The sequence below is a fragment of the Roseomonas indoligenes genome (assembly GCF_017813365.1).
Taxonomy (GTDB): Bacteria; Pseudomonadota; Alphaproteobacteria; order Acetobacterales; family Acetobacteraceae; genus Roseomonas; species Roseomonas indoligenes.
The window spans coordinates 326,643-382,448 of sequence record NZ_JAGIZA010000004.1 but is presented as its reverse complement, the minus strand read 5'-3'; the positions used below and the strand labels follow the sequence as shown (position 1 = coordinate 382,448).

The following is a 55,806-nucleotide window of genomic DNA, read 5'->3' as shown; positions in this document are numbered from 1 at the left end:
GTAGGCCGTCATCAGCTTGGACATGGAGGACGGCGTCATCCGCTCGTCCGCCGCCTTCTCCAGCAGCGTCGCACCCGTATCGGCATCGATGATCAGCACCTGCCGGCCCAGCGTATCCACCGGCCCGAGCGGGGTACTGGCGGGCGTGCCCACCGGCCCCGCTGGCGCGCGCGATCCCCGCGCGGGCGCATTCCGCGCCTGCGCCCGCGCCTCGCTGCCCAGAAGACCGAGCAGCGCCGCTGCCCCGATCACGTTCCGACGCTTCGGCATCCCCATGCCCCCCGTTTCCGCGGCGCGCCCGAACCGGCGCGGCGCCCCCTGCTAGACCCCGATTCCCTAAAGGAAAAGCGGCCAGTCCTCATCCATTTTATCAAGGGCGCCCGAAAGGCACCCCGCGCCGCTCAGTCCACCACGATCCTTGCTTCGGTCACGCCGCCCCGCAACGCCGCCTCCAGCGCCTGGTCCGCCTCGGCGGGGGTGGAGAAGGGACCGAGCCTGACACGCCATTCCTGCTGCCGCGCCGTCCCGAAAGGCTCCACCCGCGCCCCGCCCATCCTTGCGGCCTGGCGCCCGGCCGCTGCCCGGTTGGTGAAGCTGCTGCCCTGCACGTAAAGCACCCCCGGCGAGGCCGGCCCCTGTTCCACGCGCCCGTCCAGCACCACCGGCGCCGATCCCCGCTCCGTCCCCGCCGCGGCCTCCACCAGCGGCCCGCGCCCCTCGCGCACCCGGTCCGCCTGCCGCGCGCCGGCAATCGGGGCCAGGGCCTCGCGCTCCACCGCCGCCGTCGGTGCGGCCGCAATGGTCGGCCGGCTCCCCTCCGGCGCCGGCAGCCCCGAGGAGAGGGCGCGGGAGAGATTCCCGTCCACCGCCAGCCGCACCTGCGCGGGCCGCCCGGGGGCGATCCCCAGAAGCTCGGCGGCGCGGCGGGAGAGTTCCACCGCCCGGCCCGGATCCACTGGCCCCCGGTCGTTCACCCGCACGGCCAGGCTGCGCCCGTTCTCCAGGTTCGTCACCGTGACGATCGCCGGAAGCTGGAGGGTGCGGTGCGCCGCGCTCAAGGCCGCGGGGTCGTAGACCTCGCCGTCGGCCGTGCGCCTCCCGGCCCGGGCATCCCCCGCAACGCTCGCCAGCCCCGTCTCCACCAGCCCGAAATCCTCGCGCGGGTAGAACCACAGGTTCCCCAGCCGATAGGGCTCGCCCACCGTGTAGCGCGCCTCCGCGGCCGGGGGCGGCGGCACCTCCGCCTTCCAGCACCCCGTGAGGAGGGCTGGGGCGACGACCAGCAGCGCGAGGGGAAGCCGGAAGCGGATCACGCCACCCGGTCGGAGAGCATGCCCACCGCCGTCGCGTAGTAGACGCTGTTGTTGTAGCGCCGGATCACGCTCCAGTTCCGGTACACCAGGAAGGCCTGCTGGCTGCCGTTGTTCGCGCCGGGCACCACCACGGCCGCGGTCATGTCGCTGGGCGGGATGGCCGAGCCATCCGCATAGGTCAGCCCCTGTCTCGCCCAGTCCCGCAGCGGCTGTGAACGGTCGGGGGATGCGCCGTAGGGATCGAAGCCGGCAGGCAAGGTCACCTCACGCCCCCAGCGCTCCTCCATTCGCCAGCCGAAGCGGGAGAGGTAGTTGCCGATCGAGCCGAGCGCGTCCGCCTTGCTGTTCCAGATGTCCTTCCGCCCGTCGCCATCCGCGTCCACGGCATATTGCTCGTAGCTCTGCGGCATGAACTGCGGATGCCCCATGGCGCCGGACCAGGAGCCGCGCATGCCCTCCGCCGCGATGTTCCCGGCATCGATGATGCGCAGGGCGGCCATCAGCTGGGGCCGCATGGTCCGCTCCCGCCGCCCCTCCCACACCAGGGTCGCCAGGGCGTTCACCACGTTGAAGCTGCCCATATTCGTGCCGTAGCTCGTCTCCATCCCCCAGATGGCGACCATCACCCGGGCCGGGACGCGGAACCGGTCTTCAAGGGACTGCAGCAGGGCGCGGTTCTCGGCGAAGGCCCGGCGCCCGTTGTCGATCCGAGTCTGGGAAACGATCAGCTCCCGGTACCGATCCCAGGTCATCGTGCCCTCGGGCTGGCGCCGGTCCAGCTCGATCACCCGGTCGAGCGGCTGGATGTTGCCGAGCGCCCGCTGGACCGTGCCGCTTGAAATCCCGGCCCGTCGCGCATCGGCGCGTAGCCCGTCGAGGAAGCTATCCCAGCTCATCTGCTGCGCCCGGGCCGGTGCGGCGAGGGCGAGGAGGGGAAGGGCGAGGACGGACCGGCGGCCGGGGCGGTTCATGCGCGGCTAGGTGGCATTTCTTGCAGCCCGGGGCAACGGCGGAGCGACACCTGGCCGATGACGCTGCCGTGGTTGGCATTCCGGCAGCCGCCGCCGTCGCGCTTCTGGCGGTGCAGCCCGCCGATATGACTGCCATTGCACCGGCCCGGTTCCCCTGCGGCACCGCCCGGTGTAACCGGTGGGGCGGCCCGGACAGGTGGCAGAGCGGTCGATTGCTCCGGTCTTGAAAACCGGCGTGGGGGCAACCCCACCGTGGGTTCGAATCCCACCCTGTCCGCCATCCTACAGCAGCCCGGCGCGGCACCGCGCGTTCTTCGGGCATGCCGCATGCCGTTCCCCAGGCCAAAACCGTTCCTGCCCCGGCGAGGGATCGCCCGGACAAGGCCCCCTTCGATTTCGACGAGGCCTTCCGCCGGCTGCGCACCATGCTCGCGGACCGGCCCAAAGCCGCGATGTTCGATCTGCGCGACCGGGGCTACGGCTCCCCCTTCGAGCAGCTCGTCTCAAGCCTCATCTCAGCCCGCACCAGGGACGAGACGACCATGCAGGTCTGCCTTCGTCTGTTCGAGGTCGCCCGCACCCCCACGCAGATGGCCGCGCTGGAGGAGGAGACCCTGGTCGAGCTCCTCCACGGCGCCACCTTTCCCAAACCCAAGGCCCGCGACATCCTCGCCCTCTCCCGCCGCATCGAGGACGAGCTGGGTGGTGCCGTGCCGGACACGATGGAGGGCCTGACCGCCTTCCGCGGCGTCGGCCCGAAGATCGCCGCCCTCACCCTCGGCGTCGCCTTCGACCACCCGGTCATCGCCGTGGACATCCATGTCCACCGCATCGCCAACCGCTGGGGCATCATCGCCACCACCACGCCGGAACGCAGCATGGCGGCGCTGGAGAAGGTGCTCCCCCGTCCCTATTGGATCGAGATCAACGAGCGCCTGGTCCCCTTCGGCAAGTTCGTCTGCACGGGGGAGCGGCCGCACTGCTCCACCTGTCTCCTGCTGGACATGTGCCGGCAGGTCGGCGTCACGACCGCGCGGTGACCATCGCGGATGGCTGGCCCGCTCCCCGGCCGGCGCGCTAGGATCGCAACGTGAACGCGCTCACCCCGCCCCGCGCCCGGCTTCCGGTCGAGGTCGTCTTCGACCTCGTCTGCCCCTGGTGCTTCATCGGCACACGCCGCCTCCGCCGCGCCCTCCGCGCCCGGCCGGAACTGGTGGTGGACCTGATGTGGCGCCCCTTCCTCCTCAACCCGGAGCAGCCAGCGGGCCGCGACCCCTTTGCCCGCCGCCCCGGGGGCGCGGACCGGACCCGCCGGCTGCACCAGACGCTGACGGATATGGGCCGGGCTGAGGGCGTGCCCTTCCGCTTCGACCTGATCCACCGCACTCCGCCATCCCTGGACGCCCACCGCCTGGTCCGGCTGGCCGCCCGCCGCGGCGTCGCGGAGGAAGTGGTGGACCGGCTGTTTCTCGCGCATTTTGCGGAGGGCGCGGACATTGCCGACCACGCGACGCTGGCCGGGATCGCCGCGCTCGCCGGGCTGGACCGCGCGGGAACCCGACGCTTCCTGGCCGGGGAGGTCGAGGTAGACGCGGTAGGGGCCGAGAACCTCCGCGCCCATCGCCTGGGCATCAACGGCGTCCCCTGCTTCGTCATCGCCGGCCGCCACGCCATCGCGGGCGCGCAGGAGCCGGAGGTGCTGCAGCGGCTGCTGGACGTGGCCCTGGCGGAAGTCGCGTGAAGCGCCGTGCCGCCCTCCTCCTCCCGCCCGCTCTCGCGGCGGGCCAGGCGGCGGCGCAAGGGGCGGAGCAGGGCGGGGCGGTGGACCTTCTCCTCGTTCTCGCCATCGACGCATCCGGCAGCATCGACGCGGACGAGTTCCGCCTGCAGCGCGAGGGCTGCGCCGAGGCCCTCACCCACCCCGCCGTCCTCTCCGCGATCACCGCAGGCCCCCGTGGCTCCATCGGCGTCGCCCTGGTTGAGTGGGGCGCGCCGGGCGGCGCCGCAACGGTGGTGGACTGGCATAGGGTCACCGGAAGCAGCGACGCGCAGGCCCTCGCCCGTGCCGTGATCGAGGCCCCCCGCTCCCGCCAGTCCTGGAATGCGATCGGCGATGCGGTGGATCATGCGGCCTCCCTCATCGCCGCTGCACCCTGGCCGGCGCGGCATCGCGTGATCGACCTCTCCGGCGATGCGCCGGACATGCGGAGCATCAACCCCGTCGAGGTGGCCCGGCGGGCCGCCGCAGCGCAGGGCATCACCGTGAACGCCCTGGCGATCGAGGGCGGGCGCCCCGGCCTGACCCGGACCTACGAGGAAACGGTGATCGCCGGGGATGGCGCCTTCGTCATGACCGCCGACAGCCGCGCCGACTTCGCCCGCGCCCTGCGCGCGAAGCTCATTCGGGAAATCGCCTGAGGGAAAGGCGAGCCCGGGATCAGGCCGCCTTCGCCTCCCCCGCGACCCGAAGCAGCGCCTGCAGGATTTCCCGCGCCACCTTCACGCGCTGCGGCAGCTGCATCTCCCGCACCACGGCCAGCTTGTGGTCCGGACGCAGCTTCACCGCGCCTTTCTGCGACACCACCCAGTTCGCCAACCCACCGGGGTTCACGAACTGGTTGCGACGGAAGGAAAGGACGATGCCCTTTGGCCCGGCATCCAGCTTCTCCACCCCGGCCTCACGGCACATGCGCTTGATGGAGACCACCTGCAGCAAGTTCTCCACCTCCTCCGGAACCGGCCCGAAGCGGTCGGCCATCTCCGCCGCCATGGCCTCGATCTCCGCCTCGTTCGCAAGCCCGCTGATGCGGCGGTAGAGGCCCAGCCGCACGGGGAGGTCGCGCACGTAGTCCTCGGGGATCAGCACGGGAAGGCCGAGGTTGATGTTCGGCGTCCACTCCCGATCCGGCGCCTCGCCCTTATGGCCCTTCCCGCGCTGGCGGTTGCGGATGTCCTGCACCGCGTCCTCCAGCATCTGCTGGTAGAGCTCGATCCCGACCTCCCGCACATGCCCGGATTGCTCGTCACCCAGCAGGTTGCCCGCGCCGCGGATGTCGAGGTCGTGGGAGGCGAGGGTGAAGCCGGCGCCGAGGTTGTCCAGCGTCTGCATCACCTCCAACCGCTTCTGCGCCGCGGCCGAAAGGCGGTGCGACTGCGGCCAGGTGAAATAGGCGTAGCCCCGCAGCTTCCCGCGCCCGACGCGCCCGCGCAGCTGGTACAGCCCGGCCAGGCCGAACATGTCGGCGCGGTGGATCAGCAGCGTGTTCACCGCCGGCATGTCCAGCCCGCTCTCCACGATGTTGGTGGAGAGGAGGATGTCGTACTTGCCGTCGCCGAACTCCGTCATGACCTTCTCGAGATCGGTGGCGGAGAGCCGGCCATGGGCCTGGGCGATCCGCACGTCCGGCACGATCTCGGCCAGCCGCGTGGCGACCTTCGGCAGGTCCTCCAGCCGGGGCACGACGCAGAACACCTGCCCGCCGCGGAAGCGCTCACGCTGGATCGCCTCCCGGATCACCACGGAATCCCAGGGCATGATGAAGGTTCGCACCGCCAGCCGGTCCACCGGGGGAGTCGCGATCACGCTCATCTCCCGTACGCCTGAGAGGGCGAGCTGAAGCGTGCGCGGAATGGGCGTCGCGGTCAGCGTCAGCACGTGCACATCGGCCTTGAGCGACTTCAAGCGCTCCTTGTGCGCCACGCCGAAGTGCTGCTCCTCGTCCACGATGACCAGGCCGAGATCCGCGAACTCCACCCCCTTGGCCAGCAGCGCATGGGTGCCGACGACGATATTGATGGTGCCGTCCTTCAGCCCCGCCTTCACCAATGCCTGTTCCTTCGGCGTCACCATCCGCGAGAGCTGGGCCACCTTCACCGGCAGCCCCTCGAAGCGGCGGGCGAAGTTGCGGAAGTGCTGGCGGGAGAGGAGCGTGGTGGGCACCACCACGGCCACCTGCGCGCCGGTCATCGCGACCACGAAAGCCGCGCGCAGCGCCACCTCGGTCTTGCCGAAGCCGACATCGCCGCAGATGAGGCGATCCATCGGCTTGCCGGCGGAAAGGTCCTCCAGCACGTCGGAAATGGCGCGGAGCTGGTCGTCGGTCTCCGCGAAGGGGAAGCGGGCGCAGAACTCGTCCCAGGCGCCCTCGGGCGGGGTGGCCATCACGCCCTCCCGCGTCTGACGCTCCGCGGCGGTGCGTATCAGCTGCGCCGCCATGTCCTGGATGCGCGACTTCGCCTTGGCCTTGCGGTTCTGCCAGGAGACGCCGCCCAGCTTGTCGAGCGCCACCCCGGCGGCATCGCTGCCGAAGCGGGTCAGGACCTCGATGTTCTCGACGGGCAGGAAGAGCTTGTCGCCACCGTCGTAGATCAGCCGCAGGCAGTCATGCGGCGCACCGCCGGCATCCAGCGTTTGCAGCCCATCGTAGCGGCCGATGCCGTGATCGATATGGACGACGAGGTCGCCCTCCTCGATCTCGGTCGCATCCGCGATGAACTGGTCCGCGCGCTTGCGGCGGCGCGGCGGGCGAGCGATGCGGTCGCCCAGCAGGTCCTGCTCGCCGGTCACGGAGATGCCAGGCTCGCCGTCGGCGCCCGGCGTCCCGATGAAGCCGCGCTCCAGCCCCCATACCGCCAGTCCGGTCACCCCCGGTGGCAGCTTCTGCACCTCCGGCCAGTGCTCGACGAGCTGGTTGGGGATCTGGTGCTCCCGCATCAGGTTGCCCAGTCGCTCCCGCGACCCGCGGGTCCACCCCGCCAGAACCACTCGGCGCCCCTGCCCGGCCATTGCGCGGGCATGCTCGTGGAAGGCCTCGAAGACATTGCCGCCGGCCTGCCGCACCTCGATGAAAAGGCGGCCTTGGCGACCCCCGGCCTCGATCCCCTCGGCGCCGTCGGACTTGCCGAAGGGGTTGAAGCGCAGCACCGGCCCGCCGGAGAGCATCCGGTCCCAGCCCTTGCGGTCCAGGTACAGGCGGCGCGGCGGCGCGGGCCGGTAGGGGCTCTCCCCCTCGCGCGGCGGAAGGCGGCGGGCCTCGTAGTGGTCCTCGATCGTCTCCAGCCGAGCGTCCAGCGCGTCCTCGGCCTGGTGGTCCAGGCTGGTGGAGGCCGGGCCGAGATAGTCGATCAGCGTCTCCATGCTCTCATGGAACAACCCGGCCCAGTGCTCCATGCCCGGGTGCCGCTGGCCGGCGGAGATGCTGACGTAGAGCGGATCGTCCCCCGCCGCCGGGCCGAAAAGATCCCGGTACTCCGTGCGGAAGCGCGTAATGGAGTCCGGGTCGAGGAAGACCTCGCCCATCGGGCGGAGCCAGAGCTCGTCCAGGGCCTCGCCGCTTCGCTGGGTACCCGGATCGAAGCGCCGCAGGCTCTCCACCTCGTCCCCGAACAGGTCCAGGCGGACCGGGTCCGGCTCCCCGGCCGGGTAGAGGTCGATGATGCCTCCGCGCACCGCGTACTCGCCCGGTTCCATCACCGTGCCGGCACGCCCGTAGCCATTCGCCTCCAGGAAAACGGTCAGCTTCTCCGGGTCGCAGCGCCCGGCCTTGGCGATCCGCATCGTCGCGCCCTGGAACACCGCGCGGGGGGGCACCTTCTGCACCAGCGCGTTCACCGTGGTCAGCAGGATGCGCGGGCGGGACGGGGCCTCCATCAGCCGAGTCAGCGTCGCCACCCGCTCCGCCGTGATCTCCGGATTGGGGGAGACGCGGTCATAGGGAAGGCTATCCCAGGCCGGGAAGGTCAGGACCTCCACATCGGGCGCCAGGAAGGCCAGGGCCTCCGCCATGCGCTGCATCCGAGCATCGTCCCGGCACACATGCAGGACCCCGCCCGCCTCCTCCGCCCGGCGACGGGCGACGAGGAGCCCGTCGTATCCCTCGGGGGCGCCATAAACCTCCAGCCCGGCCATTCAGATATCCTGCGTTCCCTGGTTCCGCATGCCCTCGGGCAGCCCGGCGCCGGGGGCGGCGCTCGCCTCCATCAGGCGCAGCATCATCGGCGACTGCAGCTCGGCCGGTACGGGGCGGCGGCCGGTCAGCCAGTCCGTGAGGTCCGCGTCCTGCAGCTCCAGCAGCTCCTCGACCTCGTCCAGCTCCTGTTCGGAGAAGGATTCGATCCGGTCGCCCACGAACCCGCCGACCAGCAGATCCGTCTCCTTCGTACCCCGATGACGGGCGCGAAACAGCAAACGCCGCCGGCGCGGGGAGAGTTCGTCCGGTTCGTTATCCATCGGCGGGGCCCCGTTCGGCATTCGTTCGTGGCGTGCCATATAGCCGCCAGCGCGAATCATGCCAGCCCAAGACCCCCTCGCCCCCCTTTTCGACCCGATCGAGAGCCTGCCCGAGGCTGCCGGGCGCGCGCGCCACCTGGCGGATGCCGCCGGGCCGCGGGTGCTGGACCTGCTGCTGCACCTGCCCGAGCGGTACATGGACCGCTCCCGCGTGATCCGGCTGGCGGATGCCGCCGATGGCGACATCGCCACCGTTCCCCTGCTGGTGGAGGAGGTGATCGCGCCCCGGAACCCGTCCCAGCCCTGGGTCGTGAAGGCGAGCAGCGAGCGCGCCCTCCTGGACCTCGTCTATTTCCTGCGTGCCAAGTGGGTGGGCCCCTGGCTGCACCGCGCCTTCCCCGAAGGGGCCGCCCGCACGGTATCCGGCCGCGTCCGCCGCTACGGGGCCAAGTGGCAGATGGACGCGCCGGAGTTCGTCTCTCCCCCGGACACCATTCCCGTCGTGCAGCCAGTCTGGCCGCTGGTGAAGGGATTGGGTGCGCGCGACGTGGCAAAGGCCATGGGCGGCGCCCTGGCCCGCCTGCCGGAGATGCCGGAATGGCAGGATCCCGCCCATCTCCGCCGCCGCCGCTGGCCGGGCTTTTCCCAGGCCTTGCGGCTCCTTCAGGCCCCGGTGGCTGTCCCTCCGCCCGAGATCACGGACCGCCTGGCCTATGACGAGCTCCTGGCCGGGCAGATCGCCATCGGCCTTGTCCGCCGCGCCGTGCTGGAACGCCCGGGCCGCCCCCTCCTGGGCGACGGCACCCTCCGGGCGCGAGCCCTGGCCGCCTTCGGCCACGAGCCGACGGACGCCCAGGCCCATGCCCTCGCGGAGATCGACGCCGATCTTGCCGCCCCGCGCCGGATGCTGCGCCTCCTCCAGGGCGACGTGGGCAGCGGCAAAACGCTGGTGGCGCTGATGGCCATGCTCCGCGCCGTGGAGGCAGGTGCCCAAGCCGCCATCATGGCACCCACGGAAATTCTGGCCCGCCAGCACCTCCGCACCTTCCAGCGCTTGGCCGGCGCGGCCGGGGTGGAATGCGCCCTGCTGGCCGGCAGCGTGAAGGGGAAGGAGCGCAGCCGGGTGCTGCGTCGCTTGGCCGACGGCTCCCTTCCGCTGGTCGTCGGAACACATGCCCTGTTCCAGGAGGGCGTGCAGTTCCGCGACCTTGCCCTGGTGGTGGTGGATGAGCAGCACCGCTTCGGCGTCGCCCAGCGACTCATGCTCACGGAGAAGGGCACCGAGACGGATGTGCTGGTCATGACGGCCACCCCCATCCCACGCACCCTCCTCCTCACCCAATGGGGCGAGATGGCCGTCTCGCGCCTGGAAGGCCGCCCGGCCGGCCGGAAGCCTATCGTCACCCGCATCGTCTCCCGCGACCGGAGGGAGGAGGTGCTGGCCGCCCTGCGCCGCGCCTTCGCCAAGGGCGACCGCGCCTACTGGGTCGTCCGTGCGATCGAGGAGGGCGAGGCGCATGACAACGTGGCCGCCGAGACCACCTTCGCCAGCCTGAAGGAGGTGTTCGGCGACAAGGTGCGCCTAGCCCACGGCGCACAGAGCCTGGAGGTGCGGGAAGCCGCCCTGTCGGAGTTCGCGGCCGGGACGGCACAGCTTCTGGTGGCCACAACGGTGGTGGAGGTGGGCGTGGACGTGCCCGAGGCCACGATCATGATCATCGAGCAGGCGGAGCGCTTCGGCCTCTCCGCCCTTCATCAGCTGCGCGGCCGGGTCGGGCGAGGCAGCGCGCAATCCTACTGCCTCCTCCTTCCCTCCGCGGAACTGCTGGAGGGTGAGAAGCGGCGCCTTTCGGTGATCCGGGACACGGAGGACGGCTTCCTTATTGCCGACGCCGACCTTGACCAGCGCGGTGGCGGCGATGCCCTCGGCACCCGGCAGGCCGGGCAGATCGGCCGCCGGATCGCGGACCCGCAGCGCCACGGCGGGCTGGTGCGGGTGGCGCACCAGGAGGCGGAGTTGCTGCTGGAAAAGGACCCCGACCTGTCCCGCACCGATCGCGGCCGGGCTACCCGGGCGCTGCTGGCCCTGTTCGGCCACGACCTCAGCCTCAAGCCTCTCGCGGCCGGGTAACCTTCCGTCGCGCGGCGGGGTCTTGCGCCCCTTCCCGCCCCGCCGTAACCCCAGCGCCGCGGGGGCGTCCCGGTCCCCCGCAGGGTTCCAGCCCTGGGGGGACGTGACCGTGGACGCGCCTTATATAGAGATCGACCGCCTGACCAAGCGCTTCGGCGCCTTCACGGCGGTGGACGACATCTCCTTCACTGTCCATCCCGGCGAGGTGTTGGGCTTCCTCGGCCCCAACGGCGCCGGCAAGTCCACGACGATGAAGATGCTTGCCGGCTTCGTGACGCCGACCATCGGCACGGCCCGCATCATGGGCGATGACGTGACGGAACGCCCCGTCCAGGCCCGCCGCCACCTCGGTTACCTGCCGGAAGGCGCGCCGACCTACCCGGAGATGACCGTCACCGGCTTCCTCCTCTTCACCGCCCGCGCCCGGGGCTATCGCGGGACGGAGGCGGGGGATCGCGTGCACGATGCCATGCGGATGACCCAGTTGGAGGAAGTCCGCCTCCAGCCGATCGAGACGCTCTCGAAGGGCTTCAAGCGCCGCGTCGGCCTCGCCCAGGCCCTGCTGCATGACCCGCCCGTGCTCGTTCTGGACGAGCCAACGGACGGGCTGGATCCCAACCAGAAGCACGAGGTCCGCAACCTCATCGCCCGCATGGCGCCGGAGAAGGCGATTCTCATCTCCACCCACATCCTGGAGGAGGTGGGCGCGGTCTGCACCCGTGCCATCGTCATCGCCCGCGGCCGCATCGTGGCGGACGCCACCCCCGCCGCCCTGGCCGCCCGGGGCCCGGACCTCGACGCCGTCTTCCGCGAACTCACCCAGGAGACCGCGTGATGGGCGCCGTCCTCACCGTCGCCCGCCGGGAACTGGCATCCTACTTCGCCACGCCGGTAGCCTACGTCTTCATCGTCATCTTCCTCGTCATGTCCGGCACCCTCACCTTCACCCTCGGCAACTTCTTCGCCCGCGGCACGGCGGATCTGCAGCCCTTCTTCGCCTTCGTGCCCTGGCTCTTCCTCTTCCTCGTGCCCGCCATCACCATGCGCCTCTGGGCGGAGGAGCGTCGGCTCGGCACGATCGAGCTGCTGCTCACGCTGCCGATCGCGCAGTGGCAGGCGGTGGTGGGCAAGTTCCTCGCGGCCTGGGCCTTCTGCGCCATCGCGCTCGCCCTGACCTTCCCGCTGATCATCACGGTCAACGTGCTGGGGGATCCCGACAACGGCGTGATCGCCGCGGGCTACCTGGGATGCCTGCTGGTGGCCGGCGCCTATCTCGCGATCGGCGCCGCCATTTCTGCGCTGACGAAGAACCAGGTCATCGCCTTCGTGCTCGCTGTCGCGGCCTGCTTCCTTTTTGCGGCCGCCGGCTCGCCCATCGTCACGGAATTCCTCTCCCGCAACCTGCCCTGGATGGCGGAAGCGGCGCGCGGCCTCTCCGTCACGGACCGGCTCGCCGCCTTCTCGCGCGGCGTGATCGCCTTCCGCGACATCCTGTTCTTCACCAGCTTTATCGGCGTGTGGCTCTTCGCCAACGCTATCGCCGTCGACCTGCGCAAGGCGGACTGATCCCGTGAGCGACCTCTCCACCACCCCGGTCGGCGCCCCCAGGCCGCGCGGCCGCAGCACCGCCATCGCCCTCGGCGCGCTCGCCGCCGCCGCGGTGCTCGCCATCGGCGTGAACGTGCTGGCAGACCGCTACCTCTCCGGCGCCCGCATCGACCTGACGGAGCAGCGCCTCTATACGCTGTCGGACGGCACGCGGCGGGAACTTGCGAACCTCCGAGATCCCATCACCCTTCGACTCTTCTACTCCCGGCGCCTCGGCGCCGCCGTCCCGGTCTTCGGCGCCTATGCCGACCGGGTCAGGGAGATGCTGCGAGAATACGCCGCCCTCTCCGGGGGCAAGGTCCGGTTGGAGATGCTGGACCCGGAGCCCTTCTCGGAGACCGAGGACCGCGCCCTCGGCCTCGGCCTTCAGGCCGCACCGCTCGATAACGAGGGCGAGCAGGTCTATTTCGGCCTCGCCGGCTCGAACCTGCTGGATGACGAGCGGACCATTCCCTTTTTCCAGCCGGACCGCGAGCGCTTCCTCGAATACGACCTGACGCGGCTCGTGCACGAGCTGTCCAACCCCGCGCGTCCCGTTCTGGGCGTCATCTCCTCCCTGCCGCTGAACGGCGATCCGCGCGCGATGATGATGCGCGTTCCCGGCGCCGGTCAGCCCTTCCAGGTGATGACCCAGCTCCGCCAGTTCTTCACGGTGAAGGAGGTCGGGCCCGACGCCCAGTCCATCCCCTCAGACGTGCAGGTCCTGATGGTCGCCCATGCCCAGGACCTTCCCGTCACGGCCCTCTACGCCATCGACCAGTTCGTCATGCGCGGCGGCAAGCTGCTGGCGCTGACGGACCCGCACAGCGAGAGCCAGGCCTCCCGCCCCGATCCATCCGGCCGCCCCGTGGGTCCGACAAGCTCCAGCCTGGACCGCCTCTTCAACGCCTGGGGGATCGAGGCGCCCTCGGACAAGGTGGTGCTGGACCAGCGCGGCGCCTGGCGCGTCCGCGCCGCGCCGACGGACCGCGTCGGCTCCGTGGATTACCTCGCCTGGTTCACCGCCCAGGGCGACAGCCTCGACCGCTCGGACGTGGCCGCGGCGGAGCTGAACGGAGTCACCTTCGCCAGCGCAGGCGAGGTACGGAAGCGCGCGGGGGCGACCGTGGAGCTAACGCCGCTCGTCAGCACCTCCCCCCAGTCACAGCTGGTGGATGCCGCCCGCGTGCGCCAGGCACCGGACCCCGCCCGCATCCTCTCCGAGTTCAAGCCGGACGGGGGCCGCCACATCCTCCTCGCCCGCGTCCGCGGCATGCTCCGCACCGCCTTCCCGGAGGGCCCGCCCGCCCTGCCGGAAGGCGTGCAGCGCGCCCCCGGCCTTCCGGCCCATGTCATGCAGACTGGTAGCCCCGCCAACCTCGTGGTGGGGAACGACACGGATATCCTGGAGGACCGCTTCTGGGTCCGGGTGCAGGACTTCTACGGCCAGCAGGTCGCCACCCCCACCGCCGACAACGGCGCGCTGGTGACGAACCTCGCCGATACCCTGGCCGGCGGCGACAGCCTCATCTCGCTCCGGTCGCGCGGCGAGAGCCTGCGCCCCTTCACCCTCGTGGATTCCATGCGCTCGGAGGCTGATGCCCGCTACCGCCAGACCGAGCGCGGCCTGACGGAGCGCCTGCAGGCGACGGAGCGCCGGCTTCGCGAGTTGCGGCAGGGCCCAGCCGGCGCGAATGGCAGCGCCGCGGCCAGCGCCGCCACCGTGATCACCCCGGAACAGCGCGCGGAAATCGACGCTGCCCGGACGGAGATCCTGAACACCCGCCAGCAGCTGCGTGGCGTCCAGCGGGAGCTGCGCCAGGGGATCGAGGGGCTGGAGACCTGGCTCCGGATCCTCAACATCGCCCTCGTGCCCGCGCTGATTACGCTTCTCGCGATCGGCCTGGCCGTCATCCGCGCCCGGCGCCGGGCGGAGGCGCGGGGGTAGCGCCATGCCGCTGAACCGACGCCATCTTCTCGTCCTCGGCGGCGCCGCGGTGGTGGCCGCGGGCGCCGCCGCTCTCCTTGCCGGGCCGGATGAGGCGCCCCCGCGGGCCGAGGCTCCCCTCGCCTTCCCCGCCCTGCCCGGCCGCCTCGCCGCCGCGCAGCGCATCGAGGTGCGGCAAGGGCCGCAGAGCCTGATCGTCCAGCGCGGCGGCGGCGAGGTCTGGACCCTGCCGCAGAAGGCCGCCTATCCCGCCCGCGCCGACAGGGTGCGCTCCCTCCTCGTCGCCCTGACCGAGTTGCGCCTCGCGGAACCCCGCACGGCCGACCCCGAAGCCCTCGCCCGCCTCGGCCTGGACGAGCCGGGCCCGAATACCGCCGCCCTGCTCCTCCGGGTCCTGGACGGCACCGGCGCCCCCTTGGCGGAGCTCGTCGTCGGCCGGCGGAGGATGCGGACCATCGGCGGGCCGGAGGGGCCGGGCGGCGAGACCGCCTATGTCCGCCGCCCCGGCGAGAACCAGTCCTGGCTGGCGGAGGGACGGCTGCCCGTGGATGCCGACCCCAACCTCTGGATCGAGCGGGAGATCGCGAACATCCCGGAGGAGCGCATCCGCCGCGTGTCCGGCACGCGGGACGGGAAGATGGTCGAGCTGGAGCGGGATGAAGGCCCGGATGGCCGCCTCCGCCTCACTGCCCCGGCTAATGCCCCTGCCGCGGACGAGGTTTCCCTCGACGAGGTCGGACGTGCCCTGGAGGGCCTGACCCTGATCGACGTCCGCCCCGAGGCCGAGGCGCCGGGCGATGTTGCCGGAGAGGGACGCTTCACCCTAACCGACAACCTCGCCGTCACGGCGCGGCTCCGGCAGGAGAACGGGAATGTCTGGCTCCTTCTCTCCGCGACCGGGGACGATGAGGCCGCGCGCCTCAACGCCCGCTGGCGCGGCTGGGCCTATCAGGTTGGCGCCTGGAAGCTCCCGGCCTTCGCCCCGAGCCTCGACACGCTGAAGAAGCGCGAGGGGTGAGCGGCCGGGAATACCCGGACCGGCCCTGGGTCGGGATCGGCTGTCTCGCCTTCCGTGGCGAGGACGTGTTGCTGGTCCGCCGCGCCCGCCCGCCGCGCCAGGGCGAGTGGACTGTGCCCGGCGGCGCACAGGATCTGGGCGAGTCAGCTGAGGATTGTGCCCGACGCGAACTCCGCGAGGAGACAGGGATAGCGGTAGGGCCTCTGTCCCTCGTCGCCTGCGTGGACATCGTCCAGCGCGACGAGGCCGGGAACATCCGCTTCCACTACACGATCATCGACTATGCGGGCCGCTGGGCCGCCGGCGAGCCGGTACCGGGAGATGATGCGACGGAGGTGCGCTTTTTCGCTCCAGCAGAACTGGAGGGCCTCGACCTCTGGGACGAGACCCTACGCGTCATCGCCGAGGCGCGGCGGCAACTGCCGCCGCCCTAGTTCTCGGTCACGCGTAGAGCCGCTCATTCTGCAGGTTCTTGTAGAGATCACCCACGAACTCGGCGTAGCCGTTGAAGAGCTTCGTCGGAACGCGCTCGTTGCTGCCCAGCAGACGCTCGGTCGCCTGACTCCAGCGGGGGTGGGCCACCTCTGGATTCACATTGGCCCAGAAGCCGTACTCGCTGGCCTGCAGCTTCTCCCAGTAGCCAACCGGCCGCTCTGCCTGGAAGGTCACACGCACGATCGACTTCGGCGCCTTGAACCCGAACTTCCAGGGGACGATGGCGCGGATCGGCGCGCCGTTCTGCGGCGGCAGGGGCTTGCCGTACATGCCGGTTGCAATGAAGGCCAACTCGTTGCGGGCTTCTTCCATCGTGAAGCCGTCAGAATAGGGCCAGGGATACCAGCCTTGCCGCAGCCCGGGCATGGTGTCGCGCTGCGAGGCCGTCTCGAACACCACGTATTTCGCCTCGGCCCTCGGCGCGGCCAGGCGCACAAGCTCCGACATGGGGAAGCCCGTCCAGGGCACCGTCATCGCCCAGGCCTCCACGCAGCGGAAGCGATAGACGCGCTCCTCGAGGTTCACCTGCTTCAGCAGGTCCTCCAGCCCGATCTCGCGCGGGTTCCCGACGAGACCATCGAAGCGGATGGACCAGGGGCTCACCTTCAGTCGCTGGGCGGCCGCGCTGACGCTCTTGGACGTGCCGAACTCGTAGTAGTTGTTGTAGTTCGTCGAGTCCGCCTCAGGCGTCACGCCGCGCCCGGGCTGGAAGCGGGTGTTGCGCATGGCCGGGCCCTGCGCCAGCGCGCTGTCCGGTGCCAGCGCGGCCCCGGCCAGAGCGGCGCCCGCGCCCAGCGCGGCCCGGCGGCCCAGGACGAGGGCTTCGGGCGTTGCGGCGCTCTCGGGCAGTTCCCAACCGCGGCGGATGCGGATCAGCATTCTGGCCTCCAAGGACAGTCCCTCTCAACTCGGGTCCCGCGCGCCCGATTCAAGCCCGCGCCTAGCCGGCCAGCCGCAGCCCCGCCTGCTGAACGATGCTGCGGAACTTCGTCAGTTCGGAAACCAGGAAGTCCCGCGTCTCCGCGGGCGTGGTGGGGCGGGACGGATCAACCCCGGCGCCGGCCATCCGCTCCCGTACTGGCGCTTCCGCCAGCGCGCCGTTCGCCGCCGCGTTCAGGGCAGCTAAAATCGGGGCGGGCAGGCCACGCGGAGCCAGCAGCACGTTCCAGGTCGTCACCTCGAAGCCGGGCGCGACGGTCTCGTCCAGGGTCGGGATATCCGGGAACATCGGGTGCCGGGCTTTCGACGTTACGGCCAGCCCGCGCGAGTACCCGTCCCTCAGATGCGGCGCAGTGGAGGCCAGCACCTCCAGCGAGTAGGCCACCTCGCCCTTGGCCAAAGCCTCCATGACGGCGGAGCCGCCCCGGTAGGGCACATGTTCCGCTTGGAGCCCGCCCACCGAGATCTTCAGGAATTCTCCTGTCAGGTGCCCGATGCCGCCGACGCCGGACGTGGCCCAGGAATACTCCCCGGGCTTGGCGCGGACCGCCTCCACCATCGCCCGCATGTCCCGCCATGGCGAACCGCCGGGCACCACCACGACCAGCGGCCCGCCGCCGACCACGGCGATCGGGGTGAAATCCGCCACGGGGTCGTACGGCGTCTGAGAGGGCAGCGCGGCCGGGTTGGTGCCGTGGGAGGACGCGGTGCCCAGCAGGAGGGTGAAGCCATCGGCCGGCCGCTGCCGGACCCATTCTCCGCCGACCGCACCGCCAGCGCCTGCCCGGTTCTCCACGATGATCCGCGCCCCAGGGCCGAGCCGCGGCCCCATGCGCTCCGCCAGCACCCGCGCGGCGATATCGGCCGATCCGCCGGCAAGGAAGGGTACCACCAGGGAGATCGGCCGGTCCGCGACCCAGGCCGGGGTCTGCGCCAGGGCAGGCATGGGCAGGACGGGGGCCGACAGGGCGGCTTTCAGCACGGCGCGACGACGCATGGAACGATCCTCTTCGGCGCGGCCCTTCTGCCAGTCGGCGGGGCCCTGGGGAGGAATTGTGCCGGCCCAGCGCCCGGCTGGATAGACGCCCGGCGCCGCGGGTCAGCGCGGCCGGGGCAGCAGCGCGGCCGGTTCCCGCCCCGGCGGCGTCTCCACACGGAACAGCCGGTAGCGCTCCGCCTCCGTGCCGTCCCGGCTGCGCACCACTTCGCCCATGGGCGTCGCTCCCGGCCAGAGGGGTGCTCCCTCCCCGCGCCGCAGGCTCCGCAGCATCAGCCCGGTCCGGCCCACCGGCGGCTCCGGCAGGGTAAACAGGTCCCAGCGCCCGCTGATCGCCACCACGGGCACGCCGGGCGGCAGGTGCAGCGCCAGTTCCGCTGCGAGCCCGTACTCCTCGGCCGCCACAAAGCCGACGCCGGCCGCAGCCCGCGCCACCTCCACGTCCCGCGCGAGACCGGGCCATCCTGCCAGTCGGGCCAGGGTCGGGTCGGCTGAGCGCGGCAGGGCGATAGGAGAGAAGCCGGCCTGAAGGAGGATCGCGAGGGTCATCCCGCCGCCGATCCAGGCCCCGACCGACTGAAGGCGCGGTGCCGCGAAGGCGGCGGCGGCGATGCAGGCAGCGGGATAGAGCACGGCCGGCCAGTTGCCCTGCACCCGGCTTCCCGTCGCCTGCCAGAGAAAGACCAGCGCGGCCGGCAGGACCAGCGCGGCCAGAAGCCCCGCCCCGCCATCCCGCCGTGCCCAGGCGGCCACCGCCAGGCCGGTCCCGGCCGCGCAGAGGATCAGGAGCACCGGCGAGGCCAGGGCGAACTGTCCGCCCACCAGTTCCAGGACAAATCGCGGCCCGAACTCCGTCCCCGCCCCGGCGCGCCCGCCCTGCTTCACGAAGGAGGCCCAGCCATGGGCGGCGTTCCAGGCCACGACCGGGAGGAAAGCCAGCGCGGCGATCGCACCACCAAGATAAAGCCGCCCGTCCCGCCACCAGCGCCGGGCCGAGGGCTCCGCCAGCAGCCAAAGGAGTAGCCCGGCCCCGAGCAGCGCGGCCGTGTATTTGGACAGCAGCGCGCATCCCGCAAAGGCGCCGACCGCGAGCCACCAGCGCCCGTTGCCGGAAGCGTGGAGCCGTGCGACCGCCCAGAGCGAGAGGCACCAGAAAACGAAGAGCGGCGTGTCCGGCGTCATTAGCACCGCGCCCGCATTCGTCAGCGGCATGGCGTTCAGCAGCAGCGCCGCCCACCGTCCTGGCCGCCGCTCGGGAAACAGCGCGTCCCCTGCCCCGGCCACGGCCAGGGTTGCCAGCGCCAGCCCGACCGGACCCAGTAACCGGATGCCCAGGGCATTGTCGCCCAGCAGCGCCGTCCCGGCCGCCGTCCAAAGCGCGACCATTGGTGGGTGGTCCAGGTAGCCCGGCTGCAGGTCCCGGCCCCAGACCCAGTAGTAGGCCTCGTCCGGGGCCAGGGGCAGCAGCGCGGCCGCTGCCAGCCGCAGCGCCGTCAGCGCCAACAGGCCGAGCAGCCAGGGATTCACCGACCCCGCCACACCAGGGTTGAGGAGACCGCGTAGTTCCACACCACGGTCAGCAGCGCCCCCGCCGCCCCTGCCCCACCCCAGCCCGCCAGCCTTTCATGAACCAGCAGTCCAGCGATGCCGACATTCGCCACGGCGCCGATGGCGCAGACCGCGTAGAACAGCACCAGCCCCCGAACCAGACGCGGCCCGCGCAGCCGCAGGTCGCGGTAGGTGATTCGGTTGTTCAGCAGGAAGTTCACGGTCATGGCGGCGAAGGTGGCGGTCCACTGCGCCGCCTCGAACTCCAGCCCCGGCACGCGGGAAGCGAGGAAGAGAACGGCCAAGTGCACCACCAGCCCGACCGCGCCGACGGCCGCGAAGGAAATGAAGCGCCAGGGCAGCAGCCCCCCGAGAGCCTTGTCCATCAGCAGGCCGAGGAATTCCAGCAGCACGGTGGCATCGAGCTTCGACTCCCCGGCGACCCGCGGCCGGAACCGGTAAGGCACCTCAGCCACCTGCAGCGCCCGCCCGGCCGAGAGCAGGATATCCAGCAGGATCTTGAAGCCGCGGGCAGAAAGCCGCGGAGCGATCGCCTCGAACAGCGGCCGCGGCAGGAGGAAGAAGCCGCTCATCGGATCGCCGACCGGCGTGGGCAGCAGCATCGCCGCCAGGCGCGTGCCGGCATCGCTCACCCGCGCCCGCGCGGCGGAGAAGCCTTCGCCGGCCTCGCCGCCCTCCGCGTGGCGGCTGCCGATCGCCACATCGGCGCCGCCGTCCCGCACAGCCGCAAGCATGGCCGGCAGGATCGTCTCGTCGTGCTGCAGGTCGCCGTCGATCACCGCGACATAAGGGGCGGAGGAGGATAGCACCCCCTCCGTCACCGCGGAGGCGAGGCCGCGCCGCCCGATGCGCCGGATGCCGCGCACCCTGGGGTCGACCGCCGCCAGCTCCCGCACCCGCGCGGCCGTGCCGTCCGGGCTGTCGTCGTCCACGAAGACGACTTCCCACGCCACGCCGGTCAGGGCCGCGTCCAGTCGCTCCACCATCGGGGCGACGTTCGCCGCCTCGTTGTAGCAGGGGACAACGATCGTGATTTCGGCAGGGAGGGGTTGGGCCGGCACGGCGGCGGCTTACCCCGCGCGCGTGACCGCAGGAAGGGGGCTTGAGGAGAGGCCCCCTTCCCGACCCCGCCGGATGGGCGTAGCGCCGGGCCGATGCCCGACCTCGCCCTCTCCGGCCTTCCCTCCACTGGCGCCCTGGCGGCGGTCACCCTCATCGTCGCGCTCTGCGCCGTCTTCCGGGGGTTCACGGGCTTCGGCTTCGCCATCATCGCGGTTCCGCTGATGAGCCTTGCCCTGCCGCCGATCCTGGCGGTGGCGCTGGCTGCCGGGCTGCAACTCCTGGGCGGGCTCCTGGATTTCCGGGATGCCGCGCGCCAGTGCCACTGGCCCTCGGTGCGCTGGCTGGCCGTCGGTTCCGTTCTCGCCTCCCCGCTCGGCACGCTGATGCTCGCCTGGTTGCCCGCGGACGTGGCGCGGCTGGTGCTCGCGGGCGCTTGCGGGGTTGCGGTGCTGGCGCTTGGCGGCGGCCAGGGGTTCCGCAGCATGCCCGGGCGCGGCACCACCGCGACGGCCGGCGCCCTCTCCGGCCTCTTCAACGGCCTGGCCGCCATGCCGGGCCCGCCGGCGGTCGCCTATTACCTGGCCCTGCCAATGCCGCCCGCCCAGGTCCGGGCCTCGCTCCTCGTCTTCTTCCTGTTCTCCGCGCTGCTCTCCAGTGGCAGCCTGCTCGTCATCGGCGCGGTCGGGCGTGCCGAAGCCCTGCTCGTCCTGGCCGGCACGCCCTTGATGCTGGCCGGTTCGCGCATCGGTGCCGCTCTCTTCCGGCGACTGGGCGGGGCGCATCGCCGCATCTCCCTTGTCACCTTGGCCCTGGTGGCACTCCTCACCGCCGCGCGGGGACTCGCCGGGCTCCTCGGCGGGAACTGAGGCGGGTTTCCCGATCGGACCGTTCGGCCCTAGGAGCTCCGCCGCCGCGCCCCGGGGAGGAGCGGTGTCACGGCCACCCGACGAGCCGGAGCGCGGCTTCCGGTCCGGCCAGCATCTCCACGAGCCGCAGCCGCTCCACATGGGCCAGCCCAGCGGCTGCACCGCCATCGGCAACCTCGGCAGCGGCCGCATTCAGCGCGAAATCATAAGTTTCCGCCCCGCCCAGACGTCGCCCGCTGCCCTCGATCCGCCGGAGCAGGCGCGCAGCCTCCTCCAGCGACGGCAGGATGGCGTGCGCCTCGGCCGCTCCGGTTCTCCCCAGCGCGGCAAGAGGTCCCAGCAGCTCCTCGGAGAGCAGTCCGGCGAAGCTCTCCCGGCAGGTATCGGCGGTTGCCCTGCGGATCGCCTGCAGCCGTTCCCGCCGGGCCGGAAGGCCGAGCAGGCCGGATGCCTCAAAGTCTTCGGCGAGGACGCAGACGGCCAGGGCGTCGGCCGCGGCACGACGCGCCTGCCCGCACCGGTCACCCGCGGTCGCCACCCCCAGCTCACGGCGATGCAGGTACTCGTCCACCGCGCCCTGTGCGGCCCGGGCTGCCTGCGCCGATCCGGACGGGGAAAGGCGAATGGCAAGGGTGGCGAGGCTCGCCGGGCGGGAAGCCCGCGCCATGAGCATCCGGAGAGCCACCTCCAGCGCCGCGCCACCCTCCGCAGCCGCACCTTCCAGCGCCTGCCGGGCCAGCACCTCCGGCGGCCCCTCCGCCGCGGCCTGCAGCGCGGGCCAGATCGCGACCGCGTGGCGCCAGCCCGCCGCGCAGCGTTCCCGCAAGACCGGGTACTCCCGCGCGGGCAGCCCCGCCGCCTCCCACCCCTCGGGCGAGCTTCCGGGCAGCGCATGGGCCGCGGCGGGCCAGAGCATCCGGCCGAGGGTGAGGATCTTCTCGGGCTGCTCGGCAGTCAGGCCGGCGCAATCGGCGTCGATGCGCGCCGCCTCCGGTCCCAGCTTTCCCTCCACAGCGGCGGAAAGCACCCGAAGCGCCGTGCGCGGGATCGCCGGGCCGCCGGGGGCCCAGGCCGAGGGCGGCACGATCAGCATGTCGAAGGGCAGGAAAAGCAGCCGCGTGAAGCCGAGCGGGCGGGGCAGGTTCAGCTCCCGCAGCCGCGGCCGCGCGCGTTCCAACAGGCTGTCGGCCCCGGCGCGGTCAGGCAGTTCGTCGATCAGCGAGACCACCCGCGCCAGCTGCTCCCGCGAGGCATCGGCCAGGGCGCCGCTCAGCAGGCGCAGTTCGGCCGTGCCGTTTCCGAGCGGGGCGACGGCGTTCACAGGCATTCCTTCACGATGACCTCGTTCCGCTCCGTCAATTCAAGCATCCGTCCCGTGCGCCAGTCCGTCATGCGGACGACGAAGCGGCTGCGCATGCTGTGGGTCACGCTATGCGGCTCGTCCGACACTTCCCCGCTCGCCTCGCCCGTCCACCGGGTGACCTCCCGCGGCATGCTCGGCACCATCACGGCCATCTCACCGACCGTCGCCGCGCGCCCCATCCGGTCGGCGCTCCGCCAGAGGCCGGCCATGACGGACCAGCCGTCCAGCAGCCAGGCCAGGCGGGCCGTCTCGCGCAGCACGGCTTCCGAGTCCCGGGTCCAGCGCAGCAGCAGCGCCCGAAGGTCCTCGGTCGCGGCGAGGACGCGTTCCATCAGGATCTCCCCGGCTTCAACCGTCAGCCGGGCGGACCGGGCGATCAGAGAGGCGCAGCCGGATTGCTGCGGGTCCACCGCCAACTCGCCCCAGCGCGCCACTTCCTCGGCCATGTCGGCCAGCGCGACGAGCTCGCCCTGGTAGCGCGCCCGCGTCGGGTCGCCGCGGAAGCCCACGGCCAGGTAGGCCTCCGTCAGCCCGTCCATCGCCGTGACCACGGCCGAAGGGGAGAGCCCGGCGTCATGCGCCAGGCGGGCGACGGCGCGCTCTGCGCGGCGCTGGACGCTTAAGGGCACGTCCCGTTCCGGAGGCAAGACGTGCTCGCCCTGTACTTCGGTTTGCCGGATCAGAAGCAGCAGTAAGCGGTAATTCGTGATCAGCCGCTGATTCGCCTGGGCCTTCGCTGCGGCAGATGCGGCGGCGGCGGCCTCCCGACCCGCGAAGCCTTCCTGCGCCACCTGCCGCGTCGCGCCGATGATGGCGTCGGGCGTCACGGCCGGGATCCGCTCGACCAAATCCACCAGCAAGCGGTCGTGGAGCGTGGGTGTGCAGATGTCCGGAAGGCCCCGGAGGGGAAGCACGTAGAATCCGCGGACGCCCGCCGGACTCGGGACGGCAATCTCCAGCCCCCGCCGGCCGCTCGGCCGCACGCGGCTGCCCAGGAGCATCGGCGTCGTGAAGGGCACCATCACCCCGCGCTCGAGGAACGTCGCCGGGCGGGCGTCATCCACCGGGCTGCGCGCGACGGTCTGCTCTGGCCTTAGCTGCATGGCGCCATGGTGAGGCGAAATGTCAAAGGAACCGTAACCGGCGGAGTGGCAAGATCGCCGGTGGTCGGGGCCATCAACGTCCACTCCGGCAGGCCGCTGGCCGCCCAAGCGTTTGTGGGAACCCATCTGAAGCCGCCTCACACGAGCAAAGGGGCTGCCAGGAGTTCCTGGCAGCCCCTCTCGGGCCATCGAGGCCCAGACCCCAGGACAAGAACCTGGGCTATCGGTGGCGCGGCTGGTTACGAGTGCTGGCCGCCGCCGCCGGTGGCGCCGGACTGCTCCAGGCGGTCCGCAGTGCTGCCGGCCAGCGGGGTGCGGCTGTCGCCAGCGGTCCAACGGCCGGAGGCAGTGGCGCCCTCGGGCACGCGGTCCTGGTCGGCGAAGGCCGGGGCGGCGAGGGAGCCGATCAGGGCGGCGGCGAGGGCGAGGGTGCGGAAGTTCATCATGGCGGCATGTCCTGGGTGGATGGGGCGGCGGGGTGCCGCTCTATGATGAACGGGAAATGCGCCCTGTCCGGCGGAAACTCCAACGCATGCGGTGGATTCCCAGTATCGACGGCGTCGATACGTCGATGCGGGTTGAAGGTCCTGGTCTCTGCTCCCATCCCTCGGACAGGAGGAGCTCAGGGCGTTGAGGATCCCCGCCTTGCTGCGCTCGACGGGCCTTGGACGGCAAGCGAGATGCGGCCGGCAGGGTCACCCGGGGTGAACACCTGCCTTTGTCAGTCCTTCCGAACGCCAACCTCCTCAGTACGGTCTCCTCCGAGCCGCCCAGACAAGCGGAGCGACCGACAGAATGATGCTCGACACCAGCGCCCCGATTGCCAGCAGGCCGCCCGACGAGATCTGCACCTCGGCCCTGGCCGAAATGGCTTGTCCGAGTTGAAGGTCCAGCTTGGCCGCGTGCTTGCGGCCCTGTTCCCCGTCCACCTTTCGACTCCCTGTCTGTGTTCGGGGAAGAACGCCGGACCTGGGCGGACTTTGCGGTCGGCCCGCGGCGCTCAAGCCGGCCCTTTTCCGAGGCGCCTTCCGTCCCGTATCCTACCCCATGCCCTGGAGACCGCACCTCCAACGCCTGACTGACGACCTGGGCGATGGCCTGATCCGGGTAATCGACGCGTTGCTCGACGCCATCGGCTCCGACCGTCAGGCCTTCATCACCGTGGTTGGCCTTCTCTTTTTGGCGACGCTGGTCCTGACGGCGAAGGTCTTCTACCGGCTGGTCAGCCTGTAGGATTGGCCCATCCCTTCGCGCCAGGATACCCTCAGGAACAGGGGCAACTGGGCAGAACGGTCAAGCCTTGCCAGGGAGACAGGATGACTTCCCTCACCCAGTGGCGCCAGTGATGGCGGAGTTCATCTCACGCCTCACGCCCCAGCACCGGCGCGTCCTGGACTGGCTTCCGCCGAGAGGAGAATGGCGGGAGCTGTGGTTCAGTTACCGGCCGGGCCTGGGCCCCGTCCCGGACGAGCCGATCCTGGCCGGGTTGGAGGCCGCGATTGCCGCCGGTTGGGCTGAGGGCGGCGAAGTGACCTTCGGCTTCGACGACGACATTCTGGCGGATGGCGCGCGGACCATGCGGGCTTACTGCACGACGCCGGCCGGTCTCCGCATGAAGGCGAGGATGGAGAGCGAGGAAGAGCCGATCTGACCACCATCCCGGCGGAAAGGGGCAGTCCCGCCGTTGTCGGCCGCTGGCCAGAAAAAGCTTGGTGCGCCCGCTGGGGCTCGAACCCAGGACCCCAAGATTAAAAGTCTCGTGCTCTACCGACTGAGCTACAGGCGCGATACGCGGAGATCGCCGCGTGGGGTGCCCGACCTTTGGAAGGCCGGGCACCGAACGTCAAGACGGAAGGTCAGGCCACCCCGGCCGGGCGCATCTTGATGATCTTGTCGGGGTTCTGCACCATCCCGCTGCCACCCGCGCCGCGCTTGATCTTGTCCACGGCCTCCATCCCGGAAACCACGCGGCCCCAGATCGTGTACTGGCCGTCCAGGCTCGGATAGGGCCCGAACATGATGAAGAACTGGCTGTTCGCGCTGTTCGGGCTCTGCGTGCGGGCCATGCCGCAGGTGCCGCGCAGGAAGCGGGCCTTCGCCGCCGGGGTGAACTCCGCGGGCAGGTCGGGCAGCTGGCTGCCGCCGGTGCCGGTGCCGGTCGGGTCGCCGCCCTGGGCCATGAAGCCCTCGATCACGCGATGGAAAGGCGTGTTGTCGTAGAAGCCCTGGGCCGCGAGGGTCTTAATCCGCTCGCAGTGCTTCGGAGCCAGGTCGGGCCGCAGCTCGATCGTCACCCGCCCGTCCTTCAGGTCCAGGTACAGGGTGTTCTCGGCATTGGCCTGGGCCTCGGCCTCGTTGGTGGTGGCGTCGCTCATCATGGCTCCCGTGGCAGTCGCGATCGAGGTGGTAATAAGGGTCCGACGCCGCATGGCGGTGGTCACTCCCGGGTGTTTGGCGGGCCCCGTACGCCGTCAGGCGCCGGGGCGGACGCGGGCGAGCATGCGCTCGCGGGTCAATTGGGGCACGAAGGAGGAAATGTCTCCCCCCAACTGCGCGATCTCTCGCACCAGGCGGGAGGCAATAAAGGAGGTCCCCTCCCCCGCCAGGAGGAAAACCGTCTCCACCTCCGGCGCCAGCCGGTGGTTCATGCCGGCCATACCCTCCTCGTAATCGAAGTCCGTCACGTTCCGCAGGCCGCGCAGCAGGACCGTGGCGCCCTGGGCGCGGGCGAACTCCACCAGCAGGCCGGAGAAGGGCACGGCCTCGATACGCGTCCCGGTGGCGCGGGCGATGCCCGCCGTCTCGGCCAGCACCAACTCCACGCGCTCCTCCAGTGAGAGGACCGGGCCCTTGCCGGCGCTGCGGGCCACCCCGATGACCAGCCGGTCCACCAGCCGGGCGCCCCGCCCAATCACGTCCAGATGGCCGTTCGTGACCGGGTCGAAGGTGCCGGGATAGACGGCGACGCGATCAGACATCGCCGGCGTCGGGCCCAGGCGACGTCGAATCCGGCACCGCCGGATCCGGCGCCGTCCCGTCATCGACCACGACGAAGCAGGAGGTCACGGCCTCCCCCTTGTCCAGCCGGAAGAGCGTGACGCCGGCGGCCGGGCGGCCCATCACGCGCACCTGGTCGGAAGGCATGCGGATCAGGCGCCCGTTGTCCGTCACGAGCATCACGTCGTCACCCGGGCGCACCGGGAAGGTCGCGACGACCGCGTGGCCCTTGTTACGGCCCAGCGGAATGCTCGCGATCCCCTGCCCGCCCCGGCCGGAGCGGCGGTACTCGTAGGCGGAGCTGCGCTTGCCGAAGCCGGTGTCGGTGACGACGAGGAGGATCTCCTCCGCCTCCGTCAGCTCCGCGGCCCGCTCCTCCGTCAGCGCTACCTCCTCGGCGGGCTCCGCGCCCTCCTCGGCCGTGGCGTCTGCCGCCGCGCTTGCCTCCGCGGCCTCCTCCGCCGTGGCCTCGCCCTGGGCACGCCGCCTTGCGGCGGAGAGCTTCAGGTAGGCGGCCCGCTCGCCCGGCGTGGCCGGCACGTTGCGCAGGACGGAAAGCGCGATGACCGCATCGTCCTTCCCGACCAGCCGGATGCCGCGCACGCCGGTGGAGTCGCGCCCCGCGAAGACGCGCAGCACCCCCTCCTCCGCCGTGAAGCGGATGGCGCGGCCGAGCCGCGTGGAAAGGAGGATGTCGTCGCCCTCCCGGCAGGTCTGCACGCCCACGAGGCTGTCGCCCTCGTCCAGCTTCATCGCAATGAGCCCGGCAGCCCGGACGTTGCGGAAGTCCGAGAGCTTGTTGCGCCGGACATTGCCCGAGACGGTCGCGAAGACGAGGTGCAGATTCTCCCACAGGCTCTCATCCTGCGGCAGCGGCAGCACGGCCGTGACCGTCTCGCCGTCCTGCAGCTGAAGGAGTTGCCGGAGCGAACGGCCACGCGCGGTCGGCCCGGCTTCGGGCAGCCGCCAGACCTTCTCACGGAAGGCCATGCCGCGGCTGGTGAAGAACAGGACATGCTGGTGCGTGTGCGCATTGAAGCTGCGGATGACGACGTCGTCCTCCCGCGTGCCCGCCGCGCTGCGGCCGCGACCGCCCCGGTTCTGGGCGCGGAAGGTCTCGAGCGGCGTGCGCTTCACGTAGCCGTCGCGGGTCAGGGTGACGACCATCAGCCCCGGCTCGATCAGGCTCTCGTCGTCCTGGTCGGCCAGCCCGTCCACGATCTGCGTCATGCGCGGCACGGCGATCTGGGCGCGCACCTCAGCCAGTTCCTGCGCCATCAGCTCCAGACGCCGCGGGCGGGAGGAGAGGATTTCCAGCAGCTCGCGGATCTGGGCGGCGATCTCGTCCAGCTCCTGCTGGATCTTCTCCTGCTCCAGCCCGGTGAGGCGGCGGAGCGTGAGCTCCAGGATGCCACGCGCCTGCGCCTCGGTGAGGTGGACGGTGTCCTCCACCACGAGGTTCCCGGCATCATCCACCAGTGCTAGCAGGGCGCCGATATCGCCGGCCGGCCAGGGCTTCGCCATCAGGGCCGCGCGTGCCTCCGCGGCATCCGCGCTGGCGCGGATGATGCGGATCACCTCGTCGATATTCGCGACCGCGATCGCGAGGCCGATCAGGATATGGCCGCGGTCCCGCGCCTTATTCAGCCGGAAGCGGCTTCGGCGGGTAATCACCTCCTCGCGGAAGCGGATGAAGACCTGCAGCGCGTCGCGCAGGCCCATCTGCCGGGGCGTGCCGTCGTCCAGCGCCAGAAAGTTCACGGCGAAGGAGGTCTGGAGGTTCGTGAAACGGTAGAGCTGGTTCAGCACCACCTCCGCCGTCGCGTCCTTCTTGACCTCGATCACGATCCGCATGCCGTCGCGGTCGCTCTCGTCCCGCAGGTCGGAAATGCCCTCCACCTGCTTCGCGCGGGCGAGTTCGGCGATGCGCTCGATGAGCGTCGCCTTGTTCACCTGGTACGGCACCTCGGAAACGATGATAGCGGAACGCCCGCCGCGCATCTCCTCGATCTCGCAGCGTGCGCGCACGGGGATGGAGCCACGGCCGGTCTCGAAGGCCGAGCGGATGCCCGCGCGGCCCAGGATCAGCCCACCCGTCGGGAAGTCCGGGCCCGGCATGATCCCCATCAGCTCCTCGAGCGTGATGTCGGGATTCGCGATCATCGCCAGCGTCGCGTCGATCACCTCGCCCGGATTATGGGTGGGGATGTTCGTCGCCATGCCCACGGCGATGCCGTTGGAGCCATTGACCAGCAGGTTCGGATAGGCGGCCGGGAGGACGCGCGGCTCCTGCGCGCTCTCGTCGTAGTTGGGCTGGAAATCGACCGTGTCCTCGTCGATGCCCGCCAGCAGCGCGGTCGCGGACTTCGCCAGCCGCGCCTCGGTGTAGCGCATGGCCGCGGCGGGATCGCCGTCCATGCTGCCGAAATTGCCCTGGCCGTCGATCAGGGGAACGCGCATCGCGAAGGGCTGCGCCATGCGGACCATGGCGTCGTAGATCGCGCTGTCGCCATGCGGGTGGTACTTACCCATCACGTCGCCGACCACGCGGGCCGACTTCTTGTAGGGCTTGTCCGCGGTGAACCCGTTCTCGTTCATCGCGAAGAGGATGCGGCGGTGTACGGGCTTCAGCCCGTCGCGCGCATCCGGAAGGGCGCGCGCCACGATCACGCTCATCGCGTAATCGAGGTAGCTGCGCCGCATCTCGTCCTCGAGGGTGACGGGCTGCGTCTCGTCGAAGGGCCGCTCGTCCGGCGGTCCGCCTTCCGTCTCGCTCACTTATTGCCTTCCCATCCGGCCGGTACGGCCATCCAAAAACCTGCCGCCATCAGAACGGGATGTCGTCGTCCAGGTCCGCCTTCGGTGCGTCCCATCCGCCGCCACCGCCGGCACCACCGCCGCTCCGCGGCTTGCTGGCGGCACCGCCCGAGGAGGAGCGCCCGCCGCCGTAGCCGCCACCAGAGGACCCGCCCCGCTCGCCGCCATAGCCACCGCCGGAGGAGCCGCCCTCCTCACCGCCGCCACCCTGGCCGCGGCCGCCGATCAGGGTCAGCTCGCCCCGGAACTGCCGCAGCACGATCTCCGTCGTGTACTTCTCCTGGCCCTGCTGGTCGGTCCACTTCCGGGTCTCCAGCGCGCCTTCGATGTAGACCTGGTTGCCCTTCTTCAGATAGCGCTCGGCAATCTCGCCCAGCTTCTCGTTGAAGATGGCCACCGAGTGCCACTCGGTCCGCTCCTGCTGGTTCCCCTCGCGATCCTTGTACCGCTCGCTCGTCGCCAGGCGCAGGTTCACCACCCGGCCGCCGTTCTGGAAGTTCCGCACCTCGGGGTCGCGCCCCAGCGTGCCGAGGATGATCACCTTGTTGACGCCGGCCATGCCACCCACATCCCTGCCCGGCGGGGGAGACCCGGCCGGAACCTTCCATCACCAAATCCGATTGGCGCCGCGTGCCGGGGCCGCGAATCGCCTCGACCCGCCCTGCGAATCCCTTTGCGGGAAACCCAGGCGGGTCGCGGAAGCTACCCCCCGGGAGGCGGCAAGGCCACCCCCCAGGGGGAAGGGAGGAGGCGCCCCCCGGCGACCTCTTCCCGCCACCATCATATGGTGGCAAACACCGGTGAACACAATGCGAACAGAAGGGTCGGATTGCCCGTGCCTGACAGCCTTCCCGAGACCGCCGGACGCCTTGCCAACCGGGGCGGGCTCGAGATCGGCAGCGGCGGCCATATCCGCATCCGCGGCGCCCGGCAGCACAACCTCAAGAACATCGACCTCGACATCCCCAAGGGGACGCTGACGGTCATCACCGGCCTTTCCGGCTCCGGCAAGTCGTCCCTCGCCTTCGATACCATCTACGCGGAGGGCCAGCGGCGCTACGTGGAGAGCCTTTCCGCCTATGCCCGGCAGTTCCTGGAATTGCAGCAGAAGCCGGACGTGGACAGTATCGAGGGCCTGTCCCCGGCCATTTCGATCGAGCAGAAGACCACCTCCCACAACCCGCGTTCCACCGTCGGCACGGTCACGGAGATCGCCGACTACATGCGCCTGCTCTGGGCGCGGGTGGGCATTCCCTACTCCCCGGCCACCGGCCTGCCGATCGAGGCCCAGACGGTCTCCCAGATGGTGGACCGGACCCTGGCCATGCCGGAGGGGACGCGCCTTCTGGTCCTGGCCCCGGTCGCCAGGGGCAAGAAGGGCGAGTGGAAGAAGGAACTGGCCGAGCTTCAGCGCCGGGGTTTCGAGCGGGTGAAGGTGAATGGCACCCTCTACCGGATTGAGGAGGTGCCCGCCCTCAACAAGAAGCTGAAGCACGACATCGAGGCCGTTGTGGACCGCGTGGTGGTGCGCGAGGGCGCACAGCAGCGCCTGGCGGACAGCTTTGAGACGGCGCTTGGTCTCTCCGACGGCGTGATCTACCTGGAAGGCGCGGATGACGGGAAGCGCACCGTCTTCTCCTCCCGCTTCGCCTGCCCGGAATGCGGCTTCACCATCGAGGAGATCGAGCCCCGGCTCTTCTCCTTCAACTCGCCCCAGGGCGCCTGCCCGGAATGCGACGGGTTGGGGATGGAGAAGTTCTTCGACCCCGCCCTGGTGGTACCGGACGACGTGAAGAGCATCGCCGAGGGCGCCGTGGCCGCCTGGGCCGGTGGCTCCTCCTCGCCCTACTACGACCAGACGCTGGAAAGCCTGGCGCGGCACTTCAAGGTGTCCACGAACACCGCATGGGCGGACCTGCCCAAGGCGGTTCGGAGTGCCATCCTGCACGGCACTTCCGACGTGGTAACCCTGAAGTACAAGGACGGCCTTCGCGCCTACGAGGTGAAGAAGGCCTTCGAGGGCGTGATCCCGAACCTTGAGCGCCGCCTCCGCGAGACGGACAACCCCTGGGTCCGTGAGGACCTGCAGCGTTACCAGTCCGAGCGCCCCTGCCATGTCTGCCAGGGCGCCCGGTTGAAGCCGGAGGCGCTGGCCGTCCGGGTGGCGGACCTGAACATCGCCCAGGCCTCCGAGCTCTCCATCCGCAAGTCGATGGATTGGTTCGCGGGCGTCTTCGACCAGCTCTCCCCCCAGCGGCAGGAGATCGCCCGCCGCATCCTCCGGGAGATCAACGACCGGCTCCGGTTCCTCGTCGATGTCGGGCTGGACTACCTGTCGCTCGCCCGCGGCTCCGCCAGCCTCTCGGGCGGCGAGAGCCAGCGGATCCGGCTGGCCTCCCAGATCGGCTCCGGCCTGACGGGCGTGCTCTACGTGCTGGACGAGCCCTCCATCGGCCTGCACCAGCGGGACAATGAGCGGCTTCTCGTCACGCTTCGCCGGCTGCGGGACATCGGCAACACCGTGCTGGTGGTGGAGCACGACGAGGACGCGATCCGCGCCGCCGACTACCTGGTGGATATCGGCCCCGCCGCCGGCGCGGGCGGCGGCCGCATCATCGCCCAGGGCACGCCGGAGGAGGTGATCGCCAACCCCGACAGCATCACCGGCGCCTATCTTTCCGGCCGCCGCGCGGTGCCCGTGCCCACAAAGCGCCGCGTGCCCGACCCGAAGCGTGCGCTGAAGGTCGTGGGCGCCACGGGCAACAACCTGAAGTCCGTGACGGCCAGCATGCCGCTGGGGACCTTCACATGCGTCACCGGTGTCTCCGGCGGCGGCAAGTCCACCCTGGTGATTGAGACCCTCTACAAGGCCGCGGCCCGCCGACTGATGGGTGCCGGCACCGTCCCCTCCCCGCACGAGCGGATCGAGGGATTGGAGCTGCTGGACAAGATCATCGACATCGACCAATCGCCGATCGGCCGCACCCCGCGATCCAACCCGGCGACCTATACCGGCCTCTTCGCGCCCATTCGGGACTGGTTCGCGGAACTGCCGGACAGCAGGGCCCGCGGCTACAAGGCTGGCCGCTTCTCCTTCAACGTGAAGGGCGGCCGCTGCGAGGCGTGCCAGGGCGACGGGCTCATCAAGATCGAGATGCACTTCCTGCCCGACGTTTACGTCACCTGCGATACCTGCAAGGGAAAGCGCTATAACCGCGAGACGCTGGAGGTGAAGTTCCGCGGCAAGTCGATCGCGGACGTGCTGGAGATGACGGTTGACGAGGGGCTGGAGTTCTTCTCCGCCGTGCCGGCCATCCGGGACAAGCTGAAGGTGCTGACCGAAGTGGGCCTCGGCTACATCCACCTGGGGCAGCAGGCGACCACCCTCTCGGGCGGCGAAGCCCAGCGCATCAAGCTCGCGAAGGAGCTGGCCCGCCGCGCCACCGGACGCACCCTCTACATCCTCGACGAGCCGACGACCGGCCTGCACTTCGAGGATGTGCGGAAGCTGCTGGAGGTGCTGCACGCGCTGGTGAACCAGGGCAACACGGTGCTGGTGATCGAGCATAACCTGGAGGTCATCAAGACCGCCGACTGGATCCTGGACATGGGGCCGGAGGGCGGAGACGGCGGCGGGCGAGTGGTGGCCGAGGGTACGCCGGAGGATGTGGCCGCCAGCCCGGAAAGCCATACCGGCCGCTTCCTCGCCCCGCTGCTGGCAGGCCGCGACGCAGTGGAGCCGGCGCCGACGAAGAAGCGCAAGCGGGCCTGATCGCGGCGCCCTGCCCTATGGCAGGGCGCCGCTTCCCGTTCAGGCGTTCCAGACGCCCATCGTGGCGCGCGCGCACTCATGCATCACCGTCAGCGCGCGCTGGACCGTGTCCTTCCCGAGAACGAAGGGATTCGGCGCGCCCGGGCGCTTCGCCGCCAGCTTCTGCGCCGCCCCGTCCCAACCGGTGTGGTTGGAGAGCAGCACGTCCACCCCTTGCCGCGCCGCGATCTCGCGGGTCCGGGCCGTGCCGTCGATATAGGCCTGCAGCCGCCGGATGCGGTCGGGCTGCCGCCCGAAGTTGAAGGCCGTACCGCCCCAGAGCAGGCCGCGATGCGTGGCACCGCCATCCTTCAGGTCCATCAGAAGGGAGATGGTGCCCATGGTGTGGCCGGGCGTGGCGATCACATCCAGCGCGGTGTCGCCCAGCGCGACCTTGCCGCCATCCTCCACCGCGATGTCCCGCTTCGGCGGGCGGCCCCAGGCCGGCAGGTCGAACTCAAGCTTTGTCTCCACCATGCGCCAGTCCTCGCCGCTCATCACCACGCGGATGCCGTAGCGCCGCTGGAAATGGCCGCAACCGCCGTAATGGTCGCCGTGGCCGTGGGTGACGACGAGGAGCTTGACCGCCGTGGGGTCCAGCCCGGTGCGGCGCATGCCCGCATCCGTAATCGTCTCAGCCTGCTCGTCATTGTCCATGGCGTCAATCAGGATGATCCCGTCCGATGTCGGGACCGCCCAGGCCGTCACCCACTCGCTGCCGAGGAAGACGAGGTTGTCGAAAGCCCGGCCCGGCGGCGGAGCGGGCATGCGGATCAGCTCCTCCATGCTCGGCCGGCGCTCGGTCGGGGGCACGATTACGTCGGCCAGGCGCAGGAGGGGCGTCAGGTCAGTCCCCGCCGCCTCTCGCGCCGCAGCAAGGTGGCGCTGCACCTCGGCAGACCCAACGGCCTGGGCCTCCAGCCGGCTCAGCGGAGCGGCCGCCATGATGCAGCAGGCACAGCCGAGCTTCAGGAAGCGCCTGCGCGTGGGATCCACGGCCTCCGCCACCAGCCGGGTGGGCGCACGGCGTTGCTGGAAGAACATGGAACCTCTCCTCCCTTTTATCGAGGGAAGCTTGCACCCTCTGGAGGGGAAAGCGCCAGCAGCGGCGCTTCAGACCCGCCCGCGCAGGCCGGCCCAGGCCACGGCGAGCCGGTCGCCCAGGCCGCGCGGGGCAGGCGGAGCGCCGGGCTGCCAGCCCGGTGAGAGCACGCGCTGCAGGTCGCGCTGGGCCAGGACCGCCGGCAGGGCCGCAGCCACGGCGCCTCTCGGCAGACCCACAGCCGCCTTCCGCCCGGCGTCCAGGATGGAAAGGCCCTTCCGCGCCAGGACCCGCCCCGCGTCCACCGGGTCGGCCCCTTCCGGCAGGGGGTCACGCCCCTGCGCCGCCAAGGCCGAGAGGCTGCGGAGCGTACCGCCGAAGCCATAGGCCGTGCCCAGCAGGCGCAACCCCTCCATCCTCTCCGGCGGAGCACCGAGCAGGCGGCCGGTCTCCGCGGCCAAGGCCCCGGCCGTGCCGCGCAGCCTTTCCGGCAGGGGCGGCGCCCCCTCCCCCGTCTCGTCACCCTCCCGCGCGTCGATCATCGCGAGCAGCGCGGCTGGGTCGAGGCTCCCATTGGCGATCGCCCGGGAAACGGGTCCCGCGACCTCATGCCGCCGGGCGGGCCTGCGCGCCACGGCTTCCTCCACCGCGTCCCGCCACCATTGTAGGCGGATCAGGACCATCATCGGTTCCCGCGCCGCCTCCCGCGCCCGCGCCAGCTCATGGTTGAACGCGATCAGGGTGAAGATTGCCTCCCGCGAGGCGGCGGGGGCGAAAAGCGCGCAGAGGAAGCGGTCCGGGTCATGCCGGCGGGCAAATTCGGCGAGGGATGGTTGATCGGGCGGCTCGGCCATGCCGCGCCCCTTGGCTCGCCTCAGCCCCCCTGTCCAGCACCTCTCGCGCCGGAGTGAGGGGCCGCGCCCTTGGCCAGGGCCGGTATCGGCGCGACATTGCGGCCCGAATCACCCGCAAGGAGATGCCTTATGGCTTTCAGCCTGCCCCCCCTGCCCTACGACGTGAACGCCCTCGCCGCCCGCGGCATGCAGCAGGAGACGCTGGAGCTGCACCACGGCAAGCACCACCAGGCCTATGTCACCGCGCTGAACGGGCTGGTCGAGAGCAAGGGCCTCTCCGGCAAGACCCTGGAGCAAATCGTGGCCGAGGCCGGCAAGGGCGGGGCTGACTCCCTGCCCGTGCTGAACCAAGCCGGCCAGCACTGGAACCACCTGCTCTTCTGGCAGTGCATGTCGCCCAACGGCGGCGACGACAAGATCCCGGACACGCTGAAGTCCCGGATCGAGAGCGACCTCGGTGGGCTGCAGAAGTTCAAGGACGACTTCAAGGCCGCCGGCGTGGGCCAGTTCGGCTCCGGCTGGGCCTGGCTCGTCGAGGATGCCTCCGGCAAGCTCAAGATCACCAAGACCCCGAACGGCGCGAACCCCATCTCCACCGGCGAGGGCACGCCCCTCCTCGGCGTGGACGTGTGGGAGCACTCCTACTACCTGGATTTCCGCAACCGCCGCCCGGATTACCTGTCCAACTTCTTGGACAAGCTGGTGAACTGGGAGTTCGTGGCCTCCCTGCTCGGCAAGGGCATGCAGTCCGGCCAGTCGGCCTGACACCAAGGCCCGGAAACGAGGAAGGGCGCCGCGGGGAAACCCGCGGCGCCCTTCGCGCGTCCGGATGGTCGGGAATCAGGCCTTAACGGCCACGTCGTTCGCGGCGGTCGGGCGGATCACGCTGCCGATCGTGGTGCGTACGATCGTCACCCGCACGTTCGGAGCGATCTCGGCCTCAATCTCGTCCGAGCCCTCCTTCACCTTCGTAATGGTGGCCACCAGCCCGCCGCCGGTCACCACGCGGTCCCCGCGCTTCAGCTGGCCGAGCATGTCGCGGTGATCCTTCATCTTCTTCTGCTGGGGGCGGATGAGGATGAAATAGAACACGACGAAGATGAGGATGAGCGGGGCGAACTGCATGAGCATGCCGGCTGCGCCGCCGGCGCCCGCATCCTGCGCATAGGCCGGGGAGATGAACATGGGGCTGGGCTTCCGTCGAGTTTCTTGGGGTGCGAAGAGGGGCGGAAACTAGCTGCCCACCCCCCCGCGTCAAGCGCGGCGGGGCCGGCCACCGGGAAACGACGATGGAAACCGCCCTTCTGACACGCATTGCCGAAGCGCTGGAACGCTTGGCGCCTCCGCCGCTCGCCCCGCCGCGGCTGGACGGGGCCGATGCCTTCATCTGGCACCCCGGCCCGCGCCCGCGCCTCTCCCCCGTGCGCCGGGTGGCTGCCGTAGACATCGGGCTGTTGCAGGGCGTTGAGGCGCAGAAGGCGCTGCTGCTGGAGAACACGCTGCGCTTCGCCCGCGGGCTGCCGGCGAACAACGCCATGCTCTGGGGCGCGCGGGGCATGGGCAAGTCGTCCCTGGTGAAGGCCGCCCACGGGCAGGCCAATGCGGAGCGGCCGGGCAGCCTGGCCCTGATCGAGATCGCGCGGGAGGACATCGTCACCCTGCCGGAGCTGCTGGAAATCCTGCGCGAGGGGCCGCGCCGCGTGCTGGTCTTTTGCGACGACCTCTCCTTCGAGCGGGAGGACGCGGACTACAAGGCGCTGAAATCCGTGCTGGACGGCGGGATCGCCGGGCGGCCGCAGAACGTGATCTTCTATGCCACCTCCAACCGCCGGCACCTGATGCCGCGGGACATGATCGAGAACGAGCAGCAGCGCGCCATCCACGCCAGCGAGGCGGTGGAGGAGAAGGTCTCCCTCTCCGACCGCTTCGGCCTCTGGATCGGCTTCCACAACTGCGACCAGTCCACTTACTTCGCCATGGTTGAGGGCTACGCCGCCGCGCTCGGCCTCCCGATCGAACGGGATGCCCTGCTGGCCCGCGCCAAGGAATGGACGATCACCCGTGGTTCCCGCTCCGGCCGCGTCGCCTGGCAGTTCGCGCTCGACATGGCCGGGGAACTCGGCGTGAAGGTGGACGCCTGATGCGGGAGGGTGCCCGGCGCGGGCCGGACGGGCGGTTCCTGAACCCGGACGGCTGCGTGGCGGGCAACCCGCTCCGCGAGGTGTGGCGGATGATGCGAGAGGGCGGGGGTACGCCCTGGCCACGCCACCTGGACGACCCGCCCGAGGCTCCTCCCACCGAGCCGCCGCCGGGCCATGCCGCGATCACTTTCATCGGCCACGCGACCTTCCTTATCCGGCTCCATGGCGGCCCTACCCTGCTCACGGATCCGATCTGGTCGGAGCGGTGCAGCCCCTTCTCCTTCGCGGGGCCCCGGCGCGCCAGGGCGCCTGGGCTGGCGCTCACGGCGCTGCCGCCGCTGGATGCGGTGCTGCTCTCGCACAACCATTACGACCACCTGGACGTGCCGACGCTGCGAGCGCTGAAGCCGCCCCGGGTCATCACCGGCCTCGGCAACTCTCGCATCCTCACCCGCAACCGACTGCCGGAGGCGGAGGAGTTGGACTGGTGGGGGGAGACGAGTGTTGGCCGCGCCCGGATCACCTACCTGCCCGCGCGCCACTTCTCCGCCCGCGCCATCGGGGATCGCGGCCGCTCGCTTTGGGGCGGCTTCGCCATCCAGGTGACCGAGGGCGCCATCCTCTTCGCCGGCGACACCGCGCATGGCGAGCATCTCCGGCAGATCGGAGCTGAGGCAGGACCCTTCGCAGTCGGCCTGATCCCGATCGGCGCCTACGAGCCGAAGTGGTTCATGCGCGCCGTCCACATGAACCCGGCGGAGGCGGTGCGGGCCCGTGAGGAGACCCGGACCCGCACGGCCGTGGCCATGCATTTCGGGACGTTCAAACTCACGCAGGAGGGAATCGACGAGCCCGCCCGAGCCCTGGCCGAGGCGCGAGGGGCCGCCGGCCTGGCTGAGGCGGACTTCATCGTCCCCCGCTTCGGGCAGACGCTGGTGCTGCCGCTCGGGCCTTAGATCGGCGGGGCGGGATCAGAGGATCGCGGCCAGCCGGTCGAGCATCACCCCCCAGTCCCCCTCCGTCTCGTCCGTCAGATCGGGCGGCAGCCCCTCTTTCGTAAGCGAGAGGAGGCTGCCCGCGGCGTTGGGCGCGATCTCCACCACAAAGCGGTCCACGCCGTGGCGCAGGGCGGGGATGCCGAAGGCGAGGACCACGCGGCGCGGAGGGTCAAGTTCGATGAACTCGCCATAGCCCTCGTGCCGGGCGCCGCGCAGCCGGAATACCCCACCGGGACGGGCATCCATCGCCAGCTCGGCACCCTCGCCAACCAGCCCCGAGAACAGCCACTGCACCGCCAGTTCCGGATTCGTCCAGCCCTGGAACACGCGCTCCGGCGGCGCTTCGAAGCGCCGCCGGACAAAGAGTCCCTCGGTGGTAGGATCGACGGCCATGTGCAACCTCCGGTTGGGAGGCTAACGCGCAGTCCCGAAGATTCGCTGCTCCACCTTGTCGCCCACGCGAATGCCAAGGCGCTCCGCCGTGCCGGCCGCCAGTTCGAGCGTCGCCCGCACCGGGCCGTTGGAGCTGATGGTGGCAAGGCTTCGCGGCACCGTGCGCTCGGCGATCCGGAGCACCGTCCCGTTGGCCGTGATGAACAGCATGTCCAGCGAGGTGATGGTGTTGCGCATCCACATCGTGCTCTCGCGGGGCTGGCCCCAGTCGAAGAGCATGCCCTCCGTCGGGGCTACCGAAGGGCGGAACATCAGCCCCACCATCTGCTGGTCCGGCGCCAGCGCCATTTCCACCTGGAACTCGTGCCGCTTGCCATCATGCGTCACGATGACCAGCGGCTCTGTCGGCAGCTTCGGCTGCGGCCCCTCCTGGGCCAGCGCGCCGCCAGAGGCCAAGGCGCCGGCCAGGGCAAGGCCAAGGAGCGAACGCCGGTTCATCGCTGCGGCATCCCCTCGGGGATCACGGTTCTGACGAGGGTGGAATCCAGCGCCTCGTACTCATGATAGCCGATCGCGTCATAGAGCTGCGCCCGGGTCTGCATCCGATCCACCATGCCCTGCGTGCCGCCATCGCGGTTGATAGCGGCGTAGAGTTCCTCCATCGCACGGTTGGCGACGCGAAGGTGCGAGACGGGCCAGATCACCATGGCATAGCCCATCGCCTCGAACTCCTGGTCCGTGAAGAAGGGCGTGCGGCCGAACTCCGTCATGTTCGCCAGCAGCTTGACGCCGGGCATGCGGCGGGCGAACTCGCGGAACATCTCAGCGGTGTTCAGGGCCTCGGGGAAGATCGCGTCCGCCCCGGCCTCCATGAAGAGCTTGGCCCGGCCGACCGCGCCATCCATGCCCTCGCTCGCGGCCGCATCCGTGCGGGCGATGATGTAGAGGTGCTTCCGGGCACGCCGGGCGGCGGCGATCTTGGCCGCGAAATCGTGCGGGTCGGCGAGCTTCTTGTCGTTCAGGTGCCCGCACTTCTTCGGCAGCAGCTGATCCTCGAGCTGCACCGCGGCCGCCCCGGCGTCCTCGAAGGAGCGGACCATGTTCATGACGTTCAGCGCCTCGCCATAGCCCGTGTCGCCGTCCACCAGGGCGGGCAGGGAGGAGGCACGGGACACCTGGCGGACGTGCCAGCACACGTCCTCCACGGTGATCATGCCGAGATCGGGGAGGCCCATATTGGCGGACATGGCGGCGCCGGAGACGTAGAGCGCCTCGAACCCCGCCCGCTTCGCCAGCAGCGCCGCCATGCCGGTGTGCGCGCCGGGCATTCGCAGGATCCCCGGCCGGTCCAGCAGCGCGCGGAAGCGCTGGCCGGCCGGGATATCCGGCAGGTCGTCGCCGATCACATATGGCATCTGGGAACCTCCCGGGCGTGGCACGGGGCGAACGCGGCCCCGTCGGGGCGCCGGAACGGCCGGCGTCTTCAGTCGCCGGCAGGCTACACCCGCCCTCCCCGGGCGGCCAGACCGCGCGACCCGGCCGGGTGCACCGGTCCGGTAGGCCCCCTTCCCACCTCCCCTGCCCTCCCCTAGCTTGCGCCGCGGGACAGAACAGCACGGGGAGCGACGGGCATGGACATGACGGGGAGCCGCCGCATCGAGGCGCCGCGCGAGCGCGTCTGGGAGGCGTTGAACGACCCCGCCGTGCTCCAGGCCAGCATCCCCGGATGCGAGTCGGTGGAGCGGACGGGTCCGGACAGCTTCGCGGCCAAGGTCGCGGTCCGGATCGGGCCGATGTCCGCCAAGTTCGGCGGCAAGGTCACGCTGACCAACATCAATCCGCCCGAGGGTTACACCATCACCGGCGAAGGCCAGGGCGGCGCGATGGGCTTCGCCCGCGGCGGCGCCGATGTGGGGCTGGTGTCTGAGGGCCCCTCCACGACGGTGCTGAACTACAATGTGAAGGCCCAGGTCGGCGGCAAGATGGCGCAGCTCGGCGCGCGGCTGGTGGACAGCACCGCCCGCCAGATGGCCGACCAGTTCTTCGACCGCTTCGCCGCCCAGGTGGCCGCGGCCGAGACGGTTCCCGCCTCTGCGGCCGGTCCCGCGACCGCCGCGGCCGCGGCACCGGACATGGTGCCTACCACGGGGCCGTCCGTCGCCAGCACCGGACAGCCGATCGAGCCGCGCCAGACCGCCATGGCCGCGCTTCGCCCCGGCGCCGCCAAGGGGAACCTCGCCGCAATGCTGGACGCGATCCCGCGGGAGCCCTTCGGGCTGCCGATCAACCTTTGGCTTGGCGGCGCGGTCTTCCTCGTGATCCTCGGGCTGCTCTTCGTCATTGGCTGAGTTCCCGCCCAGGGACGTCGGCGCCACGCAGGCGCTGCTGGAGGCTGGCGGCTACGTCGCCGACCGGGCCCTCGCCACAACCGTCCACCTGGCACTCGCGATGGGCCGCCCCCTTCTGCTGGAGGGCGAGCCCGGCACGGGGAAGACCGAGATCGCGAAGGTGCTGGCCTCCCAGCTGCCGCGCCGGCTGGTGCGGTTGCAATGCCATGACGGCATGGACCTCGCCTCCGCCGCCTATGAGTGGAACCACGCGCGCCAGCTGATGGCGATCCGCCTGTCCGAGGCGGCGCAGGAGGCGGACCGGGCAGCATTGGAGCGCGGCCTCTACGACCGCCGCTTCCTCGAGCCACGCCCGCTGCTCCAGGCTCTGGAAGGCAGCCCCGCCCTGCTGCTGATCGACGAGCTGGACCGCGCGGATGAGCCTTTCGAGGCCTTCCTGCTGGAGGTGCTGGCCGACTTCCAGATCACGGTGCCCGAACTCGGCACCATCCGTGCCGAGACCCCGCCCGTGGTCGTCATCACCTCCAACCGCACGCGCGAGGTGCACGACGCCATCCGCCGTCGTTGCCTCTACCACTGGGTGGATTATCCGGACGCCGCGCGGGAAAGGGCCATCCTCGCCCGCCGCGCGCCGGAGGTGCCGGCCGCCCTCTCCGCCCAGGTCGTCGCCTTCGTGCAGGGACTGCGGGATGGCGATTCCTTCTTCAAGCCGCCGGGCGTGGCGGAGACGGTGGACTGGGCCCGAGCGCTGACCGCGCTGGACCGGCGGGAACTGGAGCCGGCCGCGGCCGAAGCCACCCTCGGCGTGTTGCTGAAGTACCAGGACGACATCGCGCGCCTGCGCGGGGCCGAGTTGGCCCGCCGCGTGGAGGAGGCGCGGGAGGCGGCGTCCTGAGCGCGCTGGCCCCGAATCTCCTCGCCTTCGGGCGGGTGCTCCGCCGCGCCGGACTTCCGGTCGGCCCTGCGGAGTCCCTATCCGCCGCCGAGGCGCTGTCCCATGTCCCGCTCTCTGACCGCGCCGCTTTCCGCGCGGCGCTGCGGGCGACCATGATCCACCGCCGGGACCACTTCGAGGTCTTCGACTCAGCCTTCGACCTGTTCTGGCGCAATCCCGACACCCCGATCCGTGCCTCCGGCCCGCATGACGAGCCACCGGAAGCGGCGCCCCCGGCCGCCCGCCGCGCTGCGGAGGCCATGCCCGGCGCAGCGCCGCCTGTGGACCCGGCCGGGGCGCCGGAACGGCGCGAGGATGCGGCTCTCACCACGTCGGACCAGGAGCGGCTGAACCGGCTGGATTTTGAGGCCATGTCGGCCGAGGAACTGGCCGAGGCGAAACGGCAGATCCGCCGCCTGGTCCTGCCCCTCGCCGAACGCCCCACCCGCCGCTTCCGCCCGGACCCGACCGGCCCCCGCGCCGACCTGCGCGCGACCATCCGCGCCTCCATGCGGCTCGGCGGCGAGATCGCGCGGATCGAGCGGCGGCGCCGGGTCAGCCGCCCGCCGCCGCTGGTCCTTGTCTGCGATGTTTCGGGAAGCATGGCTCGTTACGCGCAGATCCTGCTGCATTTCATGCACGCGGTGGAGAACGACCGCGCCCGGGTCCATAGCTTCGTCTTCGGCACGCGCCTGACCAATGTGACCCGCGCGCTCCGGAACCGCGACCCGGAGGTGGCGTTCCAGGCCGTGTCGCACATCCTGCCGGACTGGTCCGGCGGCACCCGGATCGCGGAGGCGCTGGACCGCTTCAACCGCCTTTGGGCCCGGCGCGTGCTGGGCCAGGGCGCGGTCGTGCTGCTGATCACCGATGGACTGGACCGCGGCGGGGCAGAGGGGCTCTCAGAAGCCGCGGAACGGCTGCGCCATTCCTGCCGGCGGCTGATCTGGCTGAACCCTCTCCTGCGCTATGCCGGGTTCCAGCCCCGCGCGGCGGGCATACGTGCCCTCCTCCCCCATGTGCATGAGCATCGCCAGGTGCATAACCTCAACAGCCTGCGCGCCCTGGTCGCCACTCTCTCGGGTGACGGGCGCCGCGACGGGAGGCCTGCATGAGCGGCACCGAGGACATCCTGGAGACCGCCCGCGCCTGGCGCGCGGAGGGAGAGAGCGTGGCCCTGGCCACTGTGGTGGAGACCTGGGGTTCCTCGCCCCGGCCGGCAGGGTCACGCCTTGCCGTGACGGTAAGCGGCCGCCTGGCCGGTTCTGTCTCGGGCGGCTGCATCGAGGGTGCGGTGGCTGACGTGGCGCAGCAGGTAATGAAGACCGGCACGCCGCAGCTGCTGGATTTCGGCATCACGGATGAGCGCGCCTGGGAGGTGGGGCTGGCCTGCGGCGGCAAGCTCAAAGTCTTCGTGGAACCCCTGGCGTGACGCCCGAGACCCTGGAAATCCTTCAGGCCGCCCGCGCAACGCGGCGGCCGGTGGCACTGCTCACGCGAATGCCGGACGGCGCCCAGTGCCTGCATCCCGACGAGGCCCTGCCCCCTGCCCTGGCCGAGGCCGCCGAAGCGGCGCTGCTGGCGGACAAGGCCGGGCCGGTGACGGTCGGGGAGGAGACCTGGTTCGTCCAGCCGCAGACCCCGCCGCCGCGGATGATCGTGGTCGGGGCCGTCCACGTCGCCCAGGCCCTGGTCCCCATGGCCGCCGCGGCGGGCTTCTCCGTGATCATCGTCGATCCCCGCCGGGCCTTCGCGACGGAGGAGCGCTTTGCCGCCGATGCCGAGCTGGTCACGGAATGGCCGGACGAGGCGCTGGAGGCGCTGCGCCCGGATAGCCGCACGGCGATCGTGACCCTGACCCACGACCCGAAGCTGGACGACCCGGCGCTGGACGTGGCGTTGCGGTCCGGCGCTTTCTACATCGGCGCCCTCGGCAGCCGCCGCACCCATGCCAAGCGCGTCGCGCGGCTGCAGGAGGCGGGGCACGGCACCGAGGCCATCGCCCGCATCAACGCCCCGGTCGGGCTGGATATCGGTGCCGTGACGGCGCCGGAGATCGCCCTCTCCATCGTCGCCCAGGTCGTTGCGGCCCGCCGCGGAAAACTCCTTGGCGGGAAGCTCGGATGATTTTCGGTCCCACCCCGCTGGCGGAGGCGCGCGGCGCCGTCCTCGCCCATACGCTGCGCCTGCCCAACCGCGTGCTGAAGAAGGGCACCGTCCTGGACGCGGAGGGTGTCGAGGCCCTGCGTGCCGGCGGCCACGCTGAGGTGGTCGCCGCGCGGCTGGAATCCGGCGACGTGCCGGAGGACGAGGCCGCGGACCGCATGGCCAATGCCATGCTCCGCCCCCTGGTGGCCCGCACCCGCGCGGCCACGGGCCGCGTGAACCTTCTGGCGGAAACCGCCGGCCTTTTGCGGGTGGACGCGGCGCTGGTGGACCGGCTGAACGCGCTGGACGAGAGCCTTACACTCGCCACCCTGCCCGACTTCACGGTGGTCCAGCCGAAGGACATGCTGGCGACGGTGAAGGTGATCCCCTTCGCCGTGCCGGGCGGCGCGCTGCACGTCGCCGAGGCCATGCTGCGCGGCGCCGCGGCCCTTTCCCTTCATCCCTTCCGGCCGCTGAAGGTCGGGCTGGTGAGCTCCGAGCTGCCGGGGATGAAGGACGCGGTCATCGAGAACGGGATCGAGGCCACCCGCACCAGGATCGAGGCCCTCGCCGGCACGATGCTGCCGCCGGAGCGCTGCGCCCACGAGACCGCGGCGATCGCCGAGGCTCTGGGCCGCCTCCGCAAGGCCGGGGCGGAGATGCTCCTGGTGATGGGCGCCTCGGCCGTGGTGGACCGGCGGGACGTGGCACCGGCCGCGATCATCCGTGCCGGCGGCACCATCGAGCATTTCGGCATGCCGGTGGACCCCGGCAACCTCCTCTGCCTCGGGCGGATCGGGGAGACCCCGGCCATGGTGCTGCCGGGCTGCGCGCGCAGCCCGAAGGTGAACGGCTTCGACTGGGTACTGGAACGGATCTTCGCCGGCGTACCGGTCTCGCCGAAGGCACTGATGCGAATGGGCGTCGGCGGCCTTCTGAAGGAGATCGAGACGCGTCCTCTTCCCCGCGGCGAGGCCCCTCGCACCGCGCCTGTCGCCGCCCCCCGCCGCCCGCGCCGCGTGGCGGCCCTCGTGCTGGCAGCCGGGCGGTCCCGTCGCATGGCGCCGCTGAACAAGCTGATGGTTTCGGACCGGGAGGGGCGGCCCATGGTGGCGCGGGTGGTGGAGAACGCACTGGCCAGTCGCGCCCGCCCCGTCCTTGTCGTCACCGGGCACGAGCACGAGCGGGTCGAGGAGGCGCTGTCCGGCCGCCCCGTGCTCATGACCCATGCGGAGGACTATGCCGAGGGACTTTCCGCTTCGCTCAAGGCGGGGATTGCCGCCCTGCCGCCGGATGTCGAGGGCGTCCTGGTGATGCTGGGGGACATGCCCCTCGTCTCGGCGGCCGTTCTGGACCGACTGTTGGCCGCCTTCGACCCGGAGGAGGGCCGAGCGATCATCCAGCCGACCTTCCGGGGCAAGCAGGGCAATCCCGTCCTCTGGGGGCGTGAGTTCTTTGAGGCCATCCTGGGCATCTCGGGGGATGTCGGCGCGCGTCACCTGACAGGTCTGCACGCGGACCGGCTGTTCAACGTGGAGATGTCCGACGACGGCGTCCTCCGGGATTTCGACACGGCGGACACGCTGAAGGGGCTGTGAATCGTCAAGCCCCTGACCTTCGGGCCGGGGCACCCCACCTATCCTCTGTGCCGACCGCCTACGCCATTCCCTTCGCCCCCGAGGCCACCCCCGCCGTCCCGCCCCGTGCCCTGCTGCGCGCCTGGGAGGCGGCGCGGGACGCCGCAAATGCCGCCCTGGAAGGGCCGCCGCGCGCCTTCCGGTTCCGGGGACGAACGGGAGACGCGCCGGCTCTGGACCTGCTGCTGGAAGACCGCGATGCCTGCTGCTGGGCGGAGGCGCTGGACCGCCATGTCGGGCTCGACCACGCGGAAGGCATTGCCACGCTGCTGCGCCTCCTCGCCTTGCTTGAGGTGATGGGCCGCGCCCACTGGCTGCGCGGCCATTTCGACATCGGACGCGAAGGAACGGTCCTGCACCCCGAGCTTCTGCGCGCCGCCGCCACGCACCCCCTGGACGCCGCCGCCCGCTTCGATGAAGAGGGGCTTAGGGGCCGCCTCGCGCGACCCCGACTATCCCAGGAATCGGCCGGAGCGCTGACCGCATGAAGTCCCTGTCCATGACGACGCGCCCGGTTCTGGCTCTTCTGCTCGCCGCGCCGCTCGGCCTGACGGCCTGCGCCGCGCCGCCGGCCGCGCCCGTTGCGTCGCGCGCCGGCGTACCCAATGCCGGGGGCGACGCCGCCCGCTCCGACCGTGCGGCCGCCTGCATGGCGGATGCCGAGCGCGTGGTCCGCTTCCGCGACCGGGGCCAGCTGATGCGGCAGGATGACTACAACGCCCGCATCGGCACCACCTCCTATCTCGGGCCGCAGGTCATCTCGGACCAGTTCGCCCAGGTCTATGACCGCGACCGCATGGCGGCCGACTGCGTGCGGGGCGCGAACTCGCCCACCGCGACGCCCCGTCCGGCCCCGACCCCTGCGCCGGGAACCCCGACCCGGCGCTGAGGCGCCCTTGCCTTCCACCCCCATCGCCCGCCTCGTCGCAGGCCCGCTCGGGCGGGCGCTTGCCAGCCGCAACGCGCGGATCTTCTTCGGGGCCAGCCTTGGCGCCTGGACCGGGCTGTGGATGCACCGGATCGGAGTGGCCTGGCTGGCCTGGGAGCTCTCCCGCAGCGCGGCCTGGGTGGGGCTGATCGCCTTCGCGGACCTCGCCCCGGCCGTACTGGTCAGCCCTGTCGCGGGGGCCTTGGCGGACCGGCTCGACCGGGTCCGCCTCACCATGGCCTCTCAGAGCGTGATTGCGGTCGAGGCCTTGGCCGTCGCGACCCTGACGGCCACCGGCCACATCTCCATCGGCCTGCTCTTCGCGCTGGAGATGGTCAGCGGCACCGCCGCATGCTTTTCCCAGCCCGCCCGCCAGACACTCATCCCCGCCCTGGTCCGGCGAGAGGACCTGCCGGCCGCGGTGGCCGCCAACAGCCTGCTCTTCAACGTGGCGCGATTTGTCGGGCCGGGGATTGCGGGCTTCGTCATCGCGGCCTGGGGCGTTGCGCCCGCCATCCTCTGCAACGCCGTCGGCCACGGCTTCGCCACCCTTTCGATGCCCTGGCTGCGGGTGGACCCCGAGCAGCGGCGCGGCCATCCCGCCACCAGTTCCCTGTTCGCCGAGACGCTGGAGGGGTTCCGTTATGCAGCGCGCCACCCGGGCCTGGGGCCGATCGTCGCCTTCTCCGCCCTCTCTTCGATCCTGCTCCGCGGCGTCCAGGAGATCCTGCCCCCCTATGTCGAGCGGATCTTCGGGCGCGGCGCCGAATCGATGGCCATGCTGACCGCCTCCTTTGCCGTCGGGGCACTCGTGGCGGGGCTTACCGTCGCCTCCCGGGGGCGGCTGGGCGGCACGACGCGGATTGCGGTCCTCGCCATCCTGGCCCAGGCCGTCGCAACGGGGCTCTTCGTCGCCACGGGCTATTTTCCCTTCGCGCTGCTCTGCGGCGCGGCCATCGGTGCCAGCGCCTCAGCCCATGGCATCTCCGTGCAGGTATTGGCGCAGACCGCGGCCTCCCCGGCCATGCGAGGGCGGATTATGTCCCTCTGGGCCCTGATCTCCCGCGCCTGCCCGGCGCTCGGTGCGCTGGCCCTCGGGACGACCGGTGAGGCGTTTGGCCTGCGCCTGCCCACCTTCGCTGCCGTCGTGCTGGCACTGGCGGTGTTCGGCTGGGGCCTATCGCGGATCGGGCGCATTTCCGCATCGCTGGAGCGGTCCTCGGATAGGGCTTGAGGACGCGCCGGAAAGGGCATGCCCTGGCCCGGCGCTTCCGCCACGGCTAGTCCCGCCCTAGAAGCGCCAAGCCATTCCGGCCGAGAGGAATCCTCATGAGCGCGATCATCCGCAAGGGCGCCAACCCCGTCCTGTCCAACACGGTGGAGTATCACGGCTTCGTCTACGTCGCCGGCGTCACCGCCGACGACCTGTCCCAGGACGTGTCCGGTCAGACCCAGCAGATCCTCGCCAAGATTGACGCGGCGCTGGAGGAGCATGGCACGGACAAGACCCGCCTGCTCCAGGCCCAGGTCTGGCTAAAGGACATCCGCGACCGTGATGCCCTGAACAAGCTTTGGGTGAACTGGCTGCCGCAGGGCGGCGCGCCCGTGCGCGCCTGCGTCGAGGCCAACATGGCCGACCCGCGCCATCTCGTTGAAATCATGGTCACGGCCTGCCGCTGAGGCCGCTTGCGGAGGGCCGGGAATCCCCGGTTCCTCCGCCGCTTAGCTGTGTCACCAATGCCGCAACACTGTGTCTTCCGTTGCAGAGAGCGCGAAAGCTAGGAAAGACGTCCCTATCGCGTTTGCTTGAATACCCTGGGATTGGCGAATCACGCCGCATTGCGCCTGGAAACACCGACGACGGTTGTCCGGGTTTCACGTCGCCGGGTAACACCTCCGTGACGACGCCATCACGGCGGGGCCGGAAGATCGGCCCGGGGGATACGGTTTGATCTTGGGGGTCCACATGCAGGCAAGAAGCGCTGCTGCCGCAATTATCGCGGTTTGCGGGATGATGCTCGCTCCGGAGCTGAGCTCGACCGCCGAGGCCTCCTCCACCCAGCGGGGTGGTGCCAAGCATGTGTCTGCCCGCAGCGCCCCTGCTGCCCAGAACGGCCGCGCCGTCGCGGTCCGCTCCGCCCGCGGCAACGTGACGAAGGCCGCGTCCCGCCAGGTCAGCCGCAGCGAGGCCCCTCGGGAATACGCCTCGTATGGCGGTTATATCTCCTGCGTGCCCTACGCTCGCATGGTCACCGGCATGAATGTCAGCGGTAATGGCGGCACTTGGTGGAACAACGCCGCCGGCGCCTATGCCCGCGGCAACCGCCCCGAGCCTGGCTCCGTCCTCGTCTTCCGCGCCTCCGGCGGCATGCGGTCCGGCCACGTCGCCGTGGTGGAGCGGCAGGTGAGCGCGCGGGAGATCACGATCCACCACGCGAATTGGGAAGGCCCGGGCATCCGCAAGGGCACCGTCACGCGTAACATCTCCGTCGTGGACGTCTCCGACGCGAATGACTGGACGGCGGTGCGGGTCCAGGTCGGTCACGACTCCGGCAGCTACGGCCGGACCTATGCGACCTACGGCTTCATCTTCAACCGCCCGGACGGCGCCCCGGCTCAGCGCGGCCCCATCATGGTCCGCAACGGTCGCGGCATGCAGGAAGTGGCGGAGGCCCCGGCCACCAGCTCGCACCTGCGCTTCATCAACACCTCGGTCGGCGGCCTGGGCGTCGAGGGGAGCCGCTGAGGCTCTCCTCCGACCAATATTATCAAGACCAGAAGGGGCATCGGACACAGGTCCGGTGCCCCTTCTGCCGTTCCAGGGCGGTTGCCGTCGTGAACAGCCAGCCCGTCTGGGGGACTGCCTTGGAGCCATCTAGTGTCAGGGCGCCTTGCGTGACTTGGGCGGGCTAGTCCTTTTCCTTCCCAGGACAGAGGCGAAGGCCCCCTGCGCTTAGCCCTCTCGCCGTGGCCAGTCCTCGGCTTCGGCAACCTCGACGCGGTTACGGCCATTCGCCTTGGCCCGGTAGAGCGCCACATCAGCGGCCGCGGCCAGTTCATCCACGTTGCAGTCCGGGACGGCCACAGCAACGCCGATGCTGATGCTCACCTCGAGACCGCGCTCACCGGCCGGAACGGGAGTTTCGCAGATCGCGGTCCGGAGGCGCTCGGCTACCATGGTCGCGTCGTCGGCCGGCTGGGGAGCCATGGCCACCACGAATTCCTCACCGCCAAAGCGGGCCACCACGTCCACGGCCCGGACATGCAGGCGAAGCCGCTCCGCGACCTCCTTCAGGACCACGTCCCCAATCGCGTGGCCGTATGTGTCGTTCACCGATTTGAAGCGGTCCACGTCGATCAGCAGCAGGGTGGCGCCGCCGGCGCGCAGAAGGCCTTCAAGGTGGCGCACGACGTAACGGCGGTTCCGCAGCCCCGTCAGGCTGTCCGTCACGGCCATTTCCAGGCTGCGCTGCAGGTCGGCACGCAGCCGTTCCTGGTAGCGCTTCCGGCGGATCTGATTGCGGGCACGGGCGCGCAGTTCGTTGGCGTCCACCGGGCGGAGGACGTGGTCGTTGGCGCCGAGGTCAAAGCCCCGCAGCACCTGATTTCGCTGGTCGGTATCCGCCACCAGCAGCACCGGCACCTCCCGCATGGAGGACTGGGCGCGCATGCGGGAGGCGAGGCGCAGCCCCTCCCCGTCATCCAGCCAGAGGCTGAGCACGGCGAGGTCGAAATCCTCGTGCAGCAGCCGGTCCCAGGCGATGTTCACGTCCGCCGCCCGCGTCACCACCACCCCATCCTGCGCCAGGATGGAGGAGAGCGTCATCGCTTCCGAGTTGTCCTCCGTCGCGAGGAGGGCACGGGAGCCGGCGACGCTGCGCGAAGGGTCCGGCATCGGTTCGAAGCCGAGGTCCCGGGCGGTCTCGGCGCGAAGGCGGAAGGCATCCAGCACCTGCTTGGTCCGAAGCAGGGCCCGCAGCCGGGCAAAGAGGGTGGCATGGTCCACAGGCTTGGAGAGGAAGTCGTCCGCGCCGGCCTCAAGCCCCCTCACCCGCTCCGTCTGGTCCACCAGGGCGGTGATCATCACCACGGGGATATGGGCGGTCGCGGGGGAGGCCTTCAGAAGTCGGCAGACCTCGTAGCCGTCCATTCCGGGCATCATCACGTCGAGCAGAATGACATCAGGGCCCCAGGACTGGGCGAGGCGCAGGGCCTCCGCACCGGAACTGGCCAGCGAAACCTCGTAATACTCCGCGTTGAGGCGCGCCTCGAGGAGCTTGAGGTTCGCCGCGATGTCATCAACCACGAGGACGCGCGCGGTCATGGCCGGCCCATTCCCTTCGCGCCGAGCAAGGCCGTTCTCTGGAACCCGGTCAAGAACAAGCTGGAACTCACTGCTTCAGGGGCCAGAGGCTGGGTTGAAGGCCATCGATGTCCCGACGACTCCCATCGTTCCGGCCCACTGACCCGTTACCCTGTCCTCCGCTGCCGGGCCGCGCAAGGCACCCCCGCCAATAAACGGAACGGGCGACATCTTCGCAACGCCCGCTGCCGAACCCGACCCTGCCAGGAGCATGCCGCTCCTCCTCAGCCCTTTTCGGGACAACCTCGTGCTAGCGGAAAGGTTGTCCCGGGCGGCGCGGCGTCTATCAGGCGTTGCCGGAGAGGAGGTCCATGGCAGCCTTCACCCCGCCCGCGCTGTGCGGGACCCCAGCCACGCGCAGCCCCATCTCCACCCCGCCGAGCGCCCCGAGCAGCGTGAGGTCATTGAGCGCGCCGAGATGGCCGATGCGGAAGACCCGATCGTTCAGCCGCCCCAGGCCGTTGCCGAGGGACATGTCGAACCGCTCCAGGATGGCTCCGCGCAGGGCATTGGCCGAGTGGCCCTCCGGCACGCGCACGGCGGTGAGCACGGGGGAGAAGTGGCGGGGATCCTCGCACTGGATCTCCAATCCCCAGGCGCGGACGGCTCGGCGCGTTGCCTCGGCATGGCGCTCATGCCGGGCGAAGACATTCGCCAGCCCCTCGTTCATCAGCAGGTCGAGCGCCGCGTCCAGCGCGTAGAGCATGTTGGTGGCGGGGGTATAGGGGAAGTAGCCGGTCGCGTTGGAGGCCAGCATCGGCTTCCAATCCCAGTAGGAGCGCGGCAGACGAGCGGTATCCGCCGCCTTCAGGGCCTTGGCCGACACGGCATTGAAGGAGATGCCGGGGGGCAGCATCAGCCCCTTCTGGCTGCCGGAAATGGTGACATCCACGCCCCAGTCGTCGTGCCGGAACTCGACCGAACCGAGGGAGGAGATGGTGTCCACCATCAGCAGCGCCGGGTGGCCGGCCGCGTCCATGGCCCGGCGCACCTCATCGATACGGGAGGTGCAGCCGGTGCTCGTCTCGTTGTGGACGACGCAGACCGCCTTGATCTCATGCGCCCTGTCGGCGCGCAGCGCGGCCTCGATCGCCGGCACGTCGGCAGCGCGGCGCCAGTCCGTCTCCAGCAGCCGGGGCTTCAGGCCCAGCCTCTCAGCCAACTCCTGCCAGAGATGGGCGAACCAGCCCGTCTCGCACATCAGGACGGTATCTCCCGGCGAAAGAGTGTTCACCAGAGCCGCTTCCCAGGCGCCGGTGCCGGAGGCCGGGTAGATGATCACGGGCTGCTCGGTGCCGAAGACCGGCTTCAGCTTCTCCAGGACGGTCTTGCCCAGCACACCGAAATCCGGGCCGCGATGGTCCATGGTCGGGTTGTCGAGCGCCCGCAGCACGCGGTCCGGCACGTTGCTCGGGCCGGGGATCTGCAGAAAATGTCGGCCGTTCTCGGTCCGGCTCGTGAAATAGGCCATGGGCGCTCTCCGCTCTGACCGCCGGTCTAACGCCCTGCCCCGTGCGGCGCCAATGAGTTCGTCGCGTTCCATTGATGAGCATTATGGATGCGACGGGCCGGTCCCGCCCGGCTAGTTTGCCGGGAGGAGACGCCCGCATGAATGCCATCACCCGGTCCCGCCTGACCCCCGGCGACAGCCGCCTCGCCGCCCGCCTGAAACGGGAGACCGAGGGGGAGGTGCTGTTCGGCGCCGGGGACCGCGGGCGCTACGCGACGGATGCCAGCATCTATCAAGTGGAACCGGTCGGCGTTCTCGTCCCCCGCACGGTCGAGGACGTGGCGGCCGCCATGGCGATCTGCCGGGAAGAGGGCGTACCCGTTCTCCCACGCGGGGGCGGGACCAGCCAGTGCGGCCAGACCGTGAACCGGGCGCTCGTGCTGGACTGCAGCAGGCACCTGCGGAACCTTGTTTCCGTGGACAGGGCGGCGTTGCACGCCACGGTGCAGCCGGGCATCGCCCTCGGCGCGCTGAACGATGCCCTCAAGAAGGACGGGTTGTTCTTTCCCGTCGATCCCTCGACCTGGGCCCGGTGCACCATCGGCGGGATGGCGGCCAACAATTCCTGCGGATCCAAGTCCATCCGCTATGGGCTGATGGCAGATAACGTGACGTCTATTGACGCTATCCTTCCCGGCGGGGAACGCTTCACCTTCGGCGACCTACCGGACAACCTCGGCGAGGGCGTCCCGGGCAATGTGGCGGAGCTGGTGAACCGGCTGCGCAGCCTGGGGGCGGCGGAGGCCGCCGAAATTGCCGCACGCTTCCCGAAGGTCCTTCGTAAGGTCGGTGGCTACGCCCTTGAATCTCTAACTCCCGACGCGCGCGCTGCTGGGCGCGGAAATCTCGCGCGCATCCTCGTCGGCAGCGAGGGGACGCTCGCCTTCTCAGCAGGGCTGGAACTGAAGCTCTGGCCGATCAAGCCGCGCAAGGCGCTCGGGATTTGTCAGTTCCCAACCTTCCGCGCGGCCATGGCAGCCTCCCGCCACCTTGTCACCCTCGACCCCGAGGCGGTGGAGCTGGTGGACCGGACGATGATCGACCTGGGCCGCTCCATCGACATCTACCGCCCGACCATCGACCGCATGGTGATCGGTGAGCCGGACAGCCTGCTGATCGTTGAATTTCATGGTCATGAGGACGCAATCCTCGCGCAGGATCTTAAGCGGCTCGACGAGATGATGGCCGATCTCGGCTATCCCGGGGCGGTGGTGGAGTGCATCGACCCCGCCTTCCAGGCCGCGGTGGCGGAGGTGCGCGAGGCCGGGCTGAACATCATGATGTCCATGAAGGGGGACGGTAAGCCGGTTTCCTTTATCGAGGACACGGCGGTGCCGCTGGAGGATCTTGCGGACTATACGGAGCGGCTGAACGAGGTTTTCGAGCGCCACGGCACCAAGGGCACCTGGTACGCCCATGCCAGCGTTGGCTGCCTGCATGTGCGCCCCGTGCTGAACATGAAGGATGGCGGCGACGTCCGGCGGATGCGACAAATTGCCGAGGAGTGCTTCGCCCTCGTCCGTGAATACAAGGGCAGCCATTCCGGGGAGCACGGGGACGGCATCGTCCGCTCCGAGTTCCACGAGGAGATGTACGGTCCACGGATCGTCCGGGCCTTCGAGGCGGTGAAGGACGCCTTCGATCCAGCCGGGTTGATGAACCCCGGCCGGGTCGTTCGGCCGCCGCGGATGGATGACCGCAGCCTCCTCCGATATGGCCCTAATTATGCAGCAGATCCGGCCGTTGCGCCGGTACTTGACTGGTCGGCATGGCCGGGCCCGCAGGGCGGTTTCCTCGGGGCCGTGGAGATGTGCAACAACAACGGCACCTGCCGGAAGTTCGATGCGAATGTCATGTGCCCATCTTTCCGCGCCACGCGGAACGAGCGGGACCTGACGCGGGGGCGCGCCAACACGCTGCGGCTCGCCCTTACCGGGCAGCTCGGCCCCGATGCCCTCGCATCGGACGAGGTGGCGGAGGCCATGTCCCTCTGCGTCTCCTGCAAGGCCTGCCGGCGGGAATGCCCGACCGGCGTGGACATGGCGAAGATGAAGATCGAGGCGCAGCACGCCCGTGCCCGTAAGCACGGCGTCTCCGCCAAGGATCGCCTCATCGCCTCGCTGCCGCACTGGGCGCCGATGGCCTCGCGGGCGCCCTGGCTGGCCAATGCCAGGGAGTGGGTACCGGGCGCTCGGGCGATCGGGGAGCGTGCGCTGGGCTTCGCGCGTGACCGCAACCTGCCCCGCTTTGCCAGCCGCCCCTATCGCGACGGGGAAGCGGGCGCGCCGGCGCCGCGAGGCGACGTGATCCTCTTCGGCGATACCTTCAACCGCTACTTCGAGCCGGAAAACCTGCACGCGGCGCGGCGGGTTTTGGAGGCGGCCGGGTACCGCGCCGTGGCGCCCCGCGCGGCCGACGGCAAGCGCCCGCTGTGTTGCGGCCGCACTTGGCTGGCGGCGGGCATGGTGGAGCAGGCCCGGGCGGAGGCACGACGGACGATGGAGGCGCTTTCCACCTCTGACCTGCCGGTGGTTGGGCTGGAGCCCTCCTGCCTTCTTACCCTCCGCGACGAGTTCCGCTCGCTGCTTCCCGGCGAGCCGGCGGACCGGCTCGCCGGGCGGGCAGTGCTGCTGTCGGAGTTCCTCGTCCGGGAAAAGGCGGAGTTGCCGCTGACCACAGTGGCCCCGGCCGCCCACATCCATGGCCACTGCCACCAGAAATCCTTTGGCGCCTTCCCCGACGCCGTGAAGGCTTTGCGCTCCGTGCCCGGGCTGGAGGTGAAGCCGATTGCCTCCTCCTGCTGCGGGATGGCCGGAGCCTTCGGCTACGACTCACGGCGGGTGGAGGTGTCCAGGGCGATGGGCGAGCTTTCCCTCGCGCCGGCCGTGCGGGCCGCGGCGGCGGAGGAGCTAATCGTGGCGGACGGGACCTCCTGCCGGCACCAGATCGCGGAGCTAACCGGGCGCACCGCCCTGCACAGCGTGCGGGTCCTGGACATGGCGCTGGAGACGCGCGGGTGAGCGCGGCGGGGCGGTGCCGGACGATGGTGCAGCGAGTTTCCCGTCACCTTGCCCTGAAATGCCCGGCGGCAAGGCCGGACGGGCACCTTGGAGCCGTCCGGCCCGAGGGCGCTGGCCACTTTCCGACATGGCCCGATTCGGGGTCCTTACGGTCGCCGGGCAAAGCTGGAGCGGCCGGCAGGGGCAGGACGGAGACGAGGTTCAGAGCCTGCGGAGGGCGTTTCTGCCACGGTCGGCACAGAATCTGTGGCATCCCTGCAACAGCGGTTTGATG

General features: G+C 70.7%; 53 protein-coding genes and 2 tRNA genes (1 of these 55 cut by a window edge). 29 read left to right on the top strand and 26 right to left on the bottom strand.

Annotation, left to right across the window (positions count from 1 at the left end; all coding sequences use genetic code 11):
• The 3 genes from J5Y10_RS09280 to J5Y10_RS09270 form a co-directional block, all read right to left on the bottom strand.
• On the bottom strand, positions 1 to 270 hold the beginning of the coding sequence (locus J5Y10_RS09280; protein ID WP_209372882.1) for a D-alanyl-D-alanine carboxypeptidase family protein. 939 nt of this gene lie to the left of the window's left edge; the window shows 270 of its 1,209 coding nt (coding positions 1-270); the start codon lies at positions 268 to 270; its stop codon lies off the left edge, out of view.
• A gap of 131 nt (positions 271 to 401) precedes the next feature.
• On the bottom strand, positions 402 to 1,313 hold the full coding sequence (locus tag J5Y10_RS09275) for a septal ring lytic transglycosylase RlpA family protein (RefSeq protein ID WP_342452879.1): 912 nt from the start codon (positions 1,311 to 1,313) through the stop codon (positions 402 to 404).
• Complete coding sequence (locus tag J5Y10_RS09270; protein WP_209372880.1) at positions 1,310 to 2,284, bottom strand: lytic murein transglycosylase; 975 nt, start codon at positions 2,282 to 2,284, stop codon at positions 1,310 to 1,312. The genes J5Y10_RS09275 and J5Y10_RS09270 overlap by 4 nt, the downstream gene beginning before the upstream one ends.
• Positions 2,285 to 2,474: 190 nt before the next feature.
• Here J5Y10_RS09270 and J5Y10_RS09265 point away from each other — a divergent pair.
• The 4 genes from J5Y10_RS09265 to J5Y10_RS09250 all read left to right on the top strand — a co-directional run bounded on the left by J5Y10_RS09265 (position 2,475) and on the right by J5Y10_RS09250 (position 4,702).
• A tRNA-Ser gene (locus J5Y10_RS09265) sits at positions 2,475 to 2,564 on the top strand.
• Positions 2,565 to 2,604: 40 nt separating this feature from the next.
• Positions 2,605 to 3,324 (top strand): endonuclease III domain-containing protein, encoded by a 720-nt coding sequence (locus tag J5Y10_RS09260; protein WP_209372878.1) that lies wholly within the window; start codon positions 2,605 to 2,607, stop codon positions 3,322 to 3,324.
• Positions 3,325 to 3,374: 50 nt separating this feature from the next.
• The gene (locus J5Y10_RS09255; protein WP_209372876.1) at positions 3,375 to 4,025 is read left to right on the top strand and encodes a DsbA family oxidoreductase; all 651 of its coding nucleotides are present in this window, start codon (positions 3,375 to 3,377) and stop codon (positions 4,023 to 4,025) included.
• The gene (locus J5Y10_RS09250) at positions 4,022 to 4,702 is read left to right on the top strand and encodes a DUF1194 domain-containing protein (RefSeq protein WP_209372874.1); all 681 of its coding nucleotides are present in this window, start codon (positions 4,022 to 4,024) and stop codon (positions 4,700 to 4,702) included. Before J5Y10_RS09255 ends, J5Y10_RS09250 begins: the two co-directional genes overlap by 4 nt.
• A gap of 19 nt (positions 4,703 to 4,721) precedes the next feature.
• Here J5Y10_RS09250 and mfd read toward each other — a convergent pair whose 3' ends face one another.
• A complete protein-coding gene (gene mfd, locus J5Y10_RS09245; protein WP_209372871.1) occupies positions 4,722 to 8,192 on the bottom strand; it encodes a transcription-repair coupling factor in 3,471 nt (1,156 codons plus the stop codon).
• Positions 8,193 to 8,513, bottom strand: a complete 321-nt coding sequence (locus J5Y10_RS09240; protein WP_245214460.1) for a succinate dehydrogenase assembly factor 2 — start codon at positions 8,511 to 8,513, stop codon at positions 8,193 to 8,195.
• Between the two features lie 58 nt (positions 8,514 to 8,571).
• Between J5Y10_RS09240 and recG the strand changes: the two genes are divergently transcribed.
• From recG to J5Y10_RS09210, 6 genes are all read left to right on the top strand, one after another.
• Positions 8,572 to 10,644, top strand: coding sequence for an ATP-dependent DNA helicase RecG (gene recG, locus J5Y10_RS09235; RefSeq protein ID WP_209372869.1), 2,073 nt, complete (start codon positions 8,572 to 8,574; stop codon positions 10,642 to 10,644).
• A gap of 109 nt (positions 10,645 to 10,753) precedes the next feature.
• Positions 10,754 to 11,479, top strand: coding sequence for an ABC transporter ATP-binding protein (locus J5Y10_RS09230; protein WP_209372867.1), 726 nt, complete (start codon positions 10,754 to 10,756; stop codon positions 11,477 to 11,479).
• On the top strand, positions 11,479 to 12,210 hold the full coding sequence (locus J5Y10_RS09225; protein WP_209372865.1) for an ABC transporter permease subunit: 732 nt from the start codon (positions 11,479 to 11,481) through the stop codon (positions 12,208 to 12,210). The genes J5Y10_RS09230 and J5Y10_RS09225 overlap by 1 nt, the downstream gene beginning before the upstream one ends.
• A 4-nt stretch (positions 12,211 to 12,214) precedes the next feature.
• On the top strand, positions 12,215 to 14,179 hold the full coding sequence (locus J5Y10_RS09220; RefSeq protein ID WP_209372862.1) for a Gldg family protein: 1,965 nt from the start codon (positions 12,215 to 12,217) through the stop codon (positions 14,177 to 14,179).
• A gap of 4 nt (positions 14,180 to 14,183) precedes the next feature.
• Positions 14,184 to 15,197: a DUF4340 domain-containing protein gene (locus J5Y10_RS09215; protein WP_245214459.1), complete on the top strand. Its 1,014-nt coding sequence runs from the start codon at positions 14,184 to 14,186 to the stop codon at positions 15,195 to 15,197.
• Entirely contained in the window at positions 15,194 to 15,631 is a 438-nt protein-coding gene (locus J5Y10_RS09210; protein ID WP_209372861.1) for an NUDIX hydrolase, read from the top strand. Before J5Y10_RS09215 ends, J5Y10_RS09210 begins: the two co-directional genes overlap by 4 nt.
• Before the next feature lie 7 nt (positions 15,632 to 15,638).
• Here the strand turns inward: J5Y10_RS09210 and msrP are convergent, their stop codons facing one another.
• The 4 genes from msrP to J5Y10_RS09190 form a co-directional block, all read right to left on the bottom strand.
• On the bottom strand, positions 15,639 to 16,571 hold the full coding sequence (gene msrP / locus J5Y10_RS09205) for a protein-methionine-sulfoxide reductase catalytic subunit MsrP (RefSeq protein ID WP_209372859.1): 933 nt from the start codon (positions 16,569 to 16,571) through the stop codon (positions 15,639 to 15,641).
• Positions 16,572 to 16,632: 61 nt separating this feature from the next.
• Complete coding sequence (locus J5Y10_RS09200) at positions 16,633 to 17,628, bottom strand: Bug family tripartite tricarboxylate transporter substrate binding protein (RefSeq protein ID WP_209372856.1); 996 nt, start codon at positions 17,626 to 17,628, stop codon at positions 16,633 to 16,635.
• Between the two features lie 102 nt (positions 17,629 to 17,730).
• Positions 17,731 to 19,155, bottom strand: a complete 1,425-nt coding sequence (locus J5Y10_RS09195; RefSeq protein ID WP_342452878.1) for a glycosyltransferase family 39 protein — start codon at positions 19,153 to 19,155, stop codon at positions 17,731 to 17,733.
• Entirely contained in the window at positions 19,152 to 20,258 is a 1,107-nt protein-coding gene (locus J5Y10_RS09190; protein ID WP_342452877.1) for a glycosyltransferase, read from the bottom strand. Before J5Y10_RS09190 ends, J5Y10_RS09195 begins: the two co-directional genes overlap by 4 nt.
• A gap of 93 nt (positions 20,259 to 20,351) precedes the next feature.
• On the opposite strand from J5Y10_RS09190, the gene J5Y10_RS09185 reads away from it, so the two are divergent.
• A complete protein-coding gene (locus J5Y10_RS09185) occupies positions 20,352 to 21,125 on the top strand; it encodes a sulfite exporter TauE/SafE family protein (RefSeq protein ID WP_209372854.1) in 774 nt (257 codons plus the stop codon).
• Positions 21,126 to 21,192: 67 nt separating this feature from the next.
• On the opposite strand, the gene J5Y10_RS09180 is transcribed toward J5Y10_RS09185, so the two are convergent.
• The 4 genes from J5Y10_RS09180 to J5Y10_RS09165 form a co-directional block, all read right to left on the bottom strand.
• Entirely contained in the window at positions 21,193 to 22,446 is a 1,254-nt protein-coding gene (locus J5Y10_RS09180) for a hypothetical protein (protein WP_209372852.1), read from the bottom strand.
• A complete protein-coding gene (locus J5Y10_RS09175; RefSeq protein ID WP_209372850.1) occupies positions 22,443 to 23,591 on the bottom strand; it encodes a hypothetical protein in 1,149 nt (382 codons plus the stop codon). The genes J5Y10_RS09180 and J5Y10_RS09175 overlap by 4 nt, the downstream gene beginning before the upstream one ends.
• 239 nt (positions 23,592 to 23,830) lie before the next feature.
• Positions 23,831 to 24,037 (bottom strand): hypothetical protein, encoded by a 207-nt coding sequence (locus J5Y10_RS09170; RefSeq protein WP_209372848.1) that lies wholly within the window; start codon positions 24,035 to 24,037, stop codon positions 23,831 to 23,833.
• A gap of 300 nt (positions 24,038 to 24,337) precedes the next feature.
• A complete protein-coding gene (locus J5Y10_RS09165; RefSeq protein ID WP_209372846.1) occupies positions 24,338 to 24,520 on the bottom strand; it encodes a hypothetical protein in 183 nt (60 codons plus the stop codon).
• Positions 24,521 to 24,638: 118 nt separating this feature from the next.
• On the opposite strand from J5Y10_RS09165, the gene J5Y10_RS09160 reads away from it, so the two are divergent.
• Positions 24,639 to 24,824 carry a hypothetical protein gene (locus tag J5Y10_RS09160; protein ID WP_209372844.1) on the top strand — a complete coding sequence of 62 codons (186 nt, stop codon included), beginning with the start codon at positions 24,639 to 24,641 and terminating at the stop codon, positions 24,822 to 24,824.
• Between the two features lie 112 nt (positions 24,825 to 24,936).
• Positions 24,937 to 25,242: a hypothetical protein gene (locus J5Y10_RS09155; RefSeq protein WP_209372842.1), complete on the top strand. Its 306-nt coding sequence runs from the start codon at positions 24,937 to 24,939 to the stop codon at positions 25,240 to 25,242.
• 59 nt (positions 25,243 to 25,301) lie between these two features.
• On the opposite strand, the gene J5Y10_RS09150 is transcribed toward J5Y10_RS09155, so the two are convergent.
• The 5 genes from J5Y10_RS09150 to ssb all read right to left on the bottom strand — a co-directional run bounded on the left by J5Y10_RS09150 (position 25,302) and on the right by ssb (position 29,964).
• A tRNA-Lys gene (locus tag J5Y10_RS09150) sits at positions 25,302 to 25,377 on the bottom strand.
• 70 nt (positions 25,378 to 25,447) lie between these two features.
• Positions 25,448 to 25,966 (bottom strand): peptidylprolyl isomerase, encoded by a 519-nt coding sequence (locus J5Y10_RS09145; RefSeq protein WP_245214458.1) that lies wholly within the window; start codon positions 25,964 to 25,966, stop codon positions 25,448 to 25,450.
• A gap of 96 nt (positions 25,967 to 26,062) precedes the next feature.
• Entirely contained in the window at positions 26,063 to 26,569 is a 507-nt protein-coding gene (gene coaD, locus J5Y10_RS09140) for a pantetheine-phosphate adenylyltransferase (protein ID WP_209372838.1), read from the bottom strand.
• A complete protein-coding gene (gene gyrA / locus J5Y10_RS09135) occupies positions 26,562 to 29,291 on the bottom strand; it encodes a DNA gyrase subunit A (protein ID WP_209373020.1) in 2,730 nt (909 codons plus the stop codon). Before gyrA ends, coaD begins: the two co-directional genes overlap by 8 nt.
• A gap of 124 nt (positions 29,292 to 29,415) precedes the next feature.
• Positions 29,416 to 29,964: a single-stranded DNA-binding protein gene (ssb, locus tag J5Y10_RS09130; RefSeq protein ID WP_209372837.1), complete on the bottom strand. Its 549-nt coding sequence runs from the start codon at positions 29,962 to 29,964 to the stop codon at positions 29,416 to 29,418.
• A 225-nt stretch (positions 29,965 to 30,189) separates the two neighbouring features.
• On the opposite strand from ssb, the gene uvrA reads away from it, so the two are divergent.
• Positions 30,190 to 33,177, top strand: a complete 2,988-nt coding sequence (gene uvrA / locus J5Y10_RS09125; protein ID WP_209372836.1) for an excinuclease ABC subunit UvrA — start codon at positions 30,190 to 30,192, stop codon at positions 33,175 to 33,177.
• Positions 33,178 to 33,216: 39 nt separating this feature from the next.
• Here uvrA and J5Y10_RS09120 read toward each other — a convergent pair whose 3' ends face one another.
• Positions 33,217 to 34,260, bottom strand: coding sequence for an MBL fold metallo-hydrolase (locus J5Y10_RS09120; protein ID WP_245214457.1), 1,044 nt, complete (start codon positions 34,258 to 34,260; stop codon positions 33,217 to 33,219).
• A 69-nt stretch (positions 34,261 to 34,329) separates the two neighbouring features.
• The gene (locus tag J5Y10_RS09115) at positions 34,330 to 35,112 is read right to left on the bottom strand and encodes a squalene/phytoene synthase family protein (RefSeq protein ID WP_209372835.1); all 783 of its coding nucleotides are present in this window, start codon (positions 35,110 to 35,112) and stop codon (positions 34,330 to 34,332) included.
• A 129-nt stretch (positions 35,113 to 35,241) separates the two neighbouring features.
• Between J5Y10_RS09115 and J5Y10_RS09110 the strand changes: the two genes are divergently transcribed.
• The gene (locus J5Y10_RS09110) at positions 35,242 to 35,877 is read left to right on the top strand and encodes a superoxide dismutase (RefSeq protein ID WP_209372834.1); all 636 of its coding nucleotides are present in this window, start codon (positions 35,242 to 35,244) and stop codon (positions 35,875 to 35,877) included.
• A gap of 75 nt (positions 35,878 to 35,952) precedes the next feature.
• Here J5Y10_RS09110 and yajC read toward each other — a convergent pair whose 3' ends face one another.
• A complete protein-coding gene (gene yajC / locus J5Y10_RS09105; protein ID WP_209372833.1) occupies positions 35,953 to 36,297 on the bottom strand; it encodes a preprotein translocase subunit YajC in 345 nt (114 codons plus the stop codon).
• A 104-nt stretch (positions 36,298 to 36,401) separates the two neighbouring features.
• Here yajC and J5Y10_RS09100 point away from each other — a divergent pair, with 104 nt between their 5' ends.
• The gene (locus J5Y10_RS09100; protein ID WP_209372832.1) at positions 36,402 to 37,253 is read left to right on the top strand and encodes an ATP-binding protein; all 852 of its coding nucleotides are present in this window, start codon (positions 36,402 to 36,404) and stop codon (positions 37,251 to 37,253) included.
• Entirely contained in the window at positions 37,253 to 38,209 is a 957-nt protein-coding gene (locus tag J5Y10_RS09095) for an MBL fold metallo-hydrolase (protein WP_209372830.1), read from the top strand. Before J5Y10_RS09100 ends, J5Y10_RS09095 begins: the two co-directional genes overlap by 1 nt.
• A gap of 15 nt (positions 38,210 to 38,224) precedes the next feature.
• Here the strand turns inward: J5Y10_RS09095 and J5Y10_RS09090 are convergent, their stop codons facing one another.
• Genes J5Y10_RS09090 through prpB form a run of 3 tightly spaced genes read right to left on the bottom strand, consistent with a single transcriptional unit; the run spans position 38,225 to position 40,059 of the window.
• A complete protein-coding gene (locus tag J5Y10_RS09090) occupies positions 38,225 to 38,644 on the bottom strand; it encodes an SRPBCC family protein (protein WP_209372828.1) in 420 nt (139 codons plus the stop codon).
• A gap of 21 nt (positions 38,645 to 38,665) precedes the next feature.
• Positions 38,666 to 39,142, bottom strand: coding sequence for a DUF192 domain-containing protein (locus J5Y10_RS09085; protein WP_209372826.1), 477 nt, complete (start codon positions 39,140 to 39,142; stop codon positions 38,666 to 38,668).
• On the bottom strand, positions 39,139 to 40,059 hold the full coding sequence (prpB, locus tag J5Y10_RS09080) for a methylisocitrate lyase (protein ID WP_209372824.1): 921 nt from the start codon (positions 40,057 to 40,059) through the stop codon (positions 39,139 to 39,141). Before prpB ends, J5Y10_RS09085 begins: the two co-directional genes overlap by 4 nt.
• 216 nt (positions 40,060 to 40,275) lie before the next feature.
• Here prpB and J5Y10_RS09075 point away from each other — a divergent pair, with 216 nt between their 5' ends.
• The 11 genes from J5Y10_RS09075 to J5Y10_RS09025 all read left to right on the top strand — a co-directional run bounded on the left by J5Y10_RS09075 (position 40,276) and on the right by J5Y10_RS09025 (position 49,385).
• Positions 40,276 to 40,992 (top strand): SRPBCC family protein, encoded by a 717-nt coding sequence (locus J5Y10_RS09075; protein WP_209372822.1) that lies wholly within the window; start codon positions 40,276 to 40,278, stop codon positions 40,990 to 40,992.
• Positions 40,985 to 41,887, top strand: coding sequence for an AAA family ATPase (locus tag J5Y10_RS09070; RefSeq protein ID WP_209372820.1), 903 nt, complete (start codon positions 40,985 to 40,987; stop codon positions 41,885 to 41,887). Before J5Y10_RS09075 ends, J5Y10_RS09070 begins: the two co-directional genes overlap by 8 nt.
• Positions 41,884 to 43,041: a vWA domain-containing protein gene (locus J5Y10_RS09065; RefSeq protein ID WP_209373016.1), complete on the top strand. Its 1,158-nt coding sequence runs from the start codon at positions 41,884 to 41,886 to the stop codon at positions 43,039 to 43,041. The genes J5Y10_RS09070 and J5Y10_RS09065 overlap by 4 nt, the downstream gene beginning before the upstream one ends.
• Positions 43,038 to 43,358 (top strand): XdhC family protein, encoded by a 321-nt coding sequence (locus J5Y10_RS09060; protein ID WP_209372818.1) that lies wholly within the window; start codon positions 43,038 to 43,040, stop codon positions 43,356 to 43,358. Before J5Y10_RS09065 ends, J5Y10_RS09060 begins: the two co-directional genes overlap by 4 nt.
• Positions 43,355 to 44,053 (top strand): XdhC family protein, encoded by a 699-nt coding sequence (locus tag J5Y10_RS09055; protein ID WP_342452874.1) that lies wholly within the window; start codon positions 43,355 to 43,357, stop codon positions 44,051 to 44,053. Before J5Y10_RS09060 ends, J5Y10_RS09055 begins: the two co-directional genes overlap by 4 nt.
• Positions 44,050 to 45,672, top strand: coding sequence for an NTP transferase domain-containing protein (locus tag J5Y10_RS09050; protein ID WP_209372817.1), 1,623 nt, complete (start codon positions 44,050 to 44,052; stop codon positions 45,670 to 45,672). Before J5Y10_RS09055 ends, J5Y10_RS09050 begins: the two co-directional genes overlap by 4 nt.
• Positions 45,673 to 45,719: 47 nt before the next feature.
• The gene (locus tag J5Y10_RS09045) at positions 45,720 to 46,199 is read left to right on the top strand and encodes a hypothetical protein (protein ID WP_342452873.1); all 480 of its coding nucleotides are present in this window, start codon (positions 45,720 to 45,722) and stop codon (positions 46,197 to 46,199) included.
• The gene (locus tag J5Y10_RS09040) at positions 46,196 to 46,600 is read left to right on the top strand and encodes a hypothetical protein (protein WP_209372816.1); all 405 of its coding nucleotides are present in this window, start codon (positions 46,196 to 46,198) and stop codon (positions 46,598 to 46,600) included. The genes J5Y10_RS09045 and J5Y10_RS09040 overlap by 4 nt, the downstream gene beginning before the upstream one ends.
• A 7-nt stretch (positions 46,601 to 46,607) precedes the next feature.
• Positions 46,608 to 47,873 (top strand): MFS transporter, encoded by a 1,266-nt coding sequence (locus J5Y10_RS09035; protein ID WP_245214456.1) that lies wholly within the window; start codon positions 46,608 to 46,610, stop codon positions 47,871 to 47,873.
• Between the two features lie 95 nt (positions 47,874 to 47,968).
• Positions 47,969 to 48,319 (top strand): RidA family protein, encoded by a 351-nt coding sequence (locus tag J5Y10_RS09030; protein ID WP_209372814.1) that lies wholly within the window; start codon positions 47,969 to 47,971, stop codon positions 48,317 to 48,319.
• 331 nt (positions 48,320 to 48,650) lie between these two features.
• Complete coding sequence (locus J5Y10_RS09025; protein WP_209372813.1) at positions 48,651 to 49,385, top strand: CHAP domain-containing protein; 735 nt, start codon at positions 48,651 to 48,653, stop codon at positions 49,383 to 49,385.
• 207 nt (positions 49,386 to 49,592) lie between these two features.
• Here J5Y10_RS09025 and J5Y10_RS09020 read toward each other — a convergent pair whose 3' ends face one another.
• Both J5Y10_RS09020 and J5Y10_RS09015 read right to left on the bottom strand, forming a co-directional pair.
• Positions 49,593 to 50,963 carry a PleD family two-component system response regulator gene (locus J5Y10_RS09020; RefSeq protein WP_209372811.1) on the bottom strand — a complete coding sequence of 457 codons (1,371 nt, stop codon included), beginning with the start codon at positions 50,961 to 50,963 and terminating at the stop codon, positions 49,593 to 49,595.
• Positions 50,964 to 51,288: 325 nt separating this feature from the next.
• A complete protein-coding gene (locus J5Y10_RS09015) occupies positions 51,289 to 52,473 on the bottom strand; it encodes a pyridoxal-phosphate-dependent aminotransferase family protein (protein ID WP_209372809.1) in 1,185 nt (394 codons plus the stop codon).
• Positions 52,474 to 52,610: 137 nt separating this feature from the next.
• On the opposite strand from J5Y10_RS09015, the gene J5Y10_RS09010 reads away from it, so the two are divergent.
• Positions 52,611 to 55,532, top strand: a complete 2,922-nt coding sequence (locus tag J5Y10_RS09010) for an FAD-binding and (Fe-S)-binding domain-containing protein (protein WP_209372807.1) — start codon at positions 52,611 to 52,613, stop codon at positions 55,530 to 55,532.
• Positions 55,533 to 55,806: the final 274 nt, after the last annotated feature.

Bases quoted from the DNA above. Each gene is read 5' to 3' on its own strand.
- J5Y10_RS09270 (WP_209372880.1), bottom strand. From the start codon at position 2,284: ATGAACCGCCCCGGCCGCCGGTCCGTCCTCGCCCTTCCCCTCCTCGCC.
- J5Y10_RS09260 (WP_209372878.1), top strand. From the start codon at position 2,605: ATGCCGCATGCCGTTCCCCAGGCCAAAACCGTTCCTGCCCCGGCGAGG.
- mfd (WP_209372871.1), bottom strand. From the start codon at position 8,192: ATGGCCGGGCTGGAGGTTTATGGCGCCCCCGAGGGATACGACGGGCTC.
- J5Y10_RS09240 (WP_245214460.1), bottom strand. From the start codon at position 8,513: ATGGATAACGAACCGGACGAACTCTCCCCGCGCCGGCGGCGTTTGCTG.
- recG (WP_209372869.1), top strand. From the start codon at position 8,572: ATGCCAGCCCAAGACCCCCTCGCCCCCCTTTTCGACCCGATCGAGAGC.
- J5Y10_RS09225 (WP_209372865.1), top strand. From the start codon at position 11,479: ATGGGCGCCGTCCTCACCGTCGCCCGCCGGGAACTGGCATCCTACTTC.
- J5Y10_RS09215 (WP_245214459.1), top strand. From the start codon at position 14,184: ATGCCGCTGAACCGACGCCATCTTCTCGTCCTCGGCGGCGCCGCGGTG.
- msrP (WP_209372859.1), bottom strand. From the start codon at position 16,571: ATGCTGATCCGCATCCGCCGCGGTTGGGAACTGCCCGAGAGCGCCGCA.
- J5Y10_RS09200 (WP_209372856.1), bottom strand. From the start codon at position 17,628: ATGCGTCGTCGCGCCGTGCTGAAAGCCGCCCTGTCGGCCCCCGTCCTG.
- J5Y10_RS09185 (WP_209372854.1), top strand. From the start codon at position 20,352: ATGCCCGACCTCGCCCTCTCCGGCCTTCCCTCCACTGGCGCCCTGGCG.
- J5Y10_RS09175 (WP_209372850.1), bottom strand. From the start codon at position 23,591: ATGCAGCTAAGGCCAGAGCAGACCGTCGCGCGCAGCCCGGTGGATGAC.
- J5Y10_RS09170 (WP_209372848.1), bottom strand. From the start codon at position 24,037: ATGATGAACTTCCGCACCCTCGCCCTCGCCGCCGCCCTGATCGGCTCC.
- J5Y10_RS09160 (WP_209372844.1), top strand. From the start codon at position 24,639: ATGCCCTGGAGACCGCACCTCCAACGCCTGACTGACGACCTGGGCGAT.
- J5Y10_RS09155 (WP_209372842.1), top strand. From the start codon at position 24,937: ATGGCGGAGTTCATCTCACGCCTCACGCCCCAGCACCGGCGCGTCCTG.
- J5Y10_RS09145 (WP_245214458.1), bottom strand. From the start codon at position 25,966: ATGAGCGACGCCACCACCAACGAGGCCGAGGCCCAGGCCAATGCCGAG.
- coaD (WP_209372838.1), bottom strand. From the start codon at position 26,569: ATGTCTGATCGCGTCGCCGTCTATCCCGGCACCTTCGACCCGGTCACG.
- gyrA (WP_209373020.1), bottom strand. From the start codon at position 29,291: ATGCGGCGCAGCTACCTCGATTACGCGATGAGCGTGATCGTGGCGCGC.
- ssb (WP_209372837.1), bottom strand. From the start codon at position 29,964: ATGGCCGGCGTCAACAAGGTGATCATCCTCGGCACGCTGGGGCGCGAC.
- uvrA (WP_209372836.1), top strand. From the start codon at position 30,190: ATGGTGGCAAACACCGGTGAACACAATGCGAACAGAAGGGTCGGATTG.
- J5Y10_RS09120 (WP_245214457.1), bottom strand. From the start codon at position 34,260: ATGTTCTTCCAGCAACGCCGTGCGCCCACCCGGCTGGTGGCGGAGGCC.
- J5Y10_RS09115 (WP_209372835.1), bottom strand. From the start codon at position 35,112: ATGGCCGAGCCGCCCGATCAACCATCCCTCGCCGAATTTGCCCGCCGG.
- J5Y10_RS09110 (WP_209372834.1), top strand. From the start codon at position 35,242: ATGGCTTTCAGCCTGCCCCCCCTGCCCTACGACGTGAACGCCCTCGCC.
- yajC (WP_209372833.1), bottom strand. From the start codon at position 36,297: ATGTTCATCTCCCCGGCCTATGCGCAGGATGCGGGCGCCGGCGGCGCA.
- J5Y10_RS09100 (WP_209372832.1), top strand. From the start codon at position 36,402: ATGGAAACCGCCCTTCTGACACGCATTGCCGAAGCGCTGGAACGCTTG.
- J5Y10_RS09095 (WP_209372830.1), top strand. From the start codon at position 37,253: ATGCGGGAGGGTGCCCGGCGCGGGCCGGACGGGCGGTTCCTGAACCCG.
- J5Y10_RS09090 (WP_209372828.1), bottom strand. From the start codon at position 38,644: ATGGCCGTCGATCCTACCACCGAGGGACTCTTTGTCCGGCGGCGCTTC.
- J5Y10_RS09085 (WP_209372826.1), bottom strand. From the start codon at position 39,142: ATGAACCGGCGTTCGCTCCTTGGCCTTGCCCTGGCCGGCGCCTTGGCC.
- prpB (WP_209372824.1), bottom strand. From the start codon at position 40,059: ATGCCATATGTGATCGGCGACGACCTGCCGGATATCCCGGCCGGCCAG.
- J5Y10_RS09075 (WP_209372822.1), top strand. From the start codon at position 40,276: ATGGACATGACGGGGAGCCGCCGCATCGAGGCGCCGCGCGAGCGCGTC.
- J5Y10_RS09060 (WP_209372818.1), top strand. From the start codon at position 43,038: ATGAGCGGCACCGAGGACATCCTGGAGACCGCCCGCGCCTGGCGCGCG.
- J5Y10_RS09050 (WP_209372817.1), top strand. From the start codon at position 44,050: ATGATTTTCGGTCCCACCCCGCTGGCGGAGGCGCGCGGCGCCGTCCTC.
- J5Y10_RS09040 (WP_209372816.1), top strand. From the start codon at position 46,196: ATGAAGTCCCTGTCCATGACGACGCGCCCGGTTCTGGCTCTTCTGCTC.
- J5Y10_RS09030 (WP_209372814.1), top strand. From the start codon at position 47,969: ATGAGCGCGATCATCCGCAAGGGCGCCAACCCCGTCCTGTCCAACACG.
- J5Y10_RS09025 (WP_209372813.1), top strand. From the start codon at position 48,651: ATGATGCTCGCTCCGGAGCTGAGCTCGACCGCCGAGGCCTCCTCCACC.
- J5Y10_RS09020 (WP_209372811.1), bottom strand. From the start codon at position 50,963: ATGACCGCGCGCGTCCTCGTGGTTGATGACATCGCGGCGAACCTCAAG.
- J5Y10_RS09015 (WP_209372809.1), bottom strand. From the start codon at position 52,473: ATGGCCTATTTCACGAGCCGGACCGAGAACGGCCGACATTTTCTGCAG.
- J5Y10_RS09010 (WP_209372807.1), top strand. From the start codon at position 52,611: ATGAATGCCATCACCCGGTCCCGCCTGACCCCCGGCGACAGCCGCCTC.